The 55,683-nt window shown below is 68.8% G+C and carries 51 protein-coding genes and 2 tRNA genes (2 of these 53 cut by a window edge); 23 read left to right on the top strand and 30 right to left on the bottom strand.

All coding sequences use genetic code 11. The features are described 5' to 3' along the window. Positions 1–3,587, bottom strand: partial view of a translocation/assembly module TamB domain-containing protein gene (locus ACFPMG_RS04220; RefSeq protein WP_376993956.1) — the 5' portion only. The gene continues 733 nt to the left of window position 1, outside the view; the window shows 3,587 of its 4,320 coding nt (coding positions 1–3,587); the start codon lies at positions 3,585–3,587; its stop codon lies off the left edge, out of view. A 113-nt stretch (positions 3,588–3,700) separates the two neighbouring features. Then, positions 3,701–5,641: an autotransporter assembly complex protein TamA gene (locus ACFPMG_RS04215; protein WP_376993955.1), complete on the bottom strand. Its 1,941-nt coding sequence runs from the start codon at positions 5,639–5,641 to the stop codon at positions 3,701–3,703. Between the two features lie 271 nt (positions 5,642–5,912). Between ACFPMG_RS04215 and typA the strand changes: the two genes are divergently transcribed. Together typA and ACFPMG_RS04205 are read left to right on the top strand one after the other, a co-directional pair. Continuing rightward, on the top strand, positions 5,913–7,739 hold the full coding sequence (typA, locus tag ACFPMG_RS04210) for a translational GTPase TypA (RefSeq protein WP_149163510.1): 1,827 nt from the start codon (positions 5,913–5,915) through the stop codon (positions 7,737–7,739). A 126-nt stretch (positions 7,740–7,865) separates the two neighbouring features. Next, the gene (locus ACFPMG_RS04205) at positions 7,866–8,339 is read left to right on the top strand and encodes an OsmC family protein (RefSeq protein ID WP_376993954.1); all 474 of its coding nucleotides are present in this window, start codon (positions 7,866–7,868) and stop codon (positions 8,337–8,339) included. A 37-nt stretch (positions 8,340–8,376) separates the two neighbouring features. Here the strand turns inward: ACFPMG_RS04205 and ACFPMG_RS04200 are convergent, their stop codons facing one another. The 3 genes from ACFPMG_RS04200 to ACFPMG_RS04190 form a co-directional block, all read right to left on the bottom strand. Beyond that, complete coding sequence (locus ACFPMG_RS04200) at positions 8,377–8,559, bottom strand: hypothetical protein (RefSeq protein ID WP_035674501.1); 183 nt, start codon at positions 8,557–8,559, stop codon at positions 8,377–8,379. Then, entirely contained in the window at positions 8,559–8,735 is a 177-nt protein-coding gene (locus ACFPMG_RS04195) for a CsbD family protein (protein ID WP_014240705.1), read from the bottom strand. Before ACFPMG_RS04195 ends, ACFPMG_RS04200 begins: the two co-directional genes overlap by 1 nt. 121 nt (positions 8,736–8,856) lie before the next feature. Further along, entirely contained in the window at positions 8,857–9,270 is a 414-nt protein-coding gene (locus ACFPMG_RS04190; protein WP_376993953.1) for an HIT domain-containing protein, read from the bottom strand. 439 nt (positions 9,271–9,709) lie between these two features. Here ACFPMG_RS04190 and ACFPMG_RS04185 point away from each other — a divergent pair, with 439 nt between their 5' ends. Beyond that, entirely contained in the window at positions 9,710–12,319 is a 2,610-nt protein-coding gene (locus ACFPMG_RS04185) for a glycosyltransferase family 2 protein (RefSeq protein WP_376993952.1), read from the top strand. A 108-nt stretch (positions 12,320–12,427) separates the two neighbouring features. Here ACFPMG_RS04185 and ACFPMG_RS04180 read toward each other — a convergent pair whose 3' ends face one another. Further along, on the bottom strand, positions 12,428–12,712 hold the full coding sequence (locus ACFPMG_RS04180) for a hypothetical protein (protein ID WP_137103037.1): 285 nt from the start codon (positions 12,710–12,712) through the stop codon (positions 12,428–12,430). A gap of 300 nt (positions 12,713–13,012) precedes the next feature. Between ACFPMG_RS04180 and ACFPMG_RS04175 the strand changes: the two genes are divergently transcribed. Beyond that, complete coding sequence (locus tag ACFPMG_RS04175) at positions 13,013–13,747, top strand: Crp/Fnr family transcriptional regulator (RefSeq protein WP_376993951.1); 735 nt, start codon at positions 13,013–13,015, stop codon at positions 13,745–13,747. 235 nt (positions 13,748–13,982) lie between these two features. Continuing rightward, positions 13,983–14,393 (top strand): response regulator, encoded by a 411-nt coding sequence (locus tag ACFPMG_RS04170; protein ID WP_376993950.1) that lies wholly within the window; start codon positions 13,983–13,985, stop codon positions 14,391–14,393. A 25-nt stretch (positions 14,394–14,418) separates the two neighbouring features. Here the strand turns inward: ACFPMG_RS04170 and ACFPMG_RS04165 are convergent, their stop codons facing one another. Further along, complete coding sequence (locus ACFPMG_RS04165) at positions 14,419–15,126, bottom strand: Crp/Fnr family transcriptional regulator (RefSeq protein ID WP_376993949.1); 708 nt, start codon at positions 15,124–15,126, stop codon at positions 14,419–14,421. A gap of 162 nt (positions 15,127–15,288) precedes the next feature. Between ACFPMG_RS04165 and ACFPMG_RS04160 the strand changes: the two genes are divergently transcribed. After that, complete coding sequence (locus tag ACFPMG_RS04160; RefSeq protein ID WP_376993948.1) at positions 15,289–15,702, top strand: hypothetical protein; 414 nt, start codon at positions 15,289–15,291, stop codon at positions 15,700–15,702. Here the strand turns inward: ACFPMG_RS04160 and ACFPMG_RS04155 are convergent. Beyond that, entirely contained in the window at positions 15,674–16,213 is a 540-nt protein-coding gene (locus tag ACFPMG_RS04155; RefSeq protein ID WP_376993947.1) for an isoprenylcysteine carboxyl methyltransferase family protein, read from the bottom strand. The genes ACFPMG_RS04160 and ACFPMG_RS04155 overlap by 29 nt on opposite strands. Positions 16,214–16,224: 11 nt before the next feature. Continuing rightward, complete coding sequence (locus ACFPMG_RS04150) at positions 16,225–17,274, bottom strand: type III polyketide synthase (protein ID WP_376993946.1); 1,050 nt, start codon at positions 17,272–17,274, stop codon at positions 16,225–16,227. Positions 17,275–17,440: 166 nt separating this feature from the next. Here ACFPMG_RS04150 and ACFPMG_RS04145 point away from each other — a divergent pair, with 166 nt between their 5' ends. Next, entirely contained in the window at positions 17,441–18,166 is a 726-nt protein-coding gene (locus ACFPMG_RS04145) for a DUF502 domain-containing protein (RefSeq protein WP_376993945.1), read from the top strand. A gap of 21 nt (positions 18,167–18,187) precedes the next feature. Here ACFPMG_RS04145 and recG read toward each other — a convergent pair whose 3' ends face one another. From recG to cobU, 4 genes are all read right to left on the bottom strand, one after another. After that, complete coding sequence (recG, locus tag ACFPMG_RS04140; RefSeq protein WP_145686658.1) at positions 18,188–20,269, bottom strand: ATP-dependent DNA helicase RecG; 2,082 nt, start codon at positions 20,267–20,269, stop codon at positions 18,188–18,190. Between the two features lie 366 nt (positions 20,270–20,635). Continuing rightward, positions 20,636–22,093, bottom strand: coding sequence for a cobyric acid synthase (locus ACFPMG_RS04135; protein ID WP_376993944.1), 1,458 nt, complete (start codon positions 22,091–22,093; stop codon positions 20,636–20,638). 3 nt (positions 22,094–22,096) lie between these two features. After that, positions 22,097–22,708: a cob(I)yrinic acid a,c-diamide adenosyltransferase gene (gene cobO / locus ACFPMG_RS04130; protein ID WP_376993943.1), complete on the bottom strand. Its 612-nt coding sequence runs from the start codon at positions 22,706–22,708 to the stop codon at positions 22,097–22,099. Then, entirely contained in the window at positions 22,705–23,229 is a 525-nt protein-coding gene (gene cobU, locus ACFPMG_RS04125) for a bifunctional adenosylcobinamide kinase/adenosylcobinamide-phosphate guanylyltransferase (protein WP_376993942.1), read from the bottom strand. Before cobU ends, cobO begins: the two co-directional genes overlap by 4 nt. 180 nt (positions 23,230–23,409) lie before the next feature. On the opposite strand from cobU, the gene ACFPMG_RS04120 reads away from it, so the two are divergent. The 3 genes from ACFPMG_RS04120 (at position 23,410) to ACFPMG_RS04110 (ending at position 25,215) form a co-directional block, all read left to right on the top strand. After that, a complete protein-coding gene (locus ACFPMG_RS04120) occupies positions 23,410–24,405 on the top strand; it encodes an extracellular catalytic domain type 1 short-chain-length polyhydroxyalkanoate depolymerase (protein WP_376993941.1) in 996 nt (331 codons plus the stop codon). Positions 24,406–24,491: 86 nt separating this feature from the next. After that, positions 24,492–24,767 carry a hypothetical protein gene (locus ACFPMG_RS04115; protein WP_376993940.1) on the top strand — a complete coding sequence of 92 codons (276 nt, stop codon included), beginning with the start codon at positions 24,492–24,494 and terminating at the stop codon, positions 24,765–24,767. A gap of 64 nt (positions 24,768–24,831) precedes the next feature. Continuing rightward, positions 24,832–25,215 (top strand): hypothetical protein, encoded by a 384-nt coding sequence (locus ACFPMG_RS04110; RefSeq protein WP_376993939.1) that lies wholly within the window; start codon positions 24,832–24,834, stop codon positions 25,213–25,215. A gap of 16 nt (positions 25,216–25,231) precedes the next feature. Here ACFPMG_RS04110 and ACFPMG_RS04105 read toward each other — a convergent pair whose 3' ends face one another. Further along, positions 25,232–25,690 carry a hypothetical protein gene (locus ACFPMG_RS04105; RefSeq protein WP_376993938.1) on the bottom strand — a complete coding sequence of 153 codons (459 nt, stop codon included), beginning with the start codon at positions 25,688–25,690 and terminating at the stop codon, positions 25,232–25,234. A 164-nt stretch (positions 25,691–25,854) separates the two neighbouring features. On the opposite strand from ACFPMG_RS04105, the gene ACFPMG_RS04100 reads away from it, so the two are divergent. Together ACFPMG_RS04100 and arfB are read left to right on the top strand one after the other, a co-directional pair. Further along, complete coding sequence (locus tag ACFPMG_RS04100) at positions 25,855–26,508, top strand: DsbA family oxidoreductase (RefSeq protein ID WP_376993937.1); 654 nt, start codon at positions 25,855–25,857, stop codon at positions 26,506–26,508. A 19-nt stretch (positions 26,509–26,527) separates the two neighbouring features. Further along, positions 26,528–26,947 carry an alternative ribosome rescue aminoacyl-tRNA hydrolase ArfB gene (gene arfB / locus ACFPMG_RS04095; protein WP_376994020.1) on the top strand — a complete coding sequence of 140 codons (420 nt, stop codon included), beginning with the start codon at positions 26,528–26,530 and terminating at the stop codon, positions 26,945–26,947. 6 nt (positions 26,948–26,953) lie between these two features. On the opposite strand, the gene ACFPMG_RS04090 is transcribed toward arfB, so the two are convergent. Further along, on the bottom strand, positions 26,954–27,397 hold the full coding sequence (locus tag ACFPMG_RS04090; protein ID WP_109068268.1) for a PRC-barrel domain-containing protein: 444 nt from the start codon (positions 27,395–27,397) through the stop codon (positions 26,954–26,956). Positions 27,398–27,554: 157 nt separating this feature from the next. Here ACFPMG_RS04090 and ACFPMG_RS04085 point away from each other — a divergent pair, with 157 nt between their 5' ends. Beyond that, complete coding sequence (locus ACFPMG_RS04085; protein ID WP_376993936.1) at positions 27,555–29,429, top strand: AI-2E family transporter; 1,875 nt, start codon at positions 27,555–27,557, stop codon at positions 29,427–29,429. A gap of 3 nt (positions 29,430–29,432) precedes the next feature. Here ACFPMG_RS04085 and ACFPMG_RS04080 read toward each other — a convergent pair whose 3' ends face one another. The 4 genes from ACFPMG_RS04080 to ACFPMG_RS04065 form a co-directional block, all read right to left on the bottom strand. After that, complete coding sequence (locus tag ACFPMG_RS04080; RefSeq protein ID WP_376993935.1) at positions 29,433–30,386, bottom strand: ACT domain-containing protein; 954 nt, start codon at positions 30,384–30,386, stop codon at positions 29,433–29,435. A 4-nt stretch (positions 30,387–30,390) separates the two neighbouring features. Further along, positions 30,391–34,017: a transcription-repair coupling factor gene (gene mfd / locus ACFPMG_RS04075; RefSeq protein WP_376993934.1), complete on the bottom strand. Its 3,627-nt coding sequence runs from the start codon at positions 34,015–34,017 to the stop codon at positions 30,391–30,393. Positions 34,018–34,027: 10 nt separating this feature from the next. Beyond that, positions 34,028–34,330: an FAD assembly factor SdhE gene (locus tag ACFPMG_RS04070; protein WP_038530795.1), complete on the bottom strand. Its 303-nt coding sequence runs from the start codon at positions 34,328–34,330 to the stop codon at positions 34,028–34,030. A gap of 132 nt (positions 34,331–34,462) precedes the next feature. Beyond that, the gene (locus ACFPMG_RS04065) at positions 34,463–35,254 is read right to left on the bottom strand and encodes a crotonase/enoyl-CoA hydratase family protein (RefSeq protein ID WP_376993933.1); all 792 of its coding nucleotides are present in this window, start codon (positions 35,252–35,254) and stop codon (positions 34,463–34,465) included. A 199-nt stretch (positions 35,255–35,453) separates the two neighbouring features. On the opposite strand from ACFPMG_RS04065, the gene ACFPMG_RS04060 reads away from it, so the two are divergent. The 3 genes from ACFPMG_RS04060 (at position 35,454) to ACFPMG_RS04050 (ending at position 37,957) form a co-directional block, all read left to right on the top strand. After that, entirely contained in the window at positions 35,454–36,050 is a 597-nt protein-coding gene (locus ACFPMG_RS04060; protein WP_376993932.1) for a hypothetical protein, read from the top strand. A gap of 176 nt (positions 36,051–36,226) precedes the next feature. Continuing rightward, positions 36,227–37,525, top strand: a complete 1,299-nt coding sequence (gene egtB, locus ACFPMG_RS04055; protein ID WP_376993931.1) for an ergothioneine biosynthesis protein EgtB — start codon at positions 36,227–36,229, stop codon at positions 37,523–37,525. Positions 37,526–37,624: 99 nt separating this feature from the next. Next, positions 37,625–37,957, top strand: coding sequence for a (2Fe-2S) ferredoxin domain-containing protein (locus ACFPMG_RS04050; protein ID WP_038527555.1), 333 nt, complete (start codon positions 37,625–37,627; stop codon positions 37,955–37,957). A 61-nt stretch (positions 37,958–38,018) separates the two neighbouring features. On the opposite strand, the gene ACFPMG_RS04045 is transcribed toward ACFPMG_RS04050, so the two are convergent. Beyond that, the gene (locus ACFPMG_RS04045; protein ID WP_237903437.1) at positions 38,019–39,182 is read right to left on the bottom strand and encodes a nicotinate phosphoribosyltransferase; all 1,164 of its coding nucleotides are present in this window, start codon (positions 39,180–39,182) and stop codon (positions 38,019–38,021) included. 363 nt (positions 39,183–39,545) lie between these two features. On the opposite strand from ACFPMG_RS04045, the gene ACFPMG_RS04040 reads away from it, so the two are divergent. The 3 genes from ACFPMG_RS04040 (at position 39,546) to ACFPMG_RS04030 (ending at position 42,588) form a co-directional block, all read left to right on the top strand. After that, entirely contained in the window at positions 39,546–40,058 is a 513-nt protein-coding gene (locus tag ACFPMG_RS04040; protein ID WP_376993930.1) for a flagellar basal body-associated FliL family protein, read from the top strand. A 111-nt stretch (positions 40,059–40,169) separates the two neighbouring features. Continuing rightward, entirely contained in the window at positions 40,170–41,522 is a 1,353-nt protein-coding gene (gene gor / locus ACFPMG_RS04035; RefSeq protein ID WP_376993929.1) for a glutathione-disulfide reductase, read from the top strand. Positions 41,523–41,691: 169 nt separating this feature from the next. After that, the gene (locus ACFPMG_RS04030) at positions 41,692–42,588 is read left to right on the top strand and encodes a manganese catalase family protein (RefSeq protein WP_376993928.1); all 897 of its coding nucleotides are present in this window, start codon (positions 41,692–41,694) and stop codon (positions 42,586–42,588) included. An 84-nt stretch (positions 42,589–42,672) separates the two neighbouring features. Here ACFPMG_RS04030 and ACFPMG_RS04025 read toward each other — a convergent pair whose 3' ends face one another. Further along, a complete protein-coding gene (locus ACFPMG_RS04025) occupies positions 42,673–44,016 on the bottom strand; it encodes an AmpG family muropeptide MFS transporter (protein WP_376993927.1) in 1,344 nt (447 codons plus the stop codon). 217 nt (positions 44,017–44,233) lie between these two features. On the opposite strand from ACFPMG_RS04025, the gene ACFPMG_RS04020 reads away from it, so the two are divergent. Next, positions 44,234–45,619 (top strand): class II 3-deoxy-7-phosphoheptulonate synthase, encoded by a 1,386-nt coding sequence (locus tag ACFPMG_RS04020; protein ID WP_174440384.1) that lies wholly within the window; start codon positions 44,234–44,236, stop codon positions 45,617–45,619. A 137-nt stretch (positions 45,620–45,756) separates the two neighbouring features. Here ACFPMG_RS04020 and ACFPMG_RS04015 read toward each other — a convergent pair whose 3' ends face one another. The 6 genes from ACFPMG_RS04015 to ACFPMG_RS03990 form a co-directional block, all read right to left on the bottom strand. Continuing rightward, positions 45,757–46,209 (bottom strand): flagellar basal body-associated FliL family protein, encoded by a 453-nt coding sequence (locus ACFPMG_RS04015; protein ID WP_376993926.1) that lies wholly within the window; start codon positions 46,207–46,209, stop codon positions 45,757–45,759. 139 nt (positions 46,210–46,348) lie between these two features. Beyond that, positions 46,349–47,842, bottom strand: coding sequence for an NADP-dependent succinate-semialdehyde dehydrogenase (gene gabD, locus ACFPMG_RS04010; protein ID WP_376993925.1), 1,494 nt, complete (start codon positions 47,840–47,842; stop codon positions 46,349–46,351). A gap of 128 nt (positions 47,843–47,970) precedes the next feature. After that, positions 47,971–48,861: a pantoate--beta-alanine ligase gene (gene panC / locus ACFPMG_RS04005; protein ID WP_376993924.1), complete on the bottom strand. Its 891-nt coding sequence runs from the start codon at positions 48,859–48,861 to the stop codon at positions 47,971–47,973. A gap of 151 nt (positions 48,862–49,012) precedes the next feature. After that, positions 49,013–49,177, bottom strand: coding sequence for a sugar tyrosine-protein kinase (locus tag ACFPMG_RS04000; protein WP_109068284.1), 165 nt, complete (start codon positions 49,175–49,177; stop codon positions 49,013–49,015). Between the two features lie 232 nt (positions 49,178–49,409). Continuing rightward, positions 49,410–49,484: transfer RNA gene (locus tag ACFPMG_RS03995), tRNA-Val, on the bottom strand. A 132-nt stretch (positions 49,485–49,616) separates the two neighbouring features. Continuing rightward, a tRNA-Val gene (locus ACFPMG_RS03990) sits at positions 49,617–49,691 on the bottom strand. A 164-nt stretch (positions 49,692–49,855) separates the two neighbouring features. Between ACFPMG_RS03990 and ACFPMG_RS03985 the strand changes: the two genes are divergently transcribed. Then, complete coding sequence (locus tag ACFPMG_RS03985) at positions 49,856–50,734, top strand: DUF3108 domain-containing protein (protein ID WP_376993923.1); 879 nt, start codon at positions 49,856–49,858, stop codon at positions 50,732–50,734. A gap of 4 nt (positions 50,735–50,738) precedes the next feature. Here ACFPMG_RS03985 and ACFPMG_RS03980 read toward each other — a convergent pair whose 3' ends face one another. Then, positions 50,739–51,017: a hypothetical protein gene (locus ACFPMG_RS03980; protein WP_376993922.1), complete on the bottom strand. Its 279-nt coding sequence runs from the start codon at positions 51,015–51,017 to the stop codon at positions 50,739–50,741. Positions 51,018–51,163: 146 nt separating this feature from the next. Then, positions 51,164–51,844, bottom strand: a complete 681-nt coding sequence (locus tag ACFPMG_RS03975; protein ID WP_376993921.1) for an HAD-IA family hydrolase — start codon at positions 51,842–51,844, stop codon at positions 51,164–51,166. A 306-nt stretch (positions 51,845–52,150) separates the two neighbouring features. Here ACFPMG_RS03975 and glmU point away from each other — a divergent pair, with 306 nt between their 5' ends. Together glmU and glmS are read left to right on the top strand one after the other, a co-directional pair. After that, positions 52,151–53,506 (top strand): bifunctional UDP-N-acetylglucosamine diphosphorylase/glucosamine-1-phosphate N-acetyltransferase GlmU, encoded by a 1,356-nt coding sequence (gene glmU / locus ACFPMG_RS03970; RefSeq protein WP_137138756.1) that lies wholly within the window; start codon positions 52,151–52,153, stop codon positions 53,504–53,506. Positions 53,507–53,563: 57 nt separating this feature from the next. Then, positions 53,564–55,390 carry a glutamine--fructose-6-phosphate transaminase (isomerizing) gene (glmS, locus tag ACFPMG_RS03965; protein ID WP_376993920.1) on the top strand — a complete coding sequence of 609 codons (1,827 nt, stop codon included), beginning with the start codon at positions 53,564–53,566 and terminating at the stop codon, positions 55,388–55,390. Between the two features lie 96 nt (positions 55,391–55,486). On the opposite strand, the gene mepK is transcribed toward glmS, so the two are convergent. Beyond that, positions 55,487–55,683, bottom strand: the final stretch of a protein-coding gene (mepK, locus tag ACFPMG_RS03960) for a peptidoglycan L,D-endopeptidase MepK (RefSeq protein ID WP_376993919.1). It continues 391 nt past the right edge of the window; 197 of the gene's 588 nt are visible here — the last part of the coding sequence; its start codon lies off the right edge, out of view; its stop codon occupies positions 55,487–55,489.

The following is a 55,683-nucleotide window of genomic DNA, read 5'->3' as shown; positions in this document are numbered from 1 at the left end:
GTGGGCTGCCCATTGCCAGCCTGCCCGTTCTTCAGGCTGACCGGCTGCGCCTTGCGGCCCTTCCCGACCTCGACGACCTTCAGGTCCACCACGTTGGGCGGGGTCTGGTTGGGAATCTGGATCTCCGCCCGCTCGATCCGCACGGGACCGGCCAGCCGCGGATTCAGGAAGCTGCCGGTCAGCGTCAGGTTGGTGCCGATGGTGACCGCCGCCAGATCGTTCTGCACCAGCCGCGCCCGGTCGGCCTGGATGGCGAGGGCGAGCTGCTGCTGCGGGTCCGCGGCGGCGGGGCGGATCACGCCGCGGGCGCTGATCTCGCCGCCGTTGGTGGTCCGCCCGCGGAAGCTCTGGATGGTGAAGACGTCGCCGTCGCCGACGATCCGGGCGTCGATGTTGCTGATGATGGCGCCGCTCGCCCGGTTCTCGTAACGCCCGTTGGCCAGCGTCACCGTGCCGCCCAGTCGGGGAGCCGCCACGGTGCCGTCGACGCTGACGTCAAGCCGCAGCGTACCGCGCGCCCGGTCGCCGCTGGCCGCCAGCAGGTCGTTGGCGAGCGAGGCGTCGATGGCGCCGCGCAGCGCCGCCTCCAGCCGGCCGCGCTCCGGCACCGAGAAGGCCAGCGTGTCCGGGTTCATCGCCAGCGGTGCGGCGGCGGTCAGGGTCACCCGGCCCGCGTTGTTGCTGGTGGCGACGTCGCCGTCCACCGACAGGCGGGCCTCCCTCCAGCGGGCGTTGACGGTGGCGTTCAGGCCCGGCACGCCGGCCTGGGTGGTCTGCTGGGCCTTCAGGTTGGCGACGCGCAGCGTGGCGTCGGCCTGTGGGCGGCGGACCGTGCCGCCGAGCGTCGCCTGGGCGTTCAGCGTGCCGTCCAGCCGGAGGGTCGGGTTCGCCAGCCGGGCCAGCGCCATCGGCACGCGGTCCAGCCGCAGCTCGCCCGACAGCCGCTCCCCGTTCAGGCCGAGATCAGCGGCGAGCTGGGCGTTGCCGCTGACCAGCCGCAGGCCGGACACCTCGTAGCGCCGCTCGCCCAGGGCGATGGCGGCGGGCTGGGTCAGCCGGAAGGACTCGCCGCTGTAGCGGCCCTGGAGCCGGTCCAGCCGGATGCGGTTCAGCGCGCCGCCCTGGGTGAATTCCCCGGCGAGGTCGAGCCCCAGCGGGTCGCTCCCGGCCCCTGCGGCCTCCGCCCGGAATGCCGCCTTGGCGAGCGAGCCGTCCACGCTGGCCGTCACCCGGGACAGGTCGTTGCCGGCGGCGGCCCCGTCCTGAAGCTCTACGCGCGCCTTGCCGCTGGCGCTGCCCAGCGCGTCGGCGACATCGGCGTTGGCGGTCAGGCGGCGCGCGGCGAGCAGCGGACCGCCCTCCCCCTCGACGCGGAGGTTGGTGGCGTTGGCGGTCAGGTTGGCCGCCTGCTTGCCGTTCGGCGCGTCCAGCGCGACCGTGAAGCCCGCCGCCCCGGTCAGCGGCATGCCGGCCAGCTCCGACAGCGCCTGGAGCTGTGGCAGGTTGCCGTCGAGCTTGCCGGTCGCGGTCATGGCGTCGAGCGCCACGCGCACCGCACCGGTGATCCGGTTCGGCCCATTCGCCACGGCGAGGTCGCTGATCCGCAACACCTGCCCATCCAGCGCGTAGGCGGCGTCGGCGGTCAGCCCGGCGCCGGCCAGTTCCGTGCGGGCCGACACACGCCCCTGCGGCGTGCCCGGCAGGTTCTCCGCGGTGGCGTTCAGCCGCGTGTCGCCGAAGCGGCGCCCCTGCACGGCGAGATTCCGAGCGCGCAGAGCCGCCTCCGCCACCAATGCGTCCAACGGGCCTTTCGCCGTCGCGTCGAGCGTCAGCCCGCCAGCCATCTCCGTTCCGGCGGCGGTGCCCACCGGGGCGAGGTCGGCGATCTCCAGCCGGGTCTTCGCGTCCACCGCCCCGTCCACCAGGGCGGCATCACCCGTCAGCCGCCCGTTGCGGCCATCCACAGTCAGGTCGGTGAGGCGCATGGCGCCGCCCGGCTCCATCACCGCCTGCACGCCCAGGCTCACGTCGCGGCCGAGCACGCCGTCGGCGGGCGTTCCGGTTTCCAGACCGCGCAGCGCGCCGCTGAAGTCCGCCGTCAGCGTGCCGTCCTCCTGCCGGCGCACCGGCCCGGCCACGGCCAGCGACCCGGCCAGCGGTTGCCCGGCGAGAGCGGAGAGGCGCGACAGGTCATCGGCATCCAGAGACACTGTCACGTCGGCGGTCTGGCCCCAGCCGGTCACATTGCCCTGCGCCCCGGCGCTGGCCGCCGCGGTCGTCAGGGTCACCCCCTCGATCCCCACCGCCCCGGTGTCGGCGTTGATCAACGCTCGTCCGTCCAGCCGCACCTCCGGCCCGGCGACCGCGGCCAGGGCGGGATCGTCGGCCGCGAGGTCGCGGACCAGCCCCTCCACCACCACGGTCAGCGCGTCCAGCGTGCCTTGGGCGGTGCCCGACACGCTGCCCTCCCGCCAGGCGACGCCGGGGACAAAGCCGTGCAGGGTGGAGTCCGGCCCGGCCTGGACCTCGTAGCGCAGGTCGAGGCTGCGGCGGTCGGCACCGACGCGCCCCGAGAGATTGGCCGTGGCGGCGGCGGTCTCGACGGCCACCGGCTGCAGGGTCAGGGCACCGTCCGGAGCGACCACCACGGTGCCCTTCAGCGCCGGCTGCGGCCCGGTCAGCGGCGCGATGTCGGGGCCGAGCAGGGACGCCACGTCGCCGGTCGCCGCGATGGTGACGGCGTGCCCTTCCGGCACCGCCTTGACCGTGGCGTCGGCGGCCAGCCGGGCGGCGTTCTCCGCCGCCGCGGTGAAGGTGCCTTTCCAGTCGTCCAGCGAGCCCTGCCCGTCCAGCGACGCGCTGACCGGCGGCGCGCCAGGAATGTTCAACGCGGTGGCGATCAGCCCGCCCGCCGGCTCCGACGCCTTCAGGTTCAGATCGAGCCGCTTGTCGTCGGGATTGAAGGCGACGTCGAGCGCCACCGTGCCCGGCTGTTCGCCCAGACGGTCCACGTTCAGATGCGCTTCCAGCGACGACCCGCCCGACGCGAGATCGAGCGACCCGTCGATCTTCAGCCGCGCCTCCTGCCCGATCAGCGGCTCCGCCAGGACCAGCTCGGCGATGGCCAGCTTGTCCACGGCGACACCCACCGGCAGGCTGGGCAGCAGCGAGGTCGGCCCCTGGTCGGGCGGCGGCTCCGGCCCTTCGGCGGGCAGCGGCGCGCGCTCCACGACGACGCGCTGCGCCTCGATGGCGTCGGCCTTGGCCCGCCCGGTCAGCAGCGCGGTCGGGGCGAGATTGACGCGCAACTCCTCCAGCCGCAGCCACACGCCCTCGCGGTCGGCGACGGTGACGTCCGAGATCGTGAAGTTGATGGGGACCGCGCCGCCGATAGTGCCGATCCGGACCTGGAGGTCGGGGCCGTTCACCGCCTTCTCGATGGTCTGGGCGATCCAGCGCCGGACGGCGTTGGCCGGTCCCCAGCCGCCCCCCTCGGTGTCGGCCGCGCGGGCGGCCTCCGTCAGGACCGCCCCGGTCAGGACGGCGAAGGCCAGAAGAAGAACGATCAGACGACGCAGACCCGACACCACGCACCCCGTTGCGGCATTCCCCGAATGGTATAACGGGAAAGAGCATGGGCGATCCCGATCCAAGTGGCAAAAATGCGACCCGACCCGGCATCACCGGTTGAAAGGACGAATCAGAAGGCCTGACCCAGACTGAGATAGAGCTGCCACTTCGCATCGCCGGAGTCGGCGTTCAGCGGGAAGGCGACGTCGGCCCGCAGCGGCCCGAAATCGGTGTAGTAGCGGGCGCCGATACCGGCGCCGACCTTCAACGGCTCCTTGAAGTCCGGGAAGGCGCTGTCGAAGACGGTGCCGGCGTCGACGAAGGGCACGATGCCGACGGTCTCGGTCACCTTGACGCGCAACTCCAAACCGGCTTCGAACAGCGAGCGCCCGCCGGTCGGGTCGCCGTAGATGTCGCGCGGTCCGGCCTTCTGGAAGCCGTAGCCGCGCACCGACCCGCCGCCGCCCGCATAGAAGCGGTGGTCCGGCGGAACCTGGTCCAGCGAGGCTCCCACCGTGCTGCCGACGCCGATGCGCGCCGCCGCGACGTAACGCCCGTCGTCGGACAGATCGCGGTAGGCCGAGGCGTTGATCTGGAAGCTGGTGAAGATCGAGTCCGTGTCCCCGGCGTAGGGGAACCAGGGGGTGGCGAGCAGCGAGGCGCGGTAGCCCCTGGACGGATTCAGCAGATTGTCCGAGCCGTCCCAGGCGACGCCCAGCGGGACGCCGATGAATCCGGTCTGGTACTCCCGCAGGTTGTTGCGGACCCGCCCACGCTCCCCCGACACGCCGTAGGAGACCTTGAGCTGGTCGGTCACCTGCCGCTCCAGGGAGGCCGAGCCGATGGTGGCGACGCGATCGTAGGCCGGCGGCTGCTCCGACGCGACTTGGAAATCCAGGATCAGCGACTGGCGCGGCGCCAGGAAGTCGGGCTTGCGGAAGTTGGCGGACAGACGGATGTCCGGCAGATCCAGGCTGCCGCGCGGCCCCTGCCCAGCGCCGTTGTCGCCGCCGATTCGCCCGACCTCGACGCCCAGCCGCAGCCGCTCCGCCCCGCCGAACAGGTTGCGGTGGCCCCAATAGGCCGAGCCGCCCACGCCATCCTCCGACGAGTAGAAGGCGCTGGCGCCGATGAAGCGGTGCAGCTTCTCGGCCAGGGTCACGTCCACCGGCGTGACACCGCCCGGCCCCGGCTCTTCGGCCAGACGCACCCGCACCGTGTCGAACACATCGAGCTGGGCGATCTGCTGGCGCGCCCGGTCGACCTTGGCCGGGCTGTAGATGTCGCCCTCCTTCCAGGGCAGGCGCCCGCGGATCAGCCCCTCGTCCACGCTGGCCAGCCCGTCGATCTTGGTGTCGCCGAACATCACCAGCGGGCCGGGATCGACCGAGAAGGTGACGTCCATGCTGTGGTCGTCATGGTCGACCACCACCCGACGCTCGGCGACGGTGGCGAAGGGGTGGCCGCGGTCGGTCATCCGGCGCAGCAGCGCGGACTGGGCGTCCACCACCTGCGGCGCCCGCGCCCGCTCCCCCACCGGCAGGCCGATGTCGGCCGGCGTCACCTCGCCGCCCGGCAGCGGCGCGCCGTCGGTGGAGGCGATGGAGACGGTCTTGAATCGGTAGGGTGCGCCGGGCGTCACCGCCACGGTCACCTTGGCCGGCGTCCGGGCCGCGTCCACCCGGATGTCCAGCACGGCGTCGTAGAAGCCGGCGGAGCGCAGCGCCGTCTGCAGGCGGTCCCGGTCGCTGTCGGCGCGCCGCTCCAGCCCCAGCACCGACGGCGGCGGGTCGTCCTTCAGGCTTACCAGCGAGGAGCTGTCGCGCAGCAGGTCGCGCAGCTCGTCGTCCTCCATCCCGGTGAACTCCACCTCGTAGGGGATCTGCGGGCCGGGGGCGTCGGGGGTGGGGTCATCCTGCCCGGGTTCCTCCGCGGCAACCGGCGGCGGTGCGGCCTCCTGAACGGGGTCAGGTGCAGGGTCCTGCGCGCGCAGCGGGTCGCCCGGCACGGCGGCGAGCGCGCTGGACAGGAGAATGACGGCGAGGCGGGAAGCGGAAACGCGGCTGGTCATCACCGGACCATGTGGGATTCCGAGACGCAGACGCCAATGATTCGGTCGCCGCGGCGCAAGGAAATTCCGCATAGGCGCTTTGGGCGAGTTTCTCCCACCTCGCCGCTTGCGTTATGAAGCCGGATCATTATATTGCGTCGCAACAGTTTCCCCGGCAGAGCCCCCCGATCGATCTCGGAGGGTTTTTTTGTTGTGCGCGGCCGACGTGCCGCGGTGTCGGGGCGGCATTGCGCAACGGAAGCCCCAGAGCGGATTTAAGAGTCCCCGACACATGAATCTTCGTAACGTCGCCATCATCGCGCACGTCGACCACGGCAAGACGACCCTGGTCGATCAGCTCCTCAAGCAGGCCGGTTCGTTCCGCGAGAACCAGCAGGTCGCCGAACGCGCCATGGACTCCAACGACCTGGAGCGCGAGCGCGGCATCACCATCCTGGCCAAGTGCACGTCGGTCCTGTGGAACGACCTGCGCATCAACATCGTGGACACCCCCGGCCACGCCGATTTCGGCGGCGAGGTCGAGCGCATCCTCTCCATGGTGGACGGCGTGGTCCTGCTCTGCGACGCCGCCGAAGGGCCGCTGCCGCAGACCAAGTTCGTGCTGGGCAAGGCGCTGAAGCTGGGCCTGCGCCCGATCGTCGTCATCAACAAGGTGGACCGTCCCGACGGCCGTCCACACGAAGTGCATGACGAGGTGTTCGACCTCTTCGCCTCGCTCGACGCCTCGAACGAGCAGCTCGACTTCCCGACCCTGTTCGCCTCGGGCCGCAACGGCTGGGCGACCACGGACCTGGAGAACGGTGCCCGCGAGACGCTGACCCCGCTGTTCGAGCTGATCCGCGACCACGTTCCGGCGCCGAAGGTGGAAGAGGATCTGCCCTTCGCCATGCTGGCGACCACGCTGGAGGCGAACCCCTATCTGGGGCGCATCCTGACCGGCCGCATCCAGACCGGCAGCGTCAAGGTCAACATGGCCATCAAGTCGCTGAGCCGCGACGGCAAGTTGATCGAGAACGCCCGCATCAGCAAGGTGCTGGCCTTCCGCGGCCTGGAGCGCGTTCCGGTGGACGAGGCGCACGCCGGCGACATCGTCGCCCTGGCCGGCCTGACCACCACCACCGTTGCCGACACCATCTGCGCGCCGGAAGTGGCCGAGCCGCTGAACGCCCAGCCGATCGACCCGCCGACCCTGGCGATGACCTTCTCGGTCAACGACAGCCCGCTGGCCGGCCGCGAGGGCGACAAGGTCACCAGCCGCATGATCCGCGACCGGCTGTTCCGCGAGGCGGAAGGCAATGTGGCGCTGCGCATCTCCGACACCGAGGGCGGCGACGCCTTTGAGGTGGCCGGCCGCGGCGAACTGCAGCTCGGCATCCTGATCGAGACGATGCGTCGCGAGGGCTACGAGCTGGCCATCAGCCGTCCGCGCGTGCTGTTCAAGACCGATCCGCTGAACGGCCAGCGCCTGGAGCCGATCGAGGAAGTCGTCGTCGACGTGGACGAGGAATTTTCCGGCACCGTCGTGCAGAAGATGGCGGAGCGCAAGGCGGACCTCATCGAGATGCGTCCGTCGGGCGGCAACAAGACCCGCATCGTCTTCCACGCCCCGTCGCGCGGCCTGATCGGCTATCAGGGCGAGTTCCTGACCGACACCCGCGGCACCGGCATCATGAACCGGCTGTTCCACGGCTACGCCCCCTACAAGGGCACGATCGCCGGCCGGCGCACCGGCGTGCTGATCTCCAACGCCGACGGCACCGCGGTCGCCTACGCGCTGTGGAACCTGGAGGATCGCGGCCCGATGCTGATCGATCCGGGCGTTCCGGTCTATCAGGGCATGATCATCGGTGAGCACACCCGCGGCAACGACCTCGAGGTCAACGTCATTAAGGGCAAGCAGCTCACCAACATCCGCACGACCAGCAAGGACGAGGCGGTCCGCCTGACCCCGCCGATCCAGATGACGCTGGAGCGCGCCCTGTCCTACATCGGCGACGACGAGCTGGTGGAGGTGACGCCGAAGTCCATCCGCCTGCGCAAGCGCTACCTCGACCCGAACGAGCGCAAGCGTCACGCCCGCGCGGCGGAAGCCAGCTGAGGTTGACGGGCAAGGCAGCGTTGAGATCGCGGGAGGGCTTCGGCCCTCCCGCTTTTTTTATGCCCCGTTTTCTTTTCAGCGGCGGTGACCGCGGTTACCCTCCCGGAAACACATCCGGAGGGACCAATGTCAGGGCGCGAACACCAGTACGGCACGACGGTGACCTGGACCGGCAACCAGGGAACCGGAACTTCGGGCTACAAGGCGTACAGCCGCGATCTTGAGATCACGGCGCCCGGCAAGCCGCCGATCCCCGGCTCGTCCGACCCGGCCTTCCGCGGCGATCCCACGCGCTACAATCCGGAGGACATGCTCGTGGCCTCGCTCTCGGCCTGCCACATGCTGTGGTACCTGCATCTGTGCGCCGTGAACGGCGTCGCCGTTACCGCCTACACGGACAAGTCCTCCGGCACGATGGCCGAGGACGCCAATGGTGGGGGCCGCTTCACCGACGTCGTCCTGCGCCCCCAGGTTACTCTCGCCCACGGAAGCGACTCCGTCAAGGCCGTGGCCCTGCACCACGAGGCCCACGAGAAATGCTTCATCGCCAATTCGGTGAATTTCCCGGTTCGGGTCGAGGCGCGGATCGCCGTTGAATGACAAAGAAAACCCCCTTCCGGATGGAAGGGGGCGATTCCTAGTCCCGCAAGCTCTTCTTCTTGATGTCGGGCTTCTCGCCCAATTCATCGAACTTTTCCTGGACGGGCTTGTCGGGGTTGCCCGAGGCCTGCCCGGTTTCCTCGATGAGCTTGTCCTCGATCCGCTGGGCGGCGTCGGACGGGGCATCGTCCTTGCGATGCCCCCGCTCCTCCGTGCCCATCACTTGTCGCCTTTGAGGATGTCCTTCACCTTGCCGACGACCTTGTCCAGCTTGCCCTCGGCCTTGTCGGCACGGCCCTCGTCCTTCAGATCCCGGTTGCCGGTCAGGTCGCCGGCCTGCTTCTTGACTTCGCCCTTCAGCTCCTTGCCGGCACCGGTGATGCGGTCGGTGTTCATGGTGCCCTCTCCTTTGATCGGTGAATGTTTCAGCGACCGTAAACAGGGCCGCAGGAGAAACGTCACGCCTTCGCTTGGCCGCAAAGGGAGATAGGACTGTCGCGTTCGGCTTTGCCAAGCCTCACTTTTGGCCCAACCCTTCCCCGATCTTTCGGATAAGGCTGTCCCGCTCCTCCGGGCTGTAGCGCTCCGCGAAGCCCGATCCCCACACCGGCCCCGGCCACGCCGGGTCCGTCCTGGAGCGGGCGATGACATGGATATGAAGCTGTGAAACCAGATTGCCCAGAGCCCCGACGTTGATCTTGTCCGGGGTGAACAGGGTCTCCAACACGCGCGAGGCCTGGGCGATCTCGTCCACCAGCCGGTGCTGGTCCTCACGGGACATCTGGTGAATTTCCGTCAGGCCCTGCCGCACGGGAACCAGGATCAGCCAAGGCCACACCCGGTTGTCCATCAACAGGACGCGGCACAGCGGCCATTCGGCGATGAGGGCGGTATCGGCCTGCAAACGGTCATGCAGATGGAACATCGTCATGGGGTCCCGTGTCTTCCCTGTGCTTGTCTTCCCTTCGGCCCGTAAGGTTTTCCTTGCGGCGTCCGGGAAGAAAACGCCCATCCGATGCGTTCGTCCAGTGGGGATTGCCGCCGCTGCAGGCCTGGGCACCGGCGCGTCGGAGTGGGACTGGTTGCGGGACTGGGAAAAATGTATAAACTGCCGCACGATCTTTATTCGGTCCGATGATGTTCCGGTCGGAGGCGTTCGGTCTTCCGGCAAACATGGATCGCGCGGCGGATTGAGACGTGTCCTGCAACCAGGGTGGTGGGTACGGGTGTTCGGTCCGAAGGCGGTGTCGGGGCGGCGAGTCCCCCTGCGTGCCGATCCGGTTGAACCCTGTCGCTGAATTGAAAGATGCCCGGCCGGGGCGGACAAAGCCAGGACGGCCGGCAGACGTTTGGGACAAAGAAAGACAGTCATGCGCAAGTCGGCGATCGCGGCTCTTCTTCTCGTGATCCTGGGCAACATCGGAGTCTGGGCGCTGTGGAACCGCCCGGTCGCCGAACGGTCCTGGGGCGGCGCCATCAGCGGCGTCGGCTACACGCCCTTCCACCCGGACAAGAGCCCGTCCAAGGGCGACAAGGCCTCGGCGGAGGACATCGAGAAGGACATGAAGGCCCTGGAGGGGTCGGTCAAGGGCGTGCGCATCTACTCCACCACCGACGGGTCGGAGCAGACGGCGCCCATCGCCCGCAAGTACGGGATTCCGATCACCGCGGGCGCCTGGATCGCCGGCAAGCCGGAGATCGACGAGCCGGAGATCAACGGTCTGATCAAGCTGGCGCGCGACAACAACAACGTCCGCCGCGTCCTGGTCGGCAACGAAGCGATCCTGCGCGCCGACGTCACCGTCCCGCAAGCCATCGAATACATCAAGCGCGTGAAGAAGAAGGTCAACGTCCCGGTCTCCACCGCGGAGCCGTGGCACGTCTGGCTGGAGCATCCGGAACTGGCCGATGCGGTGGACTTCCTGGCCGTCCACCTGCTGCCCTATTGGGAGGGCGTGCCCGCCGACCAGTCGGTCGATTACGCCATGTTCCGCTACAACGAGCTGAAGACCAAGTTCCCGAACAAGCACATCCTGATCTCGGAAATCGGCTGGCCGGCCGACGGCCCGTGGCGCCGCGGCGCCGAGGCGAGCCAGGTCAACCAGGCCAAGTTCATCCGCACCTTTCTGAACGTCGCGGCGCAGAACAAGCTCGACTACTTCATCATGGAAGCCTTTGACCAGCCCTGGAAGCGGGAGATCGAAGGCACCGCCGGCACCAGCTGGGGCCTGTGGGACGCGTGGCGCAAGCCGAAGTTCCCGATGATCGGCGAGGTGACGGAGCTGCGGAACTGGCCGCTGATGTGCGGCGTCTCCATCGCGGTGGGCTTCCTGCCGCTCGTCTTCTTCCTGTGGCGCCGCGGCGGCGATCTGAAGTTCGGCGGGCAGGTCTTCTACGGCGCGATGATCCAGGGCGTGTCGTCGGTTCTGGTCTTCACCTTCACGGCGGCCAGCGTCGCCGGCCTCGCCACCACCACGGAAATCGCCTGGGGCATCCTGGTCTTCTGCCAGCTCGTCCTGCTCGCCGTCATGCTGATCGACGGGCTCGAACTGACCGAGGTCGTCTGGCAGGACCGCTTCAAGCGCAAGTTCCAGCCCTGCTCGGCGGCGCCCTTGCCGAACGCGCCGAAGGTCTCCATCCATGTGCCCTGCTACAACGAGCCGCCGCACATGGTCATGGAGACGCTGGACGCGCTGGCCCGGCTGGACTACCCGAACTATGAGGTCCTGCTGCTCGACAACAACACCAAGGACCCGGCGGTGTGGCGCCCGGTCGAGGAGTACTGCCGCAAGCTGGGGCCGAAGTTCCGTTTCTTCCACCTGGACAACTGGCCGGGCTTCAAGGCCGGCGCGCTGAACTTCGGCCTCGCCCAGACGGCCCCGGACGCCCAGCACATCGCCGTCATCGACAGCGACTATCAGGTCCATCCCGACTGGCTGAAGGCGACCATCCCGCATTTCGACCGGCCGGAGGTCGGTTTCGTCCAGTCCCCGCAGGACTACCGGGACTGGAGCCACGACCTGTTCCAGCGGATGATCAACTGGGAGTATGCCGGCTTCTTCCACATCGGCATGATCCAGCGCAACGAGCGCAACGCGATCATCCAGCACGGCACCATGACCATCATCCGCAAGTCGGCGCTGGAAGAGGTCGGCCGCTGGGGCGAGTGGTGCATCACCGAGGACGCCGACCTCGGCCTGCGCCTGTTCGAGCACAAGTACGAAGCCGTTTACATGCCCGAGAGCTACGGCAAGGGCCTCGTCCCCGACAGCTTCTCCGCCTACAAGACGCAGCGCTTCCGCTGGGCCTACGGTGCCGTGCAGATCCTCAAGCACCACTGGCGCGACCTGCTGCCGGGCGGCCCGCGCCTGACCGCCGGGCAGAAGTATCACTTCATCACCGGCTGGCTGCCCTGGTTCGCCGACGCCGCCCACATGATCTTCGGCATTGCCGGCATCATCTGGTCGCTCGGCCTGCTCGCCTTCCCGAAATATTTCGAGTTCCCGCCCAGCGTCTTCATGATCCCGACGCTCAGCGTTTTCGCCTTCAAGGTCGGCGCATCGCTCTGGCTGTACGAGGCGCGGGTGAAGTGCGGCTTCTGGGACAAGGTGGGGGCGGCCATCGCCGGCATGGCGCTGACCCACACGGTGGGCCGCGCCATGTGGCTGGGCATGCTCACCTCCGGGCGTCCCTTCGTCCGCACGCCGAAGTGCGAGAACCAGCCGGCGCTGATGCAGGCCTTCCTGATGGCGCGGGAGGAGATCGCTCTGCTGCTGGGCCTGTGGGGCGCCGCGTTGGCCATCGTGGTGGTGTTCGGTCACGAGAACCGCGACGCCTTCATGTGGTCGGGCCTGCTGGTCGTGCAGTCGCTGCCCTACCTGTCGGCCTTCATCACGGCGCTGATCAACGCCTTCCCGAACATCGGGCTGGGCAAGCAACGGCCGGAGCCCACGGAAGCCGCCAAGGCTGGGGCGGACTGACCATACCCGCCCATCGGATCGCCGATCCGAATCGCAAGCATGACGAGAGCCCCGCCGGAATGGCGGGGCTCTCTTCGTTTCGCCCGGAATGGCGTCCCGTGCGCGTTCTCAGTCCTGGGAACCGCCGTCCGCCATCTGCCCAATCCCGATATGCGCCGACGCGGGATGGGTGGCGTTCACCTGAATCATCAGGCGCTCGACGATCTGCAACGCCAAGCGATGCAGGTTCGGGTCCTCGCCCTTTGGATCGCGATTCTGGTGGGCGGCAGCGGCGTCCTCGAGCGCGGCATGCGCCTCCTCAAGCCGCAAGACACCGCGTTCCACCAATGCGAGCATAAGGGATTCACAAATCGAGAGGGCAGCCAGTCCCGCCGCATCCCGCTCCGCCGCCATGCCGCCCCCCGCACTCATCTGTTACCACCGACGGCCGTTCAAAACCCCATACGGCCAATGCCACCAACAGTTTTGTATATGATCCCTCACCTGTCCGGTCGAGAAAATCTAACCCCCATTAACCTATGTTATAGATGGTTTTATCGTTTGGCTTAATCGTTCGAGGCCGCCCGGAATTGGGCTGGCAGTGGCACTCGCTTCGGGGCCATAACAATTGGACGATCAAAGGCTGGAACAGAAATGACCCGCGCCCAGGCCAACATACCGTCATCTCCACTGGGACGCAAGATAACGAGTTACATGAGCCTGACAGATGAGGAGAAGAGTTTCCTCAACGAGTTGGAGCGCAATGTTACCCGGCACGGCTCGCGATCCGATCTTCTTCAGCAGGGAGAACGCTACGGTTGCGTGCGGGTGATGCGCAAAGGTTGGGCAATCCGTCACAAAGCGCTTCCCGACGGGCGGCGGCAGGTCGTCAATTTTGTCCTGCCCGGGGACATCATCGGTTTTTACTGCAACCTGTTCGAGACGGCGGACCATGGCGTCACCACCCTGACCCCGGCGGAGGTCGCCAACTTCCAGCCGGAACGCATCATCGAACTGTTCAAGCTCTTCCCCCGTCTGGCCGCCGCCCTCGCCTGGTCGGGCGCCAAGGAGGAGGCCATCATTGCCGAACGCCTGCTCAGCGTCGGACGCCGCACCGCGCTGGAACGCACCGCCCATTTGATCGTGGAACTGTTGCGGCGGTTGAGCATCGTCGGGCTGGTCGAGGCGGGGCGTTTCACCCTGCCCGTCACCCAGGAAATTCTGGCCGACGCGCTGGGGCTCAGCATCGTCCACATCAACCGGACGCTCCGCCGGCTGCGCGACATCGGGCTGATCGATCTGGCCGGACAGCAGATCACCGTCCATGATGTGAAGCAGCTCGCCTCCGTCGGCCAGTTCGACGAGCTGTACCTGCATCTGATTCAAGCCCCCAAACAGCTGGAGCACGCGCTGGACGCCAAGTCCGACCGCAAGCGCGCTGGCGATTGATCGGCTCTTCGATGCCCGGCGATATCCCTCTTCCGATTAACCTATGACAATGCGGTGGCGGGCCGTTCGATATAGAATCTAAATTACCTGCACAGATAACTAAGCACACTGCTTACGGAGCGGACCGCGGTCACCCCCGCAACAGCTTTCCCAAACAGGCCGGACGGACGGTATCGGGCAGCCGGCATCGCCGTCCTGTTTTACATTGGTTTCCCCGCTGTTCATTGGATAACGCATGACCGACGCCCCCCTCGCCGGCCGATCCGCAAGTTCCGGCACATTGACCGTCGCCCTTCTCGAGGACGACATGGTGCTGTGCCTGTGCATGGAAACTCTGTTCGAGGATTGGGGAATGCTGCTGGTCAGCGCCCCGACCCCCGCCGCTCTCCTGGACGCGCTGAACGGCGAAGCGCCCGACGTTCTGGTCGCCGATTTCCATCTGGGCCGGCACGGCAAGGCGCCGGAGTCGGTGAGGGCGGTTCTGATGAAGATCAGTCCCGCTGTCCCGGTCATCATCACCACCGGAGACGAGTCCGCTGCCACCCAGGCAGAGATCCGCGGCGCCGGCTGGCATTTCCTTCCCAAGCCCTATGACCCCGAATCGCTTCGCACCCTGATCCTAACGGTTCTGGGGCGGGCGATTTGATTCGTCCTTTCCGGGCGGCGCGTCATCAGGCGCCGGCCCGGACATCCTCCACCAACGCTTCCAACCTCTGCAGGTCGTGGACGACCAGCGCGTCGGCCCGCCGCTCCACCAGCCCATCGCGGGCGAGGTCGTTCAGCACGCGGGCGACCGTCTCGCGGGCGGTGCTGACCCGGCTGGCGATGTCGGCATGGACGGGGATCGGAGCGATCACCGCCGTCGCCCCTTCCACCCGCCCCCGCTTGGCGAGCCGCAACAGTTCGGCGTGAACACGGTTGTTGGCGCCCAGCGTCGACAGTTCCATCACCCGGTCGGTGGCAATGCGGACGACCCGGCACAGCCGCCTCATCACCGCCATGGCGAGTTCCGGGCGGCCGGACACCAGATCCTGGAATGGCCGGGGCGCCAGGAAGGCGATCAGCGTCCCGTCCTCCAGCGCCACCGCGGAGGCCGAACGCGGAAGACCGTCGATGGCCGCCATCTCGCCCAGGAAGCCGCCGGCCTCGATGTCGTCGAAGCTGATCTCGCGGCCTGCCGGGGAATGGCTCAGCACCCGCACACGCCCATGGACCACGAGCACGACGTCCCGCGAATCCCCCTGGTGGTCGATGATCTGCTCGTTGGCATGAAAGCGGCGCCAGCGGCACTGGCGCGCCACGGCGGCGCGCTCCTCCGCGGACAGCGGGCTCAGCAGCGTGATTCCGTCCAGCCGGGACAGTCCAGCGTCGGCAGGCACGGTGTCTCCTTGGTTGGTCGGCGGCCTTGAAGTCATGGGCGGGTAGCTTAGCCGGGCCTGCGCAAAGGTGGAACCATCTCCCTCCAACGGGTATCGCTAACGTCCCGTTAACCCTGAAGGCGGCAGAACGGATGGGACGCGCCCACCGGAATTGAGAGAGCCATGTCGTTCCAACTGCCCTCCGGCCCTGTTCCCCGCGGTCTGATTCCCAACGCTGGCCGCGTGGATTCGCAGCGCCTGCTGTCGGTCGTCGCCATCCCCTTCGCCGCAGCCATCGCCATGGCGACCGCTGTGGCGGCGATGGGCGGCGTGACCGACCCCATCGCGGAGGCCGGTGGGCCGATGTACTTCGTCCTGAACTTCGTCAAGTTCTGCTATCTGGCGGTTTCGATGGCCCATCTGTCCGGCGCCCTGGCGGAGCGCGCCAACGGCGGCCTGCCGGCCGGCCTGTGGCTCGATGAGATGGACCGATCGGAGCCGGAGTCCCGCGAGTCTTTCTGGCACGCCTTCCCCAACCACCTCGACGGGGCGGCCATCGCCGGCTGTGTCACGATGCTGTGCTTCCTGCTGACCTGAGAACGCGCCGTCCGGACAGCGCGCCATCCTCGACACGGATGCGGTGCAGGGTCAGCGGCACGTTCAGCAGCGTGGCCAGCACCGCGATCCACCACGCCCCGAAGACCAGGGGCAGCACGGCCAGTTCGCCCGCCACGACGAGGTAATTGGGGTGGCGGACCCAGCGGAACGGCCCGCGCCGCACCAGCGGGGCGCCAGGCAAGGTGACGATGCGGGTCGTCCAGAACCGCCCCAGCGTGGCGATCACCCAGACCCGCCCCGCCTGCAGCAGCACGAACAGAGCCAGCAGCCAGCCGTTGATCGGCGCCTCCGCCGGCACGACGGCGAACAGCAGCGCCAACCAGCCGGCGTGCAGCCCGACGAACAGCGGGTAATGGGCGGCCCCAACCTCCTGCGCGCCCTCGGCCAGCAGGCGGCGCGTGTTGCGCCGGGCGACGACCAGTTCGCCCAGACGCTGGGCCGCGACCAGCAGCAGAATGACGTGGGGCCAGCCCAGCGGCAACGACTCCATTCCAAGCGCTCCTAAAGGTCGATCTGGGCCAGCGCCGCGGTGAAGCCGGGGCCGAGCGCGCTCATCAGGTGGGGGCCGCGGGCACCGGACGCGATCCGCCGCTCCAGCACGAACAGCACGCTGGCCGCCGACATGTTGCCGCAGCGACGCAACACCGCCCAGGCGTCGTCCAGCCCGGCGGACACCGGGGCGCAGACCTCCTCCAGCGCGTGCAGCACCTTGGCGCCGCCGGGGTGGCAGATCAGCCCGGCGAGGTCACCGCGAGCCAGCCGCCGCCGCTCCAGGAAGCCGTCCATCACCGGTTCCAGGCGGCTGCGGATCAGCGCCGGGATGCTCTGGCTGAAAATCACGCCGAGCCCGTCGTCCTCGACCCGCCAGCCCATCACGTCCTGCGTTCCCGGCCAGGTGTGCTCCGCCCCATCGACGAGGCGCGGCCCCTCTCCGTCCCCATCGTCCCGCAGCACCGCGGCAGCGGCGCCGTCCGCGAACAGGGCGCTGGCGACGACATTGGTCGGTGTCGCCTCGGCCGAGCGGAAGGCCAGCGTGCAAAGCTCGACCACCAGGAACAGCACCGTCCGCCCCGCCATCGCCTGGGCGATCTGCCCGGCGCGGGTCAGCCCCAGCACGCCGCCGGCGCAGCCCAGCCCGAACAGCGGCAGCCGCACCGTGTCGGGCCGGAAGCCCATACGCTCCAGCAGCAGCGCCTCCAGGCTGGGCGTGGCGATGCCGGTGGTCGAGGCGCAGACGATGGCGTCCACATCTTGCGGCCCCAGACCGGCGCGGGCCAGCGCCTGCCCTGCCGCCTCTTCCAGCAGAGCCAAAGCGCCGTCGCGGAAGGCGGCGGTGCGCTCCGGCCAGCCGCGCGGTTCCATGTACCAGTCGATGGGCATGACCGCGTGGCGCGTCTCGATGCCGGTGTTGGCGAAGACCGGCACGAGCCGGTCGAAGTCGCGCATCCGCGGCCCGAAGACGGCCCGCGCGACGCCGAGCGCCTCGTCCTGGCCGAGACGATGGGGCGGCAGGGCCGTGGCGAGGGATAGGATGCGGGGGGTATGGGTCATCCTCAGCGATGTGATGCGCGCAGGGGTGGCGGACCAGCCCTCCGGAGGGAGTTCCTTCGCTTTCTCCCCGCCGACTCTTTCCCGCCGGCCGATACGTCGTTGTGGATTGAGCAGGAGCCATGTCCTGTATCACTATACCGGGCGTCGGATTTGCGGGGGTGGGACGTTGGATCGGAACGAGCAGAACAGCCAGAGCGCGGCGGACGAGAGCGCGTCCCACCGGCCCGCCGGCATCGGCCTGATGGGGCGGCTGCGCGCCTACTTCCTGGCGGGCGTTCTGGTGACGGCGCCGATCGCGGTCACGGTCTATCTCGGCTGGTGGCTGCTGGCCTTCATCGACGGGCATGTGCGGCCGCTGATCCCCTCCGCCTACAACCCGGAGAATTACCTGCCCTTCTCGATCCCCGGCATCGGGGTGCTGACGCTGATCATCGTGCTGACCCTGATCGGCGCCTTCGCCGCCGGCTATGTCGGGCGGCTGGTGGTGCGCATCGGCGAGGGCGTGGTGGAGCGCATGCCGGTCGTCCGCTCCGTATACGGGGCGGTGAAGCAGATCGTCGAGACGGTGCTCGCCAAGAAGTCCAAGGCCTTCCGCGAGGTGGTCCTGGTGGAGTTCCCGCGCCACGGCATCTGGTCGCTGGGCTTCATCACCGGCGCCGCCCATCCGGAGATCCAGAAGATCTCCGAAGAGGAGATGGTGCACGTCTTCATCCCCTGCGCCCCGCCGACCGCTGGCTATCTGGCGATCCTGCCGCGGCGCGAGGTGACCGTGCTGGACATGACGGTGGAGGACGGGTTGAAGCTGGTGATGTCCGGCGGCATCGTCACCCCGCCCGACCGCAAGCTCCGTGAGGTGAAGGCCGCGCTGCTGGAGGAGCGGAAGCGGGCGTGAGAGCCTCCTGACGCTTCCTTCTCACCCAGACCGCAATGTCTTGGCCGCAGCGTCCCGCTCGAACAGATACAACAGAGTCCGCAGTGCCTGACCGCGCTCGCCGGCCAGATCCGGATCGCGGTCCACAATCAGCTTCGCATCGTCGCGGGCCGCCGCCAGCAGGTCGCCGTGCACCGCCAGATCGGCCATGCGAAACTCGGGCAGGCCGGACTGTCGGGTGCCCAGCACCTCCCCCGCACCGCGCAGCCGCAAGTCCTCCTCGGCGATGACGAAGCCGTCCTCGGTGTCGCGCATCGTCTTCAGGCGCGCGCGCGCCGTCTCCGTCAGTTGCGGGTCGAACATCAGCAGGCAGGAGGACGGCTTCTCGCCACGCCCCACCCGGCCGCGGAGCTGGTGAAGCTGGGCGAGGCCGAAACGCTCGGCGTGCTCGATCACCATGACGGTGGCCTCGGGCACGTTCACGCCGACCTCGATCACCGTGGTGGCGACCAGGACGTCCAGATTGCCGGCCTGGAAGGCGGCCATCACCGCGTCCTTGTCCGGCCCACGCATCTTGCCGTGCACCAGCCCCACCCGGTCGCCGAAGGTGGCGCGCAGGAAGGCGTGGCGCTCCGTCGCGGCGGCGAGGTCGGTCTGTTCCGATTCATCCACCAGCGGACAGACCCAGTAGACCCGCGCGCCCTCCTGCACCTTGCGGTGGATGCCGTGAACCACTTCTTCCAGACGGTCGAGCGCGATGGTCACGGTCTGGATCGGCTTGCGCCCCGCCGGCTTCTCGGTCAGGCGCGACACGTCCATGTCGCCGTAGGCGGTCAGGGTCAGCGTGCGCGGGATCGGCGTCGCCGTCATCACCAGCACATCCACCGCCCGCCCCTTGGCGGAGAGCTGGAGCCGCTGGTGGACGCCGAAGCGGTGCTGCTCGTCGATCACCGCCAGGGCGAGGTCCTTGAAGGCGACATCCTCCTGGAACAGCGCGTGGGTGCCGACCAGCAGGGGCAGCTCCCCCGAGGCCAGCCGGTCCAGCACGGCCTGCCGGGCCTTGCCCTTGTCGCGCCCGGTCAGCAAAGCGAGGTCCACCCCCGCCGCCTTGCACAGCGGGGCGAGGCTTTCGGCGTGCTGGCGGGCCAGGATCTCGGTCGGCGCCATCAGGGCGGCCTGATGGCCGGCCTCCACCGCGTTCAGCATCGCCATCAGCGCGACCACCGTCTTGCCGCTGCCGACGTCGCCCTGGAGCAGGCGCAGCATCCGCCGCTCCGCCGCCATGTCCTCGTAGATCTCCGCAAGCGATGTGGCCTGGGAGTTGGTCAGGGAAAAGGGCAGCGCCGCGGCCACCTTGGCGCGCAGCCGCCCGTCGCCCTGGATGACGCGGCCCGACAGGCGGCGTTGCTGGATACGGACCAGCGTCAGGGCGAGCTGGTTCGACAGCAGCTCGTCATAGGCCAGCCTGCGGCGGATCGGGTTGGTCGGGGCGAGGTCCGCCTCGTCCTCCGGCGTGTGGGCGCGGCGGATCGACTCGTGCCAAGTCGGCCAGCCGTTGCGCGACCGCCACGCGGCGTCCTGCCATTCCGGCAGCTCCGGCACGTCGGTCAGCATGGCGCGCACGGCCTTGCGCAGCGTCTTGGCCGGAAGCCCGGCGGTCATCGGATAGACCGGCTCCACCGCCTCGATCTCGTCCTTCGATTCCAGCGGGACCACGGCATCGGGGTGGGTGATCTGCGGCGTGTCGTGGAACCACTCGACCTTGCCGGACACCACCACCGTCTTGCCGACCGGCATCTGCCGTTCCAGCCAATCGCCCTTCACATGGAAGTAGATCAGCTCCAGCACGCCCGTCTCGTCGGTGCAGCGGACCTTGTAGGGATGGCGGGAATTGTGCGGGGCCGCGTGCGAATCGATGCGCACCGTCATGGTGGCGATCCGCCCGTTCGGCGCCTCGGCGATCTTCGGGGCGTAGCGGCGGTCGATGACGCCGCACGGCAGGTGCCACAGCAGGTCCACGACCTGCGGACCGGCCAGCTTTTCGACGAGCTTGCCCAGCCGGGGACCGAGGCCGGGGAGCGCCGTCACCGGGCGGAACAGGGGGAAGAGAACGACGGGACGCACGGGGATGGGGTCTCGGCAGCGGGGATACGGGGCCTGTGGCACCCATTCAAGCCCGCCGAGGGGGCTCCGCGTCAAGCGCGGCGGTTTCCGAAGACGCCCATGGGGAGAAAAGAAGACGGCGGTGTGCAAGGGTTTGGGGGGAAGCCTGGGCGGGGGACGCCGATCCAAGGCAAAAACCCAATGCACACCGCCGCAAGAAACGATCCGAGGGTATGCGGGAACATTCCGGATCGTGTGTGGCCGGCGGCGGGAACCGCCGGTGGATGACTCGCCAGTAATCAAACGTCGTCAATGACTGCAGTTCTAGCGCCCCCCGTCTGACCCCAGCGTTGCGGGATCATGAAATCCGTTTCATGAAGCTGCCGCTCACCGGGCGGCGGCCAGCAGGGCATCGATGTCCACATGCTCCTCCAGCCGGGCGGCGATGCGGTCGAGCGCCTGTTCGACCGTCGCCGCGTAGGATTGGCCGGACGCCTCGCCCCCCAGCCCCGTCAGGAAAGCGGCGCGGAAGCCGTCCGCCCCGAACAGGCCGTGCAGGTAGCATCCCATCACCCGCCCGTCGGCGGACACCGCGCCATCCGTCTGACCGTTCGCCAGGATCAGCATCGGGCGGGCGCGGTCCGGCCCCTCCGTGCGGCCCATGTGCATCTCGTAGCCGGCGACCGCGGCCCCCGTGACGGTCTCCGTCCCGGTTGCCTCCGCCAGCACCTTCGGCCCCTTCAGCACGGTGTCCACGTCCAGCAGGCCCAGCCCCTCGGCTTCGCCCGGCGGCCCCTCGATGCCGTCCGGGTCGGCGATTCGCCGGCCGAGCATCTGGTAGCCGCCACAGATGCCCAGCACCCGCCCGCCGCGCCGGCGATGGGCGGCGAGATCGACGTCCCAGCCCTGGGCGCGCAGCACCGCCAGATCGGCGATGGTCGCCTTGCTGCCCGGCAGGATGACCAGATCGGCGTCGCCCGGCAGCGGCTGGCCACGCGGCACCATCGACAAGGCCACGTCCGGCTCCTGGGCCAGCGGGTCGAAATCGTCGAAGTTGGCGATGCGCGACAGCATCGGCACGGCGACGCGCAACCGCCCCCCGGAGCGGGTCTTCCAGGTGTCCAGCGCCACCGCGTCCTCCGCCGGCAGCAGGGCGGCGTCGGCCAGCCAGGGCACGACGCCGAAGCTCGGCCAGCCCGTGCGCTCCGCGATGACCGAGAGGCCGCCGTCGAACAGCCGCACGTCGCCGCGGAACTTGTTGATGAGGAAGCCGGCGACCAGCGCCCGCTCCTCCGACGGGATCAGGGCGTGGGTGCCGACGAGGCTGGCGATCACCCCACCGCGGTCGATGTCGCCCACCAGCACCACCGGCACGCCCGCCGCCGTGGCGAAGCCCATGTTGGCAATGTCGCCGGCCCGCAGGTTGACCTCGGCCGGGCTGCCCGCCCCCTCGACCACCACCACGTCGGCCTCGGCCTTCAGACGCGCGAAGCTGTCGAGCACGGTGGGGAGAAGCTGCCCCTTGCGCGACTGGTAGTCGCCGGCCCGCGCCGTGCCCGCCACGACGCCGCGCACCACCACCTGGGACCCGACGTCCGACTGCGGCTTCAGCAACACCGGGTTCATGTGGACGGACGGCGCCACCCCGCAGGCCCGCGCCTGGAGCGCCTGGGCGCGCCCGATCTCGCCGCCGTCGGCGGTGACGGCGGCGTTGTTGGACATGTTCTGCGGCTTGAAGGGCCGCACGGTCAGGCCGCGGCGCACCAGCGCCCGGCACAGCCCGGCCACCAGCAGCGACTTGCCGACGTCGGACCCGGTGCCCTGAAGCATGATCGCGCGCGGCATGGCTCAGAACTCGATGCCCGGCTGGGCCTTGATGCCCGCCTGGAAGGGGTGCTTGACCAGCGTCATCTCGGTCACGAGGTCGGCGGCCTCGATCAGCTCCGGCTTGGCGGTGCGGCCGGTGACCAGCACGTGCAGCCCCTCGCGCCGCCCGGTCAGCACCGGAAGGACCTCCTCCACCGGCAGATAGCCCATGCGCAGGACGATGTTCAGCTCGTCCAGCACGACGAGGCTGTATTTGGGGTCGGCCATGAGTTCCTGCGCCTTGACCCAGGCGGCCTTGGCGGCGGCGATGTCGCGCTCGCGGTCCTGGGTCTCCCAGGTGAAGCCCTCGCCCATCGTGAAGAAGTCCACGAGGTCGTCGAAGCGCTCCAGCGCCACCGTCTCGCCCGTGGACCAGGCGCCCTTGACGAACTGCACCACGCCCACCCGCATGCCGTGACCGGCGGCGCGCAGGATCAGGCCGAAGGCGGCGGTGGATTTGCCCTTGCCGTTGCCGGTGTTGACCATCAGCAGGCCCTTCTCCTGCGTCTTGCTGGCCATCACCCGGTCGTGCAGCGCCTTGCGCCGCTTCATCTTCTCGGCGTGGCGGGCATTCTGGTCGGCGTCCTCGGTCATGGCGTCTCTCCTTTCAGCAGCAGCGGAAGCCCGGCGGCGACGAAGGCCACCCGCTGGGCCACGGCAGCGATGTCCTGATGCAGCCGCCCCGCATGGTCACGGAAGCGGCGGGCCAGCGCGTTGTCCGGCACGATGCCCAGCCCCACCTCGTTGGAAACCAGCACCACCCGCCCCTCCACCGCCGCCAGGGCGGCCAGCAGCTCGGCGGAACGGGCGGGCACGTCGGCCTCGGCCATCATCAGGTTGGACAGCCACAGCGTCAGGCAATCGACCAGCACGCCCGTCCCGGCGCCGGCGTGGCGGCGCAGTGCGCCGGGCAGGTCGAGAGGCTCCTCCACCGTCGTCCAGCCGGGGCCGCGGTCCTCCTTGTGGCGGGCGACGCGGTCGGCCATCTCGGCGTCCCAGATCTGGGCGGTGGCGATGTAGACCCGCGGGCCGGGCGATGCGGTCACCAGCCCCTCGGCGTAGCGGCTCTTGCCGGAGCGGGCGCCGCCCAGGACAAGGGTGATGTCGGTGCTCATGACGGTCGGGCCACCTTGACGCCTGTGATGGGACGCTTGCCGGACGGGCGCTTGCGGAACCGGATGGTTAGCGCAGTTGGCGCCCCGGCGCAAACCGCCATGGCGGTTGTCCTCCGCCGTCTCCGTCCCGTACCATCCGCCCGCCCCATTTCCTCTCGAACGACCCCGGAGCCGCCGACCGTGACCGTTACCGCCCGGCCCCGCCCGGCCCTGGCCCGCGCCGCCGCGTTCCTCCGCCGCCTCATCAGCAAGCTGTTCCGCCGCGGCGCGCCCGTCCCGCCGCCCCCGCCAAAGCCCGTACCGGTGACCGAGCCGATGACCTCCGGGGTCTTCACCGGCGACTCCGGCTCGCTCGCCTACCGGCTGTTCGTGCCGAAGGGTGCGGCGGCGGGACCGCGTCCGCTGCTGGTCATGCTGCACGGCTGCACCCAGTCACCGGAGGACTTCGCCGTCGGAACCCGCATGAACCGGCTGGCCGAGGATTCCGGCTGCCTTGTCCTCTATCCGGAGCAGACCCCAGCGGCGAACGACAAGAAGTGCTGGAACTGGTTCAACCCCGACCACCAGCGCCGCGAGCGCGGCGAACCAGCGCTGATTGCCGGAGCCACCCGGCAGGTCCTGGCGGAGCAAGGGGCCGACCCGCAGCGCGTCTATGTCGCCGGGATTTCCGCGGGCGGTTCCGCCGCGATGGTCCTGGCGACGACGCACCCCGATCTGTTCGCCGCGGTGGGCGTCCATTCCGGCCTGCCCTACGGCTCGGCCAGCGGCGTGCCCTCCGCCCTGCTGGCGATGAAGGCCGGCTCCTCGCCCGGCCAACGCCCGGCGGCCGGGGCTCCGGTGGTTCCGGCCATCGTCTTCCACGGCGACGCGGACAAGGTCGTGCACCCGCGCAACGGCGACCATGTGATGGCCCAGGCCACCGCCAATGCGGAGGGACTGACCGCGAAGACCGAGGACGGACAGGCACCCGGCGGGCGCAGCTTCACCCGCACCGTTCACAAGGACCGCGACGGAGCGACGCTGTTCGAGCAGTGGACCGTGCAGGGCAGCGGCCACGCCTGGTCCGGCGGCAGCCCCGACGGCACCTACACCGACCCGCAGGGGCCGGACGCCGCGCGGGAGATGCTGCGCTTCTTCCTGTCCCACCGGCACCCCGAGCCCGCAAAAAGCGTGTGAGCTCGCGGTTACCACTTTTGCACAGCCGAATTCGCACCACCCGTGCCATAAACTTCTTCAGCACCCACCAGCCCACCGATCCGGCCATGCGCGTCACAGCTCCCCGCCTCGCTGCCCTCGCTGCCCTCGCGCTGTGCCTGTCGGCGTCGCCGACGGTCCAGGCCGCCAACGTCTCCGCCGGGCAGGCCGAGGCGAAGGAGGCCGCCAAGTCGCTGGGCAACTGCACGCCCGCCAAGGTGGAGGTGATGAGCTACGTCACCGGCCGCTCCGGCCAAACCGTGTTCAAGGTGGGCTGCACGGAGGACAAGGACACCTTCGTGCTGGTGCAGTGCCGGTCGCGAATCTGCACGCTGCTGCGCTGATTCACGGCTTTTTAATGAGGTTCGCCTGGAATCGGATCGAACACGGGACGGGGTGCAAAGCGTGATGAGGCTCGCTCAGTCAATCGCGGCGCTGGCGTTGATGGCCGTTCCGCTGGGCGCCTGCAGCGGGCCGATGATGGTCGCCAGCATCGGCGCCGATCTCGCCTCCGTCACCAGCACCAAGAAGACGCTCGGCGATCATCTGGTGTCCGCGGCGACCGGTCGCGACTGCTCGTCCGTGTCCTTTTCGGAAACCGGGCATTACTGCCCCGAGAAGGTCTACGTCGACCGCTCCCGCGTCTATTGCTACAAGACGCTGGCCGACGTGGACTGCCACCACATCCCCGATCCGCACCGCAACGGTCACACCGCCCTGGCGAGCCCGCCGCCGGACATCCGCCCGGAACCGCGGCAGCCGGGCTGGATCGAACGGATGACGGCGGAGTAACCCCCCGCGCCGCCGCTCAGCGCATCTTCTTCGCAACGAAAGCCTTGGCGAGGGTCATCATCGCCTTCTCATGGGTGACGCCGCCCTGACCGCCCTTGCCGGCGGGAACCACCATGGTGGCGGACTTGACCGGAGCGGGTGAACCGGCGCGGCCGCGCGGCGCCGGTGCGTCCTCCCCGGGATCGCGGCCGAGGCGGCTCAGCACGTCGGCCAGCGCCTCCTTGCTCAGCGCCGAATCCGCGGGACCGCGGGAACGGCCCGGCTGTGCGGGCGCAGACCGGCTGGGCGCCGACGGGCGGATGCCGCGCTCGATCGCCGCTGCGGCGATCGCCTTCAGGAAAGGCTGCGAGATGCCCAGCAGGAGCTGCGGGTCCTCGACAGCCCAGGCCATCAGAAGCTTCTGCGCGGTCGCCCGGCTCCCCTTGGCCGCCACCAGCGCGTCGCGCACCTTGCCGTCCACATAGGAATTCGCCATCGCCACACGCCTCCGACCACCGCGGACGCTCATCCGCGCAACAGGGCGACTCTCCGGCGGCAAGGGTTAACAAAGGGTTGCAAAGGCGGTTGCCCGAACGCGGCAAGGGTGCCCCACGGGCAGGGCGGTTGCACGACGGGGCGGGAATGGGGGATAGTGGGCCTATGCTGATCGAAACCTACGCCGACCTGATCTGCCCCTGGTGCTACATCGGAAAGCGGCGGCTTGCCCGCGCGCTGGCCGACCGGCCCCGCGTCCAGGTGGAATTGCGCTGGCAGCCCTTCCAGCTCAACCCGGACATGGCGGCGGGCGGCATGGAGCGCAGCGCCTATCTGGCGGCCAAGTTCGGCGGCACCGAGCGGGCGCGGCAGATCCATCTGGTGGTCGAGGAAACGGCGGAGCGCGACGGCCTGCCGTTGCGGCTGGACCGCATCCGGCGCACGCCCAACAGCTTCGACGGGCACCGGCTGATCCGCATCGCCACCCGCCACGGGCTGGGCGACCGGATGGCCGACGCGCTGTTCCACGCCTATTTCGTGGACGGGCTGGACATCGGCGACCGCGACACGCTGGCCGCGACCGCCGCCGGCCTGGGCTTCGATTTCGCGGAGATCAAAACTCTGCTGAACGGCGATACGGAAACCACGGCGGTCTTCAACGCCGACGCCACGGCGCGGCAGCTCGGCCTTCAGGCGGTTCCCTGCTACATCTTCAACCGGCGTTACGCGCTGTCCGGCGCGCAGGAGCCCGCCAGCTTCCTCCCGCTTCTCGACCTCGGGGTGGAGGAACAGGAAGGCGTAACGGCGGCGGCCGATTGATGATCGTGGGATTTCAATGATGATCCGCGTGACGCCCCGCATCAGCCTGGACGAGAGCGAGCTTCAGGAGAGCTTCATCCGCGCCTCCGGTCCCGGCGGCCAGCACGTCAACAAGACGGACAGCGCGGTGCAGTTGCGCTTCGACGTCGCGGCCTCGCCGAACATCCCCGACGACGTGAAGGCCCGGCTGGTCCGGCTGGCCGGTTCGCGCATGACGGCGGCGGGCGTGCTGATCATCGTTGGCGACACCTACCGCAGCCAACTGCGCAACCGCGAGGACGTGCGCGAGCGGCTGATCGACCTGATCCGCGACGCGACGGTGGTGCCGAAGAGACGTCGTCCGACCAAGCCGACCCTTGGCTCCAAGCAGCGTCGCCTGGAGGCCAAGGGTCAGCGGTCCGACATCAAGCGTCTGCGCTCCGGCAAGCCGGAGGATTGAGGCCGCTTAATGCGGGGTCTTCTGGCGGCTGAGCGAGATCATGTTCCCGCCATACTGGAATTCCGGCAGGTTGGCGAACTGGTCCTTGGTCAGCTGGGTCGCCACGATGGCGTCCTGCTGCTGGTTGTAGCGGACGTTGTCGATGTCCAGCGCCACGTTCCGCCCGCCGATGCCCATGATGCCGCCGGTGGAGACCACGAGCTGGCTCGGCCGGTTGCTGCGGTTGAACAGAACGTCCTCGACCTGTCCCACCTTCTGCCCGTCATAGGCGACCACGGACTTGCCCAGCATGGCCTGCGGCTCGATCCGCGAAGCGGTCTGGAGCGATTGCTCGGACATCGGGCGGGATGCCTGCTCGCTTCCCCCACCGAACCAGCTCGACGTCTCGGCGCAGCCCCCCAAAGCCAAAAGCGCGACCGCCGACAGGACCGGAACAGCAACCTTACGCATAGCCCCCTCCTTCTGACGAGATAACCACGCGGGTTTAAACAGGCCGTCGACCGCAATCGTCACGGTGTCTTGCAGCGATCCCGCCCGGTGCACCGGAACGCGCCGCATCCGGCGGTGTTCTGCACTCTCTCAACTCTCCCCCGAGGCTCCGCAGATCATGGCCGAAGACACCGCCCGCCGGTTGCAGGCCCGCCCCATCCCGGTACCGAAGGCCGCCCCGCCCGCCTCCACCCAGACCACGCTGCTGGTCATCGCGCTGGTGGTGGCGACCCTGTATCTGGGAAGCGACATCCTGGTCCCCATCGCTCTGGCGGTGCTGCTGACCTTCGTCCTGGCGCCCATCGTCAGCCGGCTGGAGCGGCTGCGTCTGGGCCGGGTGCCGTCGGTCCTCGCGGTGGTGGTGCTGGTCTTCGCGGGCATCGCCGGTTTCGGCATGGTGGTCGGCGGGCAGATCGCCGATCTCGCCGACAACCTGCCCAGCTACCAGCGCAACGTCCACGCCAAGCTGGATTCGCTGCGCTCCAGCGCGTCGTCGGCGGGCAGCGGCGGGGTGGTCCAGCAGGCCACCGAGGCCTTCCGCGATCTGAAGCAGGGGCTGGAGCAGGTGACAGGCGAGACCGCGCCCGCCGCCACGGCACCGGCCAGTGCCCTGCCCGCCCCCGGCGCCGCGCGGGAACCGGTGCCGGTGCGGATCGAGCAGGACGGCTCCGACGCGCTGACCATCATCAGCGACGTGCTGGGGCCGGCCATGGCGCCGGTCGCCACGGCGGGCATGGTGCTGGTCTTCACCATCTTCATGCTGCTGCAGCGCGAGGATCTGCGCGACCGGCTGATCCGGCTGGCCGGGTCCGGCGACCTCAGCCGCACCACGGAGGCGATGAACGACGCGGGCGAGCGGGTCAGCCGCTACCTGCTGATGCAGTGCGTGGTCAACGTCACCTACGGCCTGCCCATCGGGATCGGGCTGTGGCTGCTCGGTGTGCCCAACCCGCTGCTGTGGGGGATGCTGGCGACGGTCCTGCGTTTCATCCCCTTTCTGGGACCGGCGATCGCCGCGGCCTTCCCGATCCTGCTGTCCTTCGCGGTTGATGCGGGATGGACCCTGCCGCTGCTCTGCATCGCCCTGTTCGTGGCGGTGGAGCTGTTCTCGAACAATGTGGTGGAGCCCTGGCTCTACGGCTCCGCCACCGGTCTGTCGTCACTGGCGATCATCGTGGCGGCGGTGTTCTGGACCACGCTGTGGGGGCCGGTCGGGCTGCTGCTGGCGACGCCGCTGACCGTCTGCCTCGTGGTGCTGGGGCGGCATGTGCCGCAGCTTCATTTCCTGGAGGTGATGCTGGGCGACCGGCCGGTCCTCCCCGACGAGGCCAAGCTGTACCAGCGCCTGCTCGCCCGTGACCCCATCGAGGCCATGGAGATCGCCGAGGAGAAGATGAGCAAGGGCGGGTTGGTCGAGGCCGGGCACGGCCTGCTGATCCCCACCCTGTCGCTGGCCGAGCAGGACCGCCAGCGCAACCGCCTGAACCCGGAGGGACGGCAGGCGGTGGCCGAGGGCATGGTGGCCTTGCTGGACGAGATGATGGAGTCCTCGCCGCCCGCCGCGGAGGACACGCCGCTGGTCCTGTGCATCGGCGCCCGCAACGACCTGGACGAGGCGGCGGCGGCGCTGCTCGGCCACATGCTGCGCCCGCGGGGGCTGCGCGCCGACGTGATCCCGTGCGAGAAGGTGTCCGTCCGCTCCATAGCCGCCTTGGCCCCGACCGGCGTGTCGGCGGTGGTCCTGTCCTACCTGAACCCGTCCGCCCTGTCGCACGCCCGCCGGCTGGTGCGCCGCCTGCGGCTGCATTTCGGCCCCGACGTGCCGATCCTGCTCTGCCTGTGGAGCGCCCACCCCGAAGCCGACGCGCCGGAACACGCCATATCCCAGACCACCGCCGACCGCGTCGCCACCAGCCTCACCGGCGCCGTCACCCAATTGGAGGAGTTGGGCGTGCTCGCCGCCATCGAGGCGGAGAAGGCCGCGCAGGCGTGACGGTCAGGGGGGCGCGACGACGGTGCAGACGCGCTTCAGCGCGTCGGCCGCGCGCTCCACGTCCTCGTCGCGCACCAGCACGTAATCAGTGTCGTAGGTGGACATGGCGAAGATCGGCACCCGCGCCTGGGCCAGCGGCACGGCGATGCGCGCCAGCACGCCGAACAGCGAGAAGTCCAGCGGCCCTTCCACCTTGAAGGCGCGCCACCCCCGCTCCGCCGTCACCCCGTCCGGCACGCGGGATTCGCGGCAGAGGATGGACAGTTCCTCGCCCGTGCGGGTCGCGCTGACCAGCGGGTCGGTCCAGTCGAGCCAGCCCGGCATCCCGTCCCCCGGCGCCAGCCGCGCCACCGCCAGCCGGTCGGGCAGGACCGACAGGGTCAGCGGCTTGGTCTCCGGCAGCAGGGCGGCGTCCAGCGTCGCGCGGTCCACCTCGAACGGCTTCAGGATGCGTTTGGCCCGTGCGGCCAGCGACGGAATGCGGGATCGCATGGCCCGGCCCAGCATGTCCGCCGCGACCGGGCGAAGCTCCGGATCATCCGCCGCCAGATCGACCATGGCCTGAAGCGCGGCGCTCTGCACGATCCGGCTGGCCCGGTTCTCGAACCAGCCCTCCAGAAGCGCCACGGCGCGCCCGCGCTGCTCCTCCGTCAGGGTCAGGCGGGGAAGGACGGCCGCCAAGTGCCAGCGCACCTCCGCCTGCTCGATGGCCGCGGCGTCGGTCAGCAGCCGTTCCGCGAAGGCGTCCAGCGGACGCGCGTCGCCGCGCGACACCCGCTCCAAGGCGTCGGCGGCGCGCATCCGCACCCCAGCGTCGCCGTCGAACAGGCAGGCGACCAGTTCGGGCAAGCGGGCGGGATCGGCAGCCACCGCCTCCGCCACCGTCGGCACGTCACCGAATGCTCGACGGTCGCCGCCGAGCGCCAGGGCCTTCGCCAGCCCCCCATCCTTTCTCATCGCCTCAGCGCCGCCCGAAGGGACGCGAGGGGATGTTCCGCCCGAACTTGGACCCGGCCTTCAGCGCGCTGGGACGCGGCGGCGGAGGGGGCGGCGGAGGCGGGGGCGCCTCGCCCTTCGGCACGGCGCCGCCGCCGGCCATCTGGGCAAGGTCACTCATCAGCCGGTTGACGCCGCGCACCCTCTGGGCCTCGTCGGCCCATTCGCGGGTGTAGACCAGCTTGTGGTCGGGCCGCAGCTTCATCAGGCTCATCTGCTGGCTGATGTAGGTCAGCAGCTTGGCCGGCTCGGCGTAGCTGTTGTTGCGGAAGGTCAGAACGGCGCCCTTCGGCCCGGCGTCCACCCGTTCCACCCCCGCCTGACGGCAGAGCTGCTTGATGGTCACCACGTCCAGCAGGTTCTCCACCTCGCCCGGCAGCTTGCCGAAGCGGTCGATCAGCTCCGCCGCGAAGCCGTCGATTTCCGCCCGGTCCACCAGCTCGGCAATGCGGCGGTAGAGCGACAGGCGCACCGTCAGGTCGGGGACATACTCCTCCGGGATCAGCACCGGGGTTCCCAGGTTGATCTGCGGGGTCCAGGGCTGGTCCTCCGCCCCGCTCGGCACCTGCCCGTCCATGTTGGCGCGGGCGTTGGCGACGGCCTCCTCCAGCATGTGCTGGTACAGCTCGACGCCGACCTCCTTGACGTGGCCCGACTGCTCCTCGCCCAGCAGGTTGCCGGCGCCGCGGATGTCCATGTCGTGGCTGGCCAGTTGGAAGCCGGCGCCCAGGCTGTCCAGCGTCTCGATGACGTGCAGCCGCTGCTGCGCCGTACCGGTCAGCGGCTTGTTCGGCGCGTAGGTGAGGTAGGCGTAGCCGCGCACCTTCGAGCGACCGACGCGCCCGCGGATCTGGTAGAGCTGGGCCAGGCCGAACATGTCCGCCCGGTGCACGATCAGCGTGTTGGCGTTGGGGATGTCGATGCCGCTCTCGATGATGTTGGTGGCGAGCAGCACCTCGAACTTGCCCTCGTCGAAGGCGGTCATCACCTCCTCCAGCTCGCTGGCGGGCATCTGGCCGTGGGCGGTGACGATCTTGACCTCGGGCACCAGCTCGCGCACCCGCTCGGCGACCTTGGGCAGGTCCTCCACGCGGGGGCAGACGTAGAAGGTCTGGCCGCCCCGGTAATGCTCGCGCAGGATGGCCTCGCGCACCACGACGGGGTCATAGGGCAGCACGAAGGTGCGCACCGCCAGACGGTCCACCGGCGGGGTGGCGATCAGCGACAGCTCGCGCACGCCGGACAGCGCCATTTGCAGGGTGCGCGGGATCGGCGTGGCGGTCAGCGTCAGGACGTGCACGTCGGCGCGCAGCTCCTTCAGCCGCTCCTTCTGCTTCACGCCGAAATGCTGCTCCTCGTCGACGATGACCATGCCGAGCTGCTTGAACTGCACGCCCTTGCCGAGCAGCGCGTGGGTGCCGATCACGATGTCGGCGGTGCCCTCCGTCAGCTCCTGCTTGACCTTGGTCTGCTCCTTGGGCGTCACCATGCGCGACAGTTGCACGATGCGCAGCGGCAGCCCCGCGAAGCGCGTCGTGAAGGTCTTGAAATGCTGGCGCGCCAGCAGCGTGGTCGGCACCACCACGGCGACCTGCTGGCCGCTCATGGCGACGAGGAAGGCGGCGCGCAGCGCCACCTCCGTCTTGCCGAAGCCGACGTCGCCGCAGACCAGTCGGTCCATCGGACGGCCCGAGCCGAGGTCGGTGAAGACCTCCTCGATGGCCTTCAGCTGGTCGTCGGTCTCCGGGTAGGGGAAGCGGGCGGCGAATTCCTGGTAGACGCCCTCCGGCGTGTAGACCGGATCGGCCTTCTTCAGCATGCGCTCGGCGGCGATCTTCAGCAGCGCCTCGGCCATGTCCTTCAGGCGCTTCTTGACGCGGGCCTTGCGGCCCTGCCAGCCGGCCCCGCCCAGCTTGTCGAGCTGCGCGTGCGCATCCTCCGACCCGTAGCGGGTCAGCACCTCGATGTTCTCGACGGGGACGTAGAGCTTGTCGCCGCCCTCGTAGATCAGCCGCAGGCAGTCGTGCGGCGCCCCGGACACCTCCAGCGTCTCCAGCCCGTCGTAGCGCCCGATGCCGTGGTCCATGTGCACCACGAGGTCGCCGGAGGCCAGCGCCGTGTATTCGGCGATGAAGTTGGCGGCCTTGCGCTTCTTCTTCGCCGCCGGACGGACGAGCCGGTCGCCGAGGATGTCCTGCTCGGTGATGACGGCCATGTCGGCGGAGGTGAAGCCATGCTCCATCCCCAGCACGATCATGCCGATGATGTTGCGGTCGAAGCGGCGGACGTCCTCGATGCTCTCCGCCGGCTCCAGCCCCGGAATGCCGTGGTCGCCCAGCACCGTCATCAGCCGGTCGCGGGAGCCCGCGGAATAGCCGGCCACCAGCACGCGCCGCCCGTCGGCCCGAAGGGCACGGATATGCTCCTTCACCGCCTCGAAGACGTTGACATCGGGCCGCGCCCGCTCCTCGGCGAAGTCGTGGCCGCGGCGCCCGCCGGCGTCCAGAGTGCCCTTGATGCCCGGCGGCGTGCCGAAGGGCTGGAGCTGCGCCACCGCGTGGGCGGCGAACAGGTCGTCCCAGGCCTGCGCGTCGAGGAACATCATGCCGACCGGCACCGGCTTGTAGACCGGCGAGCCCGTCCGCTTCTCGATGACGATCATGCTTTCGCGGGAGGCGTGGAAGTCCACCACCTGCGCGATTCGCGAATCGCGCGCCTCCGTCGCTTGATGGTCCAGCGACAGGATGGCCTTGGGCATGTAGGCCAGCAGCGATTCCATCGTCTCGTGGAACAGCGGCAGCCAATGCTCCATGCCGCCGTACTTGCGCCCGGCGCTGATCGCCTCGTAGAGCGGGTCGTCGTCGGTGACCGCGCCGAACAGCTCCCGGTAGCCGGAGCGGAAGCGGGCGATGCCGGCCTCGTCCAGAAAGACCTCCGACATCGGCTTCAGGTCGACGCCGTCGCGCTTGTCGGTGGTGCGCTGCGACATGGGGTCGAAGCTGCGCACGGCCTCCAGCTCGTCGCCGAACAGGTCGAGGCGCAGCGGCTCGTCGGTGCCCGGCGGGAACAGGTCGACGATGCCGCCGCGCACGGCGAACTCGCCCGGCTCGCGCACCGTCTGGGCGCGGGTGTAGCCGTTGCCGGCCAGATAGCGCTGCAGCTTCTCCAGATCGATCCGGTCACGCAGCTTCGCCGAGAACACCGCGTCGCGGAAGGCGGCGCGGGGCGGCACCTTCTGCACCATGGCGTTGACAGTGGTCAGCACAACCAGCGGCGGCGCGTCGGCCTTGCGCGCCAGCAGGCGGGTCAGCGTGTCGATGCGCTTCGCCACGATGCCGCCGTTGGGCGACACCCGGTCGTAGGGCAGGCAGTCCCAGGCCGGGAACACCTGCACCTCCAGCGACGGCGCGAAGAAGGCCAGCGCCTCCGCCAACTGGGCGGCGCGGGTGTCGTCGAGCGCGACGTGGAGGAGTCCGGCGCTCCCCGCCCGCTTGGCGAGGTCGGCGAGGACGCGGGCGTCATGACCGGCGGGGGCGCCGCCGACCAGAAGGCGGCCGGAGCGTCCCGATTGCAACTGTTCGAAGCTGGGCAAGGATCGGGCCTCAGGACCCCTGACGGGGCGTGTAGCGGAACTTGGTCAACAGCTGCATGACGTCGGTGTCATGCTCGGCGGGCAGCGGCTCGCGCCCGGCGTACCAGTTGTAGAGGTCGGGGTCGCTGAGTTCGAGCAGCGCCTCGTAGCGGTCGAGCTGCGCGTGGTCGAAGTCCGGGACGTGGGCGTCGGCGAAGCTGCCGATCAGCAGGTCCATCTCGCGCATGCCGCGGTGCCACGACCGGAAGCGCAGCCGCTTGCGCCGGTTCTCCAGGGACTCGCCGCTCTCCGACAGGGTGTTCTCGTCGCTCATGCCATCCACGCCAAAAAGCCCCGGCCCCGGAAGATAGGGGGCGGAGCGGTCCACATCCACCCCCGCATCCTGCACGGCGGCACGCCCCCGCGCAAACCGAAATGCCGGACGATCCCCCGGAAGGAGCGTGATTCAGCGCGCGAGCCACGCCTCCAGCCCGTCGCGCAGGTCCGGTCCGGGCGCCAACCGGGCGAAGCGCTCCGTCTCCACCGCCAGCCCTTCGCCGATGGTCATGTTCAGCCCGCGGGTCACTGCCCCCAGGATGCCGGACACCGCCGCCGGGGAATGCCGGACGATCCGCCCCGCCAGTTCGAAGGCGGCGGGCAGCAGCGCGTCATGGGCCACCACCTGATTGACCAGCCCCACCGCCAACGCCGTCGCCGGCGGGAAGGCGTCGCCGGTCAGCAGCCATTCCAGCGCCCGCTTGCGCCCGGCGTTGCGGGGAAGCCGCTGCGTCCCGCCGAAGGTCGGCATCATGCCGAGCTTGATCTCCGCCTTGGAGAAGGTCGCCCGCTCGCTGGCCACGGCGAGATGCGCCGCCTCCAGGATCTCGCAGCCGCCGCCGTAGCAGATGCCGTTGACCGCGGCGATGATGGGCTTGGGGAAGGACTCGATCCGCGCGCACAGCGTCTGGCCGGGCCGGAAGGCGCGCACCGCCGCCTCCGGCCCCCGCCGGACAGCCGGGGTGAACTCCGCGATGTCCGCCCCGGCGGAGAAGGCCCGCTCCCCGGCTCCGGTGACGATGATCGCCCGAACCGCCGTGTCGGCCTCCAGCGCATCCAGCGTGTCGAGCATGGCGGCGGCCAGCGCCGTGCTGATGGCGTTCAGCTTGGCGGGGCGGTTCAAGGTGAGGGTGGCAATTCCTCCGGCGGTGACGCATAGGATGGGGGTGGCGGGGTCGGCGTGTTTGGTCGTGAGGGACATGGCGTGGTCCTTTTGTCCTGCGTTTGGGATGTTCCACTGTCGAGCCTGAGCCACGCCTCTGACAAACGAGTACGCCGCGTTTTCGAGTGAACGACGCTCACCTGAAACGGCGCCTTCGCCTCACGACAAAGCGTCACCTTGACAGAATCGCGACAGTTGGTACACTGAACAGTCCCAGCCACCTGCCGTGGAGGTCGCCATGACCGACGGATCGATCGGACGCCCGGAACCCCTGGTCCGCTCGGCCGGCGTGGTGGAGCGCACCGGCAGCGCGACCGACCGCAGGAAACGGCGGCAGAATCGGCAGGACCTGCAACAGCAGGAGCGCGAGCAGCAGGAACGCCGCGACCAGGACGAGGCCAACCGCAAGCGGCGACGCCTCTACGACCTGCTGTTCGACGAGATCGATGAGCTGGACACGCTTAACGCCGGGCAGCGGGCGCGCATCAAGCAGAATCTGCGCGCGCAGCTCGCCAACCGCCGTCCGCCGCCCCACCTCGCCCCCAACCTCGCCCAGCCGCCGCCAGCCGATGCAGACATCGAACGCATCGCGGCGGCGCTCCTCGAAAAGGCCGTCGCGGCCCACTCGGTCGACCATGACCACATCGTCGACATGGCGGCGCCGACGCACCCGGCGCTTCCGCCGGGGCAGACCGCGGAGAATGTGGCGCTCGCCAACCAGCTTCGCGACTGCCTGGAACAGCGGACGACGACATCGCGGCGCGTTGCCGTGTATCTGCGCCTGCTTCTGACGCTCGAAGGCGCCTTCCGTCCGCATCTGGTGGTGGACGCCTGACCACGGCCCCACCGCGGGTATGATGCGCGAATTCGGAGAAAGCCCCCCTCCGATGCGCCACCCAGGATGGTTGGACCATACGGCACAATAGTTCCGTTGTTTCTCCGGCGGACGTCCGGGCGCGTTGCCGCGCCGTTCCCGCCGCGGAAAACCCGCTCCCGCAGGGAGGTTCCCCCGTGCCCGACACCCATCTCGCCACGCACGCCCAGCCGTCCGGCGACGCCCTTCGCCAAGCGCTCTCCACCCGTTTCCAGAAGATCCGCGCCCGCACCGCCGAACTCGCCGCCCCCTTGTCGCCCGAGGACCTGATGGTCCAGTCGGTGGCCGACGGCGCACCGGCCAAATGGCACCTCGCCCACACGACGTGGCTGTTCGAAACCACCGTCCTGGTCCCCTGCAACCCCGGTTACCGCCCCTTCGACCCGGCCTTCCTCACTCTGTTTGCCGCGCGCGACGACCGCTTCGGCAGCCACCAGCTTCCCTCCCCCACCCTGCGCCTGCTCTCCCGGCCCAACGCGGAGGAGGTGATGCGCTACCGCGACCATGTGAACGCCGCAGTGCTGCACCTGCTGAATCAGGCCGACGAGGCGGAGTTGCCGGAGATCGCCGACCGCGTGATCGTCGGAATCACGCACGAGCGGCGCCACCAGGAACGGCTGCTGACCCACATCAAGCATGCCTTCTGGAGCAACCCGCTGCGCCCCGCCTACGACCAGCCGCCGCAGAGCGTGCCGGCCCCGCCGCAGCCGGAACGCTGGATCGAGCATGAGGGCGGCATCGTCGAGATCGGGCGGACGGAAGCCGGAGCCGGCTTCGACCATGAGGGGCCGCGCCACCGCGTCCATCTGGAGCCCTTCCGCCTCGCCGCCCTGCCGGTGTCCTGCGGCGCCTTCCGGGACTTCATCGAGGATGGCGGCTACTCGAAGCGCTCGCTCTGGCTCGCCGATGGCTGGGAAGCGGTGCAGACCGAGGGGTGGCAGGCCCCGCTCTATTGGGAATGGCGCGACGGCGCGTGGCAGATTTTCACGCTTTACGGCATGCGCCCGCTCGATCCCGCCGAGCCGGTCTGCCATGTCAGCTGGTTCGAGGCGGACGCCTTCGCCCGCTGGGTCGGCAAGCGGCTGCCCGAGGAGGCCGAATGGGAAGCCATGGCGTCGCGCTGCGACAGCATGGGCAACCTGCTGGGCACCGGCCACCGCCATCCGCGCCCCAGCACCTGCCACGGCAACGGCCCCTGGCAATTGTTCGGCGACGTGTGGGAATGGACGAGCAGCCCCTTCGCCCCCTACCCCGGCTACCGTCTGCCGGACGGGGTGGACGAGGCCGTCCATGGCCGCTTCATGATCAACCGCATGGTGCTGCGGGGCGGCAGCTGCGTCACCCCCTTCGACCACGCCAACCCGACGACCCGGCATTACCTGCGGCCCGAATCCCGCCTGTCCTTCACCGGCCTGCGGCTGGCGGAGGATGCCTGATGAACAGGACAGCTGAGACATTGGAATCGTTTTAAACGGTGGCGCTGCACCGCAGCAGGCTCTATAACCATAATTAAATTATGGCCTATGGAGCCTTTGATGTCCCTCGACCTGCCGCAAGTGTTCCGCCACCACGTCTTCTGTTGCGCCCAGCAGCGCCCGCCCGGCCACCCGCGAGGGAGCTGTGCGGCGAAGAACGCCCACCCGCTGTGGGAACAGCTCGGCCAGCGCATCCAGGCCAAGGGGCTGCTGGACGTCGGCATGGCCTGGACCGGCTGTCTCGGCTTCTGCTCCGCCGGGCCGCTGATGGTGGTCTATCCGGAGGGGCTGTGGTACCGCCCGGAAACGCCCGCCGACATCGACGAGATCGTCGACTCGCACCTCGTCAACAACACGCCGGTCGAACGGCTGGTGATGGTGCTGACTCGCTGAACGCAAAAGCCCCTCCGCGGCGCGGCCGGCGGAGGGGCGTTCTTCGTGCGGAACGACGATGCTACTTGCGGAACAGGAACTCGCGGCCGACCTTCACGCGCTTCTCGCCGTCGTATTCGATGATGTCGGCGGTGGCGTAGGTCTCGGTCCAGCGCTCGGGCAGATAGCTGCCGGTGCCGATGATGTCGACGGGGGCGTTGGCTTCCGCCATCAGGCGGCACTTCGCCGGGCCGAATCCGGAGCTGGCGACGATCTTCACCGCCGGGAAGCCGGCCTCGTCCAGCTTCTCGCGCATGAAGTGGATCGCCGCGGCCGACACGCCGGTGCCGATCAGGTAGCGGAGCTGCGTCTCGTCGCGGTAGCCGCGGATGGAATGGGGGGCGTGCCGCTCCAGCACCGCGTAGGAGCCCGGCGGGTCCAGCCCTTCCAGGAAGCGCCCGCCCGGCGTGTCGAGCCGCACCGCCAGCTTGCCCTGCGCGGCGAGGCCGGGGAAGCGGCGGCAGACCTCCATCGCGTCGGTCACCTCACGCCCGAAGTAATCGACCAGGACGGTCAGCGGCAGTTCGGGGAAGGTCTCGTGGAACATCTCCGCCGCCCGCACGGTCGAACCGGCATAGCCGATCAGCGCGTGCGGCATCGTGCCCATGCCCTTCTTCTGGCCGAAGAAATGGGCGGTGGCGTCGGTGGCGTTGCCGATGAAGCCCTTGGCGCCGACCTTGCGCTTCGCCCGGTCCGAACCGACCGAGGCGGCGTAGGCCATCATCTCCTCCATCTCCGTGCCGGCGCAGTGGCGCGCCTCCATGGCGAGGAAGGCGGTCTTCGGCAGGTCGGCGCACATGGTGAAGGCGTTGTAGGCGCCGACGCAGGCGGGGCCGAGCTTCTGCAGGATGATCGTCTCGGTGTCGACCAGATGGTAGAAGGAGCCGGTGATGTAGAGGATCGGCTCGCCCGCACCGACCCACTTTCCTTCCGGATAGTTCAGGACGATGTCGAGGTCGAATCCGCGTTCCCGCGCCACCGCCTCCAGCCATTCGATGGCGAGTCGCGGCGCGCAGACCACCGGGCGGCGCATGAAGATGGCGTAGGTGACCTTCTTGTCACCGAATTTCCCGACCGCCTCCTTGGTCCGCTTGAAATAGGTGTCGGTCCATTCGGTGATGGCCGACGCGGGCGGATGGCTGGCGGGCGTGTGACTGGCCGGCGGCTGGTTCCTGGTCTCGTCCATGGCGATGTCCTTGTCTTCCCGCTCTTGCCCTTCACGATGGCCCCGTCCGGAGGCCGTCCCCGCGGCGGGAACGGCAATCCGACTGAGAAACCAGCATTATACGCCCCGGCCCTCCGGTGGAAGAGGCTTCATCCGCTTCGGCCAACCGCCGCAAGCAATGGTGATTTACCGAAAATACGCTACGAAATCCGGCTCATTTCAAACGCAAAGAAGCTGAGAAGAGATGCGCAGTTCCTCACTGTAATACGCTGCCGCCAAAAAGTATAAAATACCTGTATTTGACGGCTTCCTTTCAACCATCCACCATACACCCAAGAACAGGCACCACCCCCTTCCGGTGCCGGGAAAAGCGACGAGGTCGGCATGAGCCGGACAATCCGCCAGAACGCGCCGAACATTGCGGCAGGCTCCTCGACGGCAACCCCCTCGACGCTGGATCGCCTGAGCCGGCGGGTGGTGGTCGGGCTTCTCTGCACCATGGCCGGTCTGGCCGCCGCGGGCACCGGCGGGGCCTTCCTGCTGAAGCCCGGCACGGCGCAGGCCGGGCGCGTGGTGGGGGACACGCTGCGGACCGCCGCCAACTACGCGCGGCTGCCGGCGATGATCTTCACGCTGAGCGACGGCGACCGGCTGCGCGAGCTGCGGGTCCGCGTGGTGCTCGACATGGAGCCGACCGCCCCCGCCAAGACGGTGGAGAGCTACGGGCCGCGCATCGCCAGCGCCATGACCAACGTGATGCTGGAAACCGACCCCGGCGAACTGCGCGGGCGCAACGGCGCCTTCTACATCAAGGACGCGGTGATGCGCACCGCCGCGAAGGAACTCGGCGCGATGAAGATCCGGCAGGTGCTGGTCCAGGAACTCGTCATGCGCTGAGGGAAGGCCCGCTCCGCCCATGCCGATGCCGGCCCTCCAACGCTCGACAGGGGAGCCGGAATGGGGAACACTCCCCTCCCGTTCGGATCTTGGGATTGCAAGGAGACGGCCGTGGCCGAGTTCGATTTCGACCTGTTCACCATCGGTGCCGGCTCCGGCGGCGTCGCGGCCAGCCGGAGGGCCGCGGCCATGGGGGCCAAGGTCGCCATCTGCGAAGGCAGCCGGGTCGGCGGCACCTGCGTCATCCGCGGCTGCGTACCGAAGAAGCTGCTGGTCTACGCCGCCCAGTTCCGCGACGCCTTCGAGGACTCCAGTGCCTATGGCTGGTCCACCACCATGCCGGCCTTCGACTGGGCGACGCTGATCGGGCGCAAGGACACCGAGATCGACCGGCTGAACGGCATCTACATCAAGATGCTTGAGAACTCCGGCGTCACCCTGCACACCGGCTTCGGGCGGCTGATCGACCGCCACACGGTGGAGGTGGCGAACCAGCGCTACACCGCGAAGAACATCCTGGTCGCCACCGGCGGCTGGCCGGCGCTGCCCAGGATTCCGGGGATCGAGCACGCCGTCACCTCCAACGAGGCGCTGCAGCTCGGCACCCTGCCCCACTCCGTCATCATCCTCGGCGGCGGCTACATCGCCGTCGAATTCGCCGGGATCTTCCGGGGCTTGGGCGCCGAGGTCACGATCATGATCCGCGGCGAGGAGCTTCTGAACGGCTTCGACGACGACATCCGTGTTGCCCTGGCCCAGGAGATGCGCAAACGCGGCATCACCATCCTCACCCGCACCCAGCCGGTGAAGGTCGAGGAGGGCCCCGGCGGCTTCACGGTCACCGACCAGCTGGGGCGGGAGCATTCCGCCGGCCTCGTCATGGCGGCGACCGGGCGCCGTCCGAACACGCGCGACCTCGGGCTGGAAGCCGCCGGAGTCGCGCTGGACGAGAGCGGGGCGATCCGGGTGGACGAGTATTCGCGCACCAGCGTGGACAACATCTTCGCCGTCGGCGACGTCACCGACCGCATGGCCCTGACCCCCGTCGCCATCGCCGAGGGGCGCGCCTTCGTGGAGACGCTGTTCAACGACAACCCGACCAGCATCAGCTACGCCAACATCCCGACCGCCGTCTTCTCCATCCCGCCGCTCGGCACCGTCGGCCTGACCGAGGCGGAAGCGCGGGCGAAGCACGCGACGGTGGACATCTACAAGGCCGGTTTCCGCCCGATGAAGCACACCATGTCGGGCCGCGACGAGCGCGTCTTGATGAAGCTGGTCGTGGATGGCGAGAGCCAGCGCGTGCTCGGCTGCCACATGATGGGCATGGACGCGCCGGAGATCGTCCAGGGACTGGGCATCGCCCTGAACTGCGGCGCCACGAAGAGAGATTTCGACCGGACCATCGCCCTCCATCCCTCTACCGCGGAAGAGTTCGTCCTGATGCGCGAGAAGGTGTCCTGACGATCGGACATAAAACCAAAGGTCAGGAGCCCGATTTCCTGGAACGCTTCTAAGAAGCCTGTGTTGAGGGCACACGACGATGGCGGCGGCACTCACGGCGGCGGTCAAGCACCCCCGCGGAAGCCACCGCCTTCCATTCTTCATCAAGGCTCCCGGAGGGCTCCTACGCATGTTCATGCACAACAAGAACCTGATGTACACCGTCCGCGTCGCCGAACCGGACCCGAAGCTGGCCAGCCTGATGCTGGAACAGTTCGGCGGACCCCAGGGCGAGCTGGCGGCGGCCTTGCGCTACTTCACGCAGGGTCTTTCCGACGAGGACCCGGGCCGCAAGGACATGCTGATCGACATCGCGACCGAGGAACTGAGCCATCTGGAGATCATCGGCAGCATCGTCGCCATGCTGACCAAGGGCGTGAAGGGCAAGCTGGCCGAGGGCGCCGAGGAGGTCACCGACCTCTACGCCGACATCGCCAAGGGCAACGGCAGCCACACGCTGGCCCTGCTCTACGGCGGCGGCCCGGCCTTGACCAACTCCGCGGGGCAGCTGTGGACCGGCGGCTACATCGACAGCATCGGCGAGCCGACCGCCGACCTGCGCTCCAACATCGCCGCGGAATCGCGGGCCAAGATCATCTATGAGCGCCTCATCAACATCACCCCCGATCCGGGCGTGAAGGACGCGCTGACCTTCCTGATGACCCGCGAGATCGCCCACCAGAAGATGTTCGAAAAGGCGCTCTACTCGATCGACAACAACTTCCCGCCGGGCAAGCTGCCGGGCAACCCCGAATACACCGACAAGTACTACAACATGAGCCAGGGCGACGGCGACGCCCGCGGCCCGTGGAACCAGGGCGAGCAGTGGGAGTTCGTGAACGTCACCCCCGACCAGGCGCCGGTCAGCGGCGGTGACGGCAACCCCTCGGTCCGGCTGGCGGCCGAAGAGATGAAGGCCGTCAACGAGGCCGCCAAGCGCACCATGTCGCGCACCGACGTGAACCCGGTGACGGGGGCCGACCTCGGCGCCGGCCCCGGCTCCGGCAAGATGACCCCGGTGAAGTAAAGCCCATTACCGCCTGTTTCCCCTCCCCCGCCCAGCGGGGGAGGGTCAGGGTGGGGGCATGTGTCGGATTGCCGACTCCCCCACCTAAACCTTCACCACCGCTTCATCCCGCCTTGGCCGCGTCATCAGCCACAGCAGAACCAGCAGCCCCGGCACCGCCCCTCCGGTGGACAGCAGGAAGAAGCTGCTCCAATCCATCCGTTCGGCCAGCCAGCCCGACGACGCCCCGAACAGGTCCCCGCCCAGCTTGTAGAAGCTGCTGAGCAGCGCGTATTGCGTGGCCGTGTAGGCCGTGTTGCACAGGCTCGACAGATAGGCGACGAAGGCCGCCGTCGCGATGCCGCCGCAGACATTCTCCAGCGCCACCGTCACCGCCAGCGCCGACACGTCGTGCCCCACCTGCGCCAGCATGACGTAGCCGAGGTTCGACAGCATCTGCATCAGCCCGCCGACCAGCAGCCCGCGCAGCACGCCGACGCGCCCGACCAGCACGCCGCCGATCAGCCCGCCGATGATCGTCGCCCACAGGCCGAACAGTTTGGTGACGTTGGCGATCTCCGTCTTCTCGAAGCCGAGATCGACGTAGAAGGGCGCCGACATCACCCCCGCCAGCACGTCCCCCAGCTTGTAGCAGGCGATGAACAGCAGGACCGCCGCCCAGGCCGGACGGGTCATGAACTCCACGAAGGGCGCCACGACGGCGCCGTAGATCCAGGCCAGCAGGTCCGCCTTCCAGCCCGTCAGATGCGGGCGCGCGGCCAGCCAGTCGGCCACATGCCGTTCCCGCGCCTTGGACTCCGCGGTGTCCGTGACCTTCGGCTCGCGGTTCAGCAGGATCGTCACCATGCCGACCGCGACCAGCCCGGCCATGACGTAGTAGGCGACGTGCCAGCCGAAGAATTCAGCGAGGTACAAGGCCCCCGCCCCTGCCGCCAGCATGCCGAAGCGGTAGCCAAGCACGAGAATGGCAGCACCGGCGGCCTGCTGGTGCTCCTCCAGCACCTCGACGCGGTAGGCGTCGACCACGATGTCCTGGCTGGCCGAGAAGAAGGCGACCACCACGGCCAGCATGGCGGTCCACCACAGGTCGGTGACCGGGTTGGTGCTGCCCAGCCCGATCAGGGCCGCCATCAGCCCGGCCTGCGCCACCAGCGCCCAACCGCGCCGCCGCCCGAACAGACGGGTCATCACCGGCAGGCGCAGCCGGTCGATCAGCGGCGCCCAGACGAACTTCAGCGCGTAGGGCATGGTGACCAGCGCGAACAGGCCGATGGCCGTCTTGCTGACGCCGCCCTCACGCAGCCAGATCGACAGGGTCGACCCGGTCAGCGCCAGCGGCAGCCCTTCCGAAAAGCCGAGGAACAGAATGGCCAGAACGCGCCGGTCAAGATAGACGGAGGCCGCCTGACCCCAGGAGGATGGTTTCACCCGTTCAACCCTTCCGCACACCTGCGTAACCGTCTGTATAAGCTCCAGCCGGACGCCCCGGCCAGCGCGCTTTTTCGGGCACCGCGCCGCATCATCCATTGCGGAAGTTGCGGTCGAAACTATGGAAAAATTTCCCGGCGACCGCTATACAGAGATCCCCTCCGGTCGTCATCCGGCCTTCGAGAGGAACCCTTAGCACAAGGAAAGAGCGGGCGTCATGGTTGAGCGTTGGTCCCCCGACAGCTGGAGGTCGAAGCCGGCGAGGCAGCTTCCGACCTATCCGGACCCGTCCAAGGTCGAAGCGGTGGAGCAGCGCCTGTCCTCCTATCCCCCATTGGTCTTTGCGGGCGAGGCGCGCCGGCTGAAGGACAGCCTCGCCGCCGCCGCCGCCGGCAACGCCTTCCTGCTGCAGGGCGGCGACTGCGCGGAGAGCTTCGCGGAGTTCCATCCGAACAACATCCGCGACACCTTCCGCGTCCTGCTGCAGATGGCCGTCGTGCTGACCTTCGGCGCCGCCATCCCGGTGGTCAAGGTGGGCCGCATGGCCGGGCAGTTCGCCAAGCCGCGCTCCGCCGACACCGAGGTGCTGGAGGGGATCGAGCTTCCGTCCTACCGCGGCGACATCATCAACGGCTTCGACTTCACGCCGGACGCCCGCGTTCCCGACCCGGAGCGCATGATGCAGGCCTACACCCAGGCCGCCGCCACGCTGAACCTGCTGCGCGCCTTTTCCCAGGGCGGCTACGCCGACCTGCACAAGGTGCACCAGTGGACGCTGGGCTTCGTCGAGCGCTCTCCCGCCGGTGAGCAGTTCCGCGAGATCGCCAACCGGCTGGACGAGACGCTGGGCTTCATGGCGGCCTGCGGCATCACCGCCCAGACCACCCCGCAGATCCGCGAGACCGAGTTCTTCACCAGCCACGAGGCGCTGCTGCTGCCGTTCGAGCAGGCGATGACCCGCGTCGACAGCACCACCGGCGACTGGTACGACGTCTCGGCCCACATGCTGTGGATCGGCGACCGCACCCGCCAGCCGGACGGCGCGCATGTGGAGTTCCTGCGCGGCGTGAAGAACCCCATCGGCCTGAAATGCGGCCCGACGACCGATCCGGACGAGCTGATCCGCCTGATCGACCTGCTGAACCCGACCAACGAGCCGGGCCGCCTGACCCTGATCGTCCGCATGGGTGCCGACAAGGTGGCGGAGAAATTCCCGCCCCTGCTGCGCAAGGTGCAGCGCGAGGGCCGCGTCGTCGTCTGGTCGAGCGACCCGATGCACGGCAACACCGTCAAGTCCTCCAGCGGCTACAAGACCCGCCCGGTGGAGAAGGTGCTGTCGGAGGCGCGCGACTTCTTCGCGGTGCACGAGGCCGAGGGCACCCACGCCGGCGGCGTCCATTTCGAGCTGACCGGCCAGGACGTGACGGAGTGCACGGGCGGCGCCCAGGCGATCACCGACCACAAGCTGGCGCTGCGCTACCACACCGCCTGCGACCCGCGGCTGAACGCCAGCCAGGCGCTGGAGCTGGCCTTCCTGCTGGCCGAAGAGCTGAAGCGCGCCCGTCTGAAGCGCGACGCCGACCGCCGGGCGGCGGCGGAGTAAGGCGTTTTTCTAGGGGCACTGCTGCCCCCACCCCGGCCCTCCCCCGCTTTCGCAGGGGAGGGTGCCTTCTCCGAAGCGGCGTCCGTTCCCTCCCCTGCGAAGCGGGGGAGGTAGGGTGGGGGCAAGCCTGCCATCAGCTACCGCACCACCATCCGCTCCAGCAGCACCTCGCGCACGCGGATGGCCTGGGCCTCGCGCTTCATCACGCTCGCCACGGTGCTCTTGATCAGGTTGGCGCCTTCGGCCCCGCTCAACTGCCCCGGCTCGATCTGGCGCAGCCGGTCGGCCATCTGGTCGGCGATGCGCGGGACGAAGGGCATGGCCGAATTCGGGTCCGCGGTGGGCTCGATTTCCAGCAGCACGCGGATGTCCACCAGACGCGCGTCGCTGCCGCCCAGTGTGAAGGTCATCGTCGGCAGGGACGCGTAGGTCTTCTGCGCCTTGCGGTCGCCACCGGCGCTTCGCGTGCCGGATGTGCCGGAGACCACCGTCCAGGTGCCCAGCGCGGCGAGCAGCACCAGAAACACCGCGACGAGGACGGGCATCAACGACACCGATTCCCCATCGGAGCGCCGCAGCAGGAACCGCACGGGCCGCCTTTCCCCCATCATTCCCCTGATGGGGTATGGGCATATTTAACGATGATTTATCCTAGATAAAAAAACGGGGCCGGTCAAAGCGCGTCGCGCGACCAGCCCCGCTTTTTTACTTGAAATCAGCGCGCGGCACTCAGCCGCCGATGCCGCCCATGCACAAATACTTGATTTCCAAGTAATCCTCGATGCCGTACTTGGAGCCCTCGCGGCCGATGCCGCTCTCCTTCATGCCGCCGAAGGGGGCGACCTCGGTGGAGATGATGCCCTCGTTGATGCCGACGATGCCGTATTCCAGCGCCTCCGCCACCCGCCAGACGCGCCCGATGTCGCGGCTGTAGAAGTAGGCGGCCAGACCGAATTCCGTGGCGTTGGCCATGCGCACGGCCTCCTCCTCCGTCTCGAAGCGGAACAGCGGGGCGACCGGGCCGAAGGTCTCCTCGCGGGCCACCTTCATCGCCGGGGTCACGTCGGCGAGGATGGTCGGCTCGAAGAAGCTGCCGCCCAGCTCGTGCCGCTTGCCGCCCAGCACCACGCGGGCGCCCTTCTCCGTGGCGTCGCGGATGTGGTCCTCGACCTTCTCCACCGCGGCCATGTCGATCAGCGGCCCCTGCTGCGCCCCCTCGGTGGTCAGGCCGGGGCCGACCTTCAGCGCCTTCACCGCCTCGGCCAGCTTGGCCGCGAAGGCGTCGTAGACTCCGGACTGCACCAGCAACCGGTTCGCGCAGACGCAGGTCTGGCCGGTGTTGCGGTACTTGGACGCGATGGCGCCCTTCACCGCCTCGTCGAGGTCGGCGTCGTTGAAGACCAGGAAGGGCGCGTTGCCGCCCAGCTCCAGCGACACCTTCTTCACCGTGCCCGCGCATTGGGCCATCAGCTCCTTGCCGATCTCGGTGGAGCCGGTGAAGGTCAGCTTGCGCACCGTCGGGTTGCCGGTCATCTCGCCGCCGATGGCGCGGGCGGAGCCGGTGACGACGCTGAGGATGCCCGCCGGGATGCCCGCCCGTTCCGCCAGCACCGCCATGGCGAGCGCGGTCAGCGGGGTGGCGGTTGCCGGCTTGATGACCATCGGACAGCCGGCGGCCAGCGCCGGGCCAGCCTTGCGGGTGATCATCGCCGCCGGGAAGTTCCACGGCGTGATGGCGGCAGTGACGCCGATCGGCTCCTTCGTCACGACGATGCGGCGGCCCGGCAGATGCTGCGGGATGGTGTCGCCGTAGACGCGCTTGCCCTCCTCGGCGAACCATTCGATGAAGGACGCGGCGTAGGCCACCTCGCCCCGCGCCTCGGCCAGCGGCTTGCCCTGCTCCGCCGTCATGATGCGGGCGATATCCTCCTGGTTCGCCATCATCAGGTCGAACCACGTCCGCAGGGTCTTCGCGCGCTCCTTCGCGGTCAGGGCGCGCCAAGCCGGCCAAGCCCGTTCGGCGGCGTCGATGGCCCGGCGCGTCTCGTCCGCGCCCATCATCGGCACGCTGCCCAGGACGTTGCCGTCGGCGGGGTTGGTCACCTCCACGGTCTTGCCGCTGTCGGCGTCGATCCACCGGCCATCGACAAAGCCCTGGAATCGCAGCAGTTCGGCGTCCTTCAACCCGAGACGACGGGCGGTGTCCACGGAATCATACGGCATGGTGCCTTCCTTCCCTTGGTTCTTGCGCGCAACAGCGCGGTCGCCAGAGAGTATAGGACACCGCGCCCGCTCTGCGATCCTTCCCGTGGCGGAGGCAGGCGTGCGGACCGGGGATGGAACGCCGGCTGTTACGCCGGAAGGACCGGGACGTTGTCGATCAGTCGGGCCTTGCCCATCCAGGCGGCGGCCAGTAGGCGCGCCGGACGCTCCACGCGGGTCACCGGCACCAGCGTGTCGGCGTCGCGCAGCTCGACATAGTCGATGGAACCGAACCCGGCGGCGGTGATGCGCGCCCGCACCGTCTCCAAGACCGTGGCGGCCTCCGCGCCGCCGGCCAGTGCCGACGAGGCGTCGAGAAGCGCACGGTTCAATTCCGGCGCGCGGGCGCGCTCGTCGGCGGACAGATAGGCGTTGCGCGAGGACATGGCGAGCCCGTCGGCCTCGCGCACCGTCGGCAGCCCCTCCACCCGCACCGGGATGTCGAGATCGCGGGCGAAGCGGCGGATGACCATGAGCTGCTGGTAATCCTTCTCCCCGAACACCGCCACGTCGGGCTGGGCCTGAAGGAACAGCTTGGTCACCACCAGGGCGACGCCGCCGAACATCTGCGGCCGGAAGGTGCCGCACAGCCCCTCCGCCGGGCCGCCGACCGAAATGGCCGTGGCGAAGCCCTCCGGATACATCGCGCGTACCGTGGGGGCGTAGAGCAGATGGCAGCCCGCCGAGGCAAGCTTGCGCGAATCTCCGGCCTCGTCGCGCGGGTAGCGGTCGAAGTCCTCGTGCGGGGCGAACTGGGTCGGGTTGACGAAGACGCTGGCGACCACCTGGTCGGCCAGTTCCCGCGCACGGCGCACCAAAGCAAGATGGCCGTCGTGCAGCGCGCCCATGGTCGGCACCAGGGCCACTGTCTTGCCGTCGCGGTGCCAGGCGGCGACCTGGGCGCGGAGATCGTCCACGCTGCGGACGACCGGCAGGGGCTGTTCCGACTCCGGCAGGCGAGCGGCGGCGAGGGAGGTCATGGCGGGTGCTCCACAGGCGTCATAAACGGCGCTGGGATAAACCGCCGGATCGGCGCTGTCCAGTCATGGAATTAACCGGGCGAGCCCGAATTTGAAATTTTTCCATCCTGCGGGCGGGTCGGACCGCACGGTCTCCCGCCCGCGGACTCGGTCAACGCATCAGCGTGACGGCGACCAGATAGGTCAGGTTCACCCAGGCGCCGAGCGTGGCCAGGAGGACCAGGGTGGCCGGAGACAGCACCACCGAACCGAGGATCACGACGAGCGCCACGACCAGCAGGCCGAGGGCGAGAAGGGTCACGCGCGTATCTTCCATGTCACTGCTTCCAGATGATTGAGCAAATCGGATGTTGGAAGCGATAGACGAAAACACCACGCGCTGTAGCTGATCTGAATCAACTGCGATGGCGTTCGTCTCAAAAAGGCACGCACGATTGAGCAAGGAGTTTTTGTTGTACTCACGCAGCAGAACATGGCCGCACACCCGGAGCGGCGGCTTGTTTCTGGCGAATTCCAAAGATGTCTCGGAAATGAGGCGGTGTTTGGGATGGTGGGCGCAGTAGGGATTGAACCTACGACCCCACCCGTGTGAAGGGTGTGCTCTCCCGCTGAGCTATGCGCCCATCCCAAAGAAACAACCGCTGACGCACCACAGAGACGACAACGCGAGGCCCGACGGACCCCGATCTTGACCGGCCCTTGTGGTGAAGGGGATGGTACCATCCGCAAAGTCCATGAACCACCGGACTTTGGGATGGTGGGCGCAGTAGGGATTGAACCTACGACCCCACCCGTGTGAAGGGTGTGCTCTCCCGCTGAGCTATGCGCCCATCCCAGTAAAACCGCGTCGGCATCAGGCTCGTTTCGCTGTCGCGTCGTTGCCGCCGCTGCGGTGAGGCGGGTTTCTAAAGGCCCCGTCCCCTCCTGTCAAGCACCTGTTTCACACCAATATCAAAGAAGCCCTTCCGCCCGGAGCCCCGATGAGCCAATGGACATGACGCACCGGACCGCGCTTCCCGCCCAGCGTCCCTCGCCCGCCCTCGTCGCCGGCCTCATCGCGGGAATGTGCGCGGCGTTCGCAGGGCTCTTCCCCCTGCCCGCCCTGGCGCAGCGCTGGCAACTGGACTACCGTGTCCATGTCGGGGGTGTGGCCGTGCTCGACGCGCGGGCGGAACTGACCCTGACCGAGGGCCGCTACAGCGTTCAGGTCAACGCCGGAACGGACGGATTCCTGGGACGCCTGTTTCCCTGGGAAACCCAATCGCTGAGCGTCGGCACGGTGCGGCCCGACGGCATCGCCCCGATCCGCCACACCCAGACCGGCGTCCTGCGCGGTTCCCCACGAACCGTCACCCTGGACTACGGTCCGGACGGGAGCGTACGTACGCAGGTGTCCCCGCCCCCGGAGGAGGAGGACCGCGACCCCGTCCCCGAGAACCTCACCCGGCAGACCCGCGATCCGTTGAGCGGCGTCGTGGACATGCTGCTGGCCGCGCTCCACGGCGAGGGATGCCAGCGCACGGTGCCCATTTATGACGGGCGCCGCCGCTATGACATGATGTTCACGGACCGGGGGATGACCATGGTCGGGACGTCGCGCCATTCGGTGTTCTCGGGAGCGGCGCGGCAATGCCGGGTGTCCCACAAGCCGATCGCCGGCTACGAGCGCACGCCGCGCCAAGCCTTCTGGCAGCGTGGTGGAAACCGCGAGGAACGCCCGCCCGTCGATCTGTGGATCGCCCCGGTGGAGGGGGCCGGCCCGCCCCTGCCCGTCCGGCTGGAGACCGACAGCGGATTCGGCGGGGTGGTCGTCCATCTGATCGCCGCACGAAAGACCGACCAGACGGCGGAGCGTCCCGTCGCCCCGCGTTGACGAATCAGGCGCGCCCGACGCTGCCGCTGCAGGCGGTGGGATGGTAGAGCAGTTCGGCCATCGGCCGCTCGGCCAGCGCCTGCTCGCACAGGCGGTTGAATTCGGCCATCTTGCGCTGGAGGTCGCTGTGGTGGGCCATCATGCGGTCGAAGTCGGCGGTGGCCGAATCGATCTGGCTGTTGGCCGGAGTGCGGGCCGCGTTGTGGCCCTCGATGGACAGAGCGTCGGCGGAGAGGGTGTTGCCGGTCTGGGTCTTACCGGGGAAGGCAAGGATCTGGGCCATCGGGTGTCTCCTTCGCTCACCACCATTCGATGCACCCATCCAACAACATTTACCTTTTGTTAGCCACCGTTAATCTCTCGTTAACCATGACAAGAAGGAGACCTACGGCGAAGCCGCCGCTGCCTCTGGCAACCCGCCTCCCCCGCTCAGGCGCCCAGCCGCCGCAGGGCGTCCGGGAGGTCGGCGATGCGGTCGAGCAGGATGTCGGCGCCCAACTCCTGCACCGGCATGCGGGGATAACCGTAGGTCATTGCGACGACCGGCACCCCGGCGGCGCGGGCGGCCTTAACGTCGTTGCGGTTGTCCCCCACCATCGCGGCGCCGCCGCCGCCCAGCGCCTCGACCACCCAGGACAGATGGCGCCCGTCGGGCTTCTTCACCGGCAGCGTGTCGCCGCCGGCCAGCGCGCCGAACAACGGCGACAGGCCCAGCGCGTCCAGCAATTTCCGGGTGATCCGCTCCGGCTTGTTGGTGCACAGCCCCAGCCTGACGCCACTGTCCGCCAGCACCGCCAGGGTTTCCGGCACGCCGGGATAGAGCACCGGGGGTTCGTCGTCCTGGAAATAGGCGTCGAGATAGTCGGCCAGGGCCGTCCTCAGAGCATCCTCGGTCAGGGCGTCACCGGTCGCCGCGAAGGCCTGCCGGACGAGGGCGGCCGACCCGTCACCCACCATGCCGCGCACCTGCTCCTCCGTAAGGGAGAGCCGCGCGAAACGGGACAGGGTGCGGTTCAGGACCCGGGTCATGTCCCGCGCGCTGTCGATCAGCGTGCCGTCCAGGTCGAAGACGACCACGGAGAAGGGAATGGCAGCGGGCGCGGCAGACATCGGCGGAAGTCCCATGGCAAGTCGAAGACGGGCGGATACCCCTTTCGATAGCACGGCCTTCCCCCGGCGGCGAGCCCCTGTTCCCGCAATCCACCGCCGGCATAGGCCCTTCGGCGCCGGCGGCGCGGGGTGCGTACACCCTCGGGCCGCGATTTGTGTATGTCAGATTGACACAAAAGTTGACTTGGGGTCCCGGGACCGGATGTGGCACTGAATAACTGAAGACAGACGTTTTGTCCGGATATTGATGCGCATGCTTTTCCGCCCGTCCGCCATAACCCGTTTCCAATACTGCAGGGATATCCGATGACTCCGCACCGCCCGCTCGCCTGCGTCATTCTTGCCGCCGGCAAAGGCACCCGCATGAAGTCGGACCTGCCAAAGGTCCTGCACCGCGTCGCCGGCCAGCCGATGGTCGGCCATGTCCTGTCCGCGGTGAGGGCGCTTGACCCCGACCATGTGGTCGTGGTGGTCGGCCCCGGCATGGACAATGTGGCCGACGCCGTCGCCCCCTACCCCACCGCCGTCCAGCACGAGCAGCGCGGCACCGCCGACGCCGTGCGCGCCGCCTTCGGCCTGCTGGAGGGCTTCGACGGGGACGTGGTGGTGCTCTACGGCGACACGCCGCTGGTCACGCCCGACACGCTGCGTGCCATGGTCGCCGCGCGGCGCCAGCCGAGCGACCCGGCGGTCGTCGTCCTGGGCATGCGCCCCGACGATCCCGGCGCCTACGGCCGCCTGATCCTGAACGCCCGCGGCGGGCTGGAGAAGATCGTCGAGTATCTCGACGCCTCGGAGGAGGAGCGCCAGGTCACCCTGTGCAACGCCGGGCTGATGGCCTTCGACGGGGCGCGGATGTTCGACCTCATCAGCCGCATCGGCAACAGCAACGCCAAGAGCGAATACTACCTCACCGACGTGGTGCAGATCGCCCGCAGCAACGGCATGGCCTGCGCGGTGGTGGAGGCCGCCCCGGCGGAGGTCGTCGGTGTGAACTCCCGCGCCGAACTGTCGGAGGTGGAGAAGCTGATCCAGCGCCGCCTGCGCAAGGCCGCCATGGACAACGGCGCCACCCTGACCGACCCGGACAGCGTCACCTTCTGCGTGGACACCCGCCTCGGCCGCGACGTGATCGTCGGCCCGCACGTGGTGTTCGGCCCCGGCGTGGTCGTCGCCGACCGGGTGGAGATCAAGGCCTTCAGCCATCTGGAGCAGGTGCGGGTGGACAGCGGCGCCCAGGTCGGTCCCTACGCCCGCCTGCGCCCGGGGGCGGAGATCGGCCCGGACGCCCACATCGGCAACTTCGTCGAGATCAAGAACGCGAAGATCGAGGCCGGCGCCAAGGTCAACCACCTGACCTACATCGGCGACGCGCGGGTGGGGGCGAAGGCCAACATCGGCGCCGGGACCATCACCTGCAACTACGACGGCTACGCCAAGAGCCACACCGACATCGGCGCCGGGGCCTTCATCGGCTCCAACACCGCGCTGGTGGCCCCGGTCCGGGTGGGCGACGGCGCGATCGTCGGGGCGGGCAGCGTGGTCACCACCGACGTGGAGGGCGACGCGCTGGTCGTGGCCCGCGGACGCCAGCAGGCTTACACCGGCTGGGCCAAGCGTTTCCGCGAACGGAAGCAAAACGAGAAAGCGAAAAAGGCGTAAGATTGCCCCGGTTGACCGTTCACCCGGCCCCGGCCATCATTCAGGAGTTGCAGGTTCATGTGTGGCATCATCGGCATCATCGGCACGCATGACGCGGCCCCCCGTCTCGTCGAGGGTCTCCGCCGCCTCGAATACCGTGGTTACGACAGCGCCGGCGTCGCCACGCTGGTCAAGGGCGGCATCGAGCGCCGCCGCGCCGAGGGCAAGCTGATCAACCTCGACGCCAAGCTGCGCGAGGCGCCGCTGCCGGGCGTGATCGGCATCGGCCACACCCGCTGGGCCACCCATGGCGGCCCGACCGAGAACAACGCCCACCCGCACGCCACCCACCGCGTGGCCGTGGTGCACAACGGCATCATCGAGAATTACCAGGAGCTGAAGACCGAGCTGATCGAGCACGGCTGCGTCTTCGAAAGCGCCACCGACACCGAGGTCATCGCCCACCTCGTCACCTATTACATGGAGAAGGAAGGGCTGGGTCCGGTCGAGGCCGCCGCCGCCTCCTTCAAGCGCTTCACCGGCGCCTTCTCGCTGGTGCTGCTGTTCTCCGGCCAGGAGGACATGCTGATCGGCGCCCGCCACGGCACGCCGCTGGCCGTCGGCTACGGCGAGGGGGAGATGTATTTCGCCTCCGACGCCTTCGCGCTGGCGCCGCTGACCAACCGCATCTGCTATCTGGAGGACGGCGACTGGGTGGAGTTGACCCGCACCGCCGCCGTGATCCACGACGCCACCGACGCGGTGGTCGAGCGTCCGGTCAAGACCACCGCCCTGTCCGGCGCGCTGATCGGCAAGGACGGCTACCGGCACTACATGCTCAAGGAGATCTACGAGCAGCCGCAGGTCATCGGCGACACGCTGAACGCCTACATCAATCCCGAGACCGGCCGCGTCACCCTGCCGGAGACCAGCTTCGACATCGCCAAGGCGACGAAGCTGACCATCGTCGCCTGCGGCACCGCCTATTACGCCGGCGTTGTCGCGAAATACTGGTTCGAGACGCTGGCCCGCCTGCCGGTCGAGGTCGACATCGCCTCGGAGTTCCGCTACCGCGAGGCGCCGCTGCCCGAGGGCGGCGTGGCGCTGTTCATCAGCCAGTCGGGCGAGACGCTGGATACGCTGGAGGCGCTGCGCTACTGCAAGCGCCAGGGCCAGAAGATCCTGTCCATCGTCAACGTGCCGGAAAGCACCATCGCGCGCGAATCCGACGCGGTGCTCTACACGATGGCCGGTCCGGAGATCGGCGTCGCCTCGACCAAGGCCTTCACGACGCAGCTGACCACACTGGCCTGTCTGGCGGTCACGGTCGGCCACGCCCGCGGCGTCATCCCGGCGGAGCGGATGCAGCAGATCGCCCAGGCCCTGCGCGAGGTGCCCGCCCGTGCCGCCGACGTGCTGGCCCACGACGAACGCCTGCACGAACTGGCCCAGGAGGTCGCGGAGGCCCGCGACGTTCTGTATCTGGGCCGCGGCGCCATGTACCCGCTGGCTCTGGAAGGCGCGCTGAAGCTGAAGGAAATCAGCTACATCCACGCCGAAGGTTACGCGGCGGGTGAGCTGAAGCACGGCCCCATCGCGCTGATCGACGAGAGCGTTCCGGTGATCGTCCTGGTGCCGTCGGACAACCTGTTCGAAAAGACCGTGTCCAACGTCCAGGAGGTCTGCGCGCGGTCGGGCAAGGTGCTGCTGATCGCCGACAAGAAGGGCATCGACAAGCTGTCTGACAAGGTCCGCTGGTCGCTGGAGCTTCCGGCCTGCGACCCGCTGGTCGCCCCGCTGCTCTACGCCATCCCGGTGCAGCTGCTGGCCTACCATGTCGCCGTGCTGAAGGGCACCGACGTCGACCAACCGCGCAACCTCGCCAAGTCGGTCACCGTCGAATAAGGCGGGCCGGACAAGGGCCGGACAAGGAAGGTCCAGTCAAAGAAAAAGCCCCCGTCCAAGCGACGGGGGCTTTTCTGCTTCCACTCGGCACGCCGGTCACCCTGCCCAGTGGCGCTTCGGACCGACATCGACATGAACGAAGTTGCTGTCCGGGTAATAGCCCACCCCGCCCCCGCGCAGGCTGAGCGCCGCGCGCTGCAGCGTGCGCAGCGGCAAGCCGGGCACTCGCAGGTCGATGGCCTTGCCCTGCATGTGGAAGCTGTTCTGGGCGACGCCGCTGCCATCCTGTTCAC

Source organism: Azospirillum himalayense (genome assembly GCF_042657465.1).
GTDB lineage: Bacteria > Pseudomonadota > Alphaproteobacteria > Azospirillales > Azospirillaceae > Azospirillum > Azospirillum himalayense.
The sequence above is the reverse complement of the archived record's forward strand: the minus strand, read 5'-3'. Positions and strand labels throughout refer to the sequence as shown.

What these genes read in the sequence shown, in the direction of transcription:
- glmS (WP_376993920.1), top strand. Translation starts at nt 53,564, where the DNA reads ATGTGTGGCATCATCGGCATCATCGGCACGCATGACGCGGCCCCCCGT.
- ACFPMG_RS04155 (WP_376993947.1), bottom strand. Translation starts at nt 16,213, where the DNA reads ATGGAGTCGTTGCCGCTGGGCTGGCCCCACGTCATTCTGCTGCTGGTC.
- gabD (WP_376993925.1), bottom strand. Translation starts at nt 47,842, where the DNA reads ATGCCGTATGATTCCGTGGACACCGCCCGTCGTCTCGGGTTGAAGGAC.
- ACFPMG_RS04110 (WP_376993939.1), top strand. Translation starts at nt 24,832, where the DNA reads ATGAGGCTCGCTCAGTCAATCGCGGCGCTGGCGTTGATGGCCGTTCCG.
- ACFPMG_RS04160 (WP_376993948.1), top strand. Translation starts at nt 15,289, where the DNA reads ATGTCGTTCCAACTGCCCTCCGGCCCTGTTCCCCGCGGTCTGATTCCC.
- ACFPMG_RS04000 (WP_109068284.1), bottom strand. Translation starts at nt 49,177, where the DNA reads ATGGAAGATACGCGCGTGACCCTTCTCGCCCTCGGCCTGCTGGTCGTG.
- cobU (WP_376993942.1), bottom strand. Translation starts at nt 23,229, where the DNA reads ATGAGCACCGACATCACCCTTGTCCTGGGCGGCGCCCGCTCCGGCAAG.
- ACFPMG_RS04115 (WP_376993940.1), top strand. Translation starts at nt 24,492, where the DNA reads ATGCGCGTCACAGCTCCCCGCCTCGCTGCCCTCGCTGCCCTCGCGCTG.
- ACFPMG_RS04190 (WP_376993953.1), bottom strand. Translation starts at nt 9,270, where the DNA reads ATGACGATGTTCCATCTGCATGACCGTTTGCAGGCCGATACCGCCCTC.
- ACFPMG_RS04205 (WP_376993954.1), top strand. Translation starts at nt 7,866, where the DNA reads ATGTCAGGGCGCGAACACCAGTACGGCACGACGGTGACCTGGACCGGC.
- ACFPMG_RS04100 (WP_376993937.1), top strand. Translation starts at nt 25,855, where the DNA reads ATGCTGATCGAAACCTACGCCGACCTGATCTGCCCCTGGTGCTACATC.
- ACFPMG_RS04135 (WP_376993944.1), bottom strand. Translation starts at nt 22,093, where the DNA reads ATGCCGCGCGCGATCATGCTTCAGGGCACCGGGTCCGACGTCGGCAAG.
- ACFPMG_RS04030 (WP_376993928.1), top strand. Translation starts at nt 41,692, where the DNA reads ATGTTCATGCACAACAAGAACCTGATGTACACCGTCCGCGTCGCCGAA.
- ACFPMG_RS04020 (WP_174440384.1), top strand. Translation starts at nt 44,234, where the DNA reads ATGGTTGAGCGTTGGTCCCCCGACAGCTGGAGGTCGAAGCCGGCGAGG.
- ACFPMG_RS04090 (WP_109068268.1), bottom strand. Translation starts at nt 27,397, where the DNA reads ATGCGTAAGGTTGCTGTTCCGGTCCTGTCGGCGGTCGCGCTTTTGGCT.
- ACFPMG_RS04185 (WP_376993952.1), top strand. Translation starts at nt 9,710, where the DNA reads ATGCGCAAGTCGGCGATCGCGGCTCTTCTTCTCGTGATCCTGGGCAAC.
- ACFPMG_RS04040 (WP_376993930.1), top strand. Translation starts at nt 39,546, where the DNA reads ATGAGCCGGACAATCCGCCAGAACGCGCCGAACATTGCGGCAGGCTCC.
- arfB (WP_376994020.1), top strand. Translation starts at nt 26,528, where the DNA reads ATGATCCGCGTGACGCCCCGCATCAGCCTGGACGAGAGCGAGCTTCAG.
- cobO (WP_376993943.1), bottom strand. Translation starts at nt 22,708, where the DNA reads ATGACCGAGGACGCCGACCAGAATGCCCGCCACGCCGAGAAGATGAAG.
- ACFPMG_RS04175 (WP_376993951.1), top strand. Translation starts at nt 13,013, where the DNA reads ATGAGCCTGACAGATGAGGAGAAGAGTTTCCTCAACGAGTTGGAGCGC.
- panC (WP_376993924.1), bottom strand. Translation starts at nt 48,861, where the DNA reads ATGACCTCCCTCGCCGCCGCTCGCCTGCCGGAGTCGGAACAGCCCCTG.
- ACFPMG_RS04170 (WP_376993950.1), top strand. Translation starts at nt 13,983, where the DNA reads ATGACCGACGCCCCCCTCGCCGGCCGATCCGCAAGTTCCGGCACATTG.
- typA (WP_149163510.1), top strand. Translation starts at nt 5,913, where the DNA reads ATGAATCTTCGTAACGTCGCCATCATCGCGCACGTCGACCACGGCAAG.
- ACFPMG_RS04150 (WP_376993946.1), bottom strand. Translation starts at nt 17,274, where the DNA reads ATGACCCATACCCCCCGCATCCTATCCCTCGCCACGGCCCTGCCGCCC.
- ACFPMG_RS04050 (WP_038527555.1), top strand. Translation starts at nt 37,625, where the DNA reads ATGTCCCTCGACCTGCCGCAAGTGTTCCGCCACCACGTCTTCTGTTGC.
- ACFPMG_RS04180 (WP_137103037.1), bottom strand. Translation starts at nt 12,712, where the DNA reads ATGGCGGCGGAGCGGGATGCGGCGGGACTGGCTGCCCTCTCGATTTGT.
- ACFPMG_RS03975 (WP_376993921.1), bottom strand. Translation starts at nt 51,844, where the DNA reads ATGTCTGCCGCGCCCGCTGCCATTCCCTTCTCCGTGGTCGTCTTCGAC.
- ACFPMG_RS04065 (WP_376993933.1), bottom strand. Translation starts at nt 35,254, where the DNA reads ATGTCCCTCACGACCAAACACGCCGACCCCGCCACCCCCATCCTATGC.
- ACFPMG_RS04105 (WP_376993938.1), bottom strand. Translation starts at nt 25,690, where the DNA reads ATGGCGAATTCCTATGTGGACGGCAAGGTGCGCGACGCGCTGGTGGCG.
- ACFPMG_RS04045 (WP_237903437.1), bottom strand. Translation starts at nt 39,182, where the DNA reads ATGGACGAGACCAGGAACCAGCCGCCGGCCAGTCACACGCCCGCCAGC.
- ACFPMG_RS04085 (WP_376993936.1), top strand. Translation starts at nt 27,555, where the DNA reads ATGGCCGAAGACACCGCCCGCCGGTTGCAGGCCCGCCCCATCCCGGTA.
- ACFPMG_RS04070 (WP_038530795.1), bottom strand. Translation starts at nt 34,330, where the DNA reads ATGAGCGACGAGAACACCCTGTCGGAGAGCGGCGAGTCCCTGGAGAAC.
- ACFPMG_RS04195 (WP_014240705.1), bottom strand. Translation starts at nt 8,735, where the DNA reads ATGAACACCGACCGCATCACCGGTGCCGGCAAGGAGCTGAAGGGCGAA.
- ACFPMG_RS04215 (WP_376993955.1), bottom strand. Translation starts at nt 5,641, where the DNA reads ATGACCAGCCGCGTTTCCGCTTCCCGCCTCGCCGTCATTCTCCTGTCC.
- ACFPMG_RS03980 (WP_376993922.1), bottom strand. Translation starts at nt 51,017, where the DNA reads ATGGCCCAGATCCTTGCCTTCCCCGGTAAGACCCAGACCGGCAACACC.
- ACFPMG_RS03985 (WP_376993923.1), top strand. Translation starts at nt 49,856, where the DNA reads ATGACGCACCGGACCGCGCTTCCCGCCCAGCGTCCCTCGCCCGCCCTC.
- glmU (WP_137138756.1), top strand. Translation starts at nt 52,151, where the DNA reads ATGACTCCGCACCGCCCGCTCGCCTGCGTCATTCTTGCCGCCGGCAAA.
- ACFPMG_RS04060 (WP_376993932.1), top strand. Translation starts at nt 35,454, where the DNA reads ATGACCGACGGATCGATCGGACGCCCGGAACCCCTGGTCCGCTCGGCC.
- ACFPMG_RS04200 (WP_035674501.1), bottom strand. Translation starts at nt 8,559, where the DNA reads ATGGGCACGGAGGAGCGGGGGCATCGCAAGGACGATGCCCCGTCCGAC.
- ACFPMG_RS04080 (WP_376993935.1), bottom strand. Translation starts at nt 30,386, where the DNA reads ATGAGAAAGGATGGGGGGCTGGCGAAGGCCCTGGCGCTCGGCGGCGAC.